This is a genomic window from Nostoc sp. JL23, from assembly GCF_017115065.1.
Classification (GTDB): domain Bacteria; phylum Cyanobacteriota; class Cyanobacteriia; order Cyanobacteriales; family Nostocaceae; genus Nostoc; species Nostoc punctiforme_A.
Genome location: NZ_JABXKN010000105.1, coordinates 1 through 42,174 on the forward strand (window position 1 = coordinate 1; position 42,174 = coordinate 42,174).

General features: G+C 42.8%; 19 protein-coding genes and 1 other RNA gene. 8 read left to right on the top strand and 12 right to left on the bottom strand.

Annotated elements, in window-relative coordinates; genetic code table 11:
* The first annotated feature begins 435 nt into the window (after positions 1–435).
* Positions 436–1,881, top strand: a complete 1,446-nt coding sequence (locus HWQ42_RS21270; protein WP_292815888.1) for an NB-ARC domain-containing protein — start codon at positions 436–438, stop codon at positions 1,879–1,881.
* On the opposite strand, the gene HWQ42_RS21275 is transcribed toward HWQ42_RS21270, so the two are convergent.
* On the bottom strand, positions 1,807–2,358 hold the full coding sequence (locus HWQ42_RS21275) for a 2'-5' RNA ligase family protein (RefSeq protein ID WP_292815889.1): 552 nt from the start codon (positions 2,356–2,358) through the stop codon (positions 1,807–1,809). The two genes, HWQ42_RS21270 and HWQ42_RS21275, sit on opposite strands and share 75 nt — an antisense overlap.
* Before the next feature lie 114 nt (positions 2,359–2,472).
* Here HWQ42_RS21275 and HWQ42_RS21280 point away from each other — a divergent pair, with 114 nt between their 5' ends.
* From HWQ42_RS21280 to queF, 5 genes are all read left to right on the top strand, one after another.
* The gene (locus HWQ42_RS21280; RefSeq protein ID WP_292815891.1) at positions 2,473–2,739 is read left to right on the top strand and encodes a YciI family protein; all 267 of its coding nucleotides are present in this window, start codon (positions 2,473–2,475) and stop codon (positions 2,737–2,739) included.
* Between the two features lie 37 nt (positions 2,740–2,776).
* Positions 2,777–2,873, top strand: an RNA gene (ffs, locus tag HWQ42_RS21285) — signal recognition particle sRNA small type.
* 25 nt (positions 2,874–2,898) lie between these two features.
* Positions 2,899–3,285, top strand: a complete 387-nt coding sequence (locus HWQ42_RS21290) for a phasin family protein (RefSeq protein ID WP_292737752.1) — start codon at positions 2,899–2,901, stop codon at positions 3,283–3,285.
* Positions 3,286–3,441: 156 nt separating this feature from the next.
* Positions 3,442–3,843, top strand: a complete 402-nt coding sequence (locus HWQ42_RS21295; RefSeq protein ID WP_292815892.1) for a hypothetical protein — start codon at positions 3,442–3,444, stop codon at positions 3,841–3,843.
* A 135-nt stretch (positions 3,844–3,978) separates the two neighbouring features.
* Positions 3,979–4,392 (top strand): preQ(1) synthase, encoded by a 414-nt coding sequence (gene queF / locus HWQ42_RS21300; protein WP_069072741.1) that lies wholly within the window; start codon positions 3,979–3,981, stop codon positions 4,390–4,392.
* A 37-nt stretch (positions 4,393–4,429) separates the two neighbouring features.
* Here queF and pstS read toward each other — a convergent pair whose 3' ends face one another.
* From pstS to HWQ42_RS21315, 3 genes are all read right to left on the bottom strand, one after another.
* Positions 4,430–5,509: a phosphate ABC transporter substrate-binding protein PstS gene (pstS, locus tag HWQ42_RS21305; protein WP_292815895.1), complete on the bottom strand. Its 1,080-nt coding sequence runs from the start codon at positions 5,507–5,509 to the stop codon at positions 4,430–4,432.
* Between the two features lie 227 nt (positions 5,510–5,736).
* Positions 5,737–7,134 carry a cytochrome c biogenesis protein gene (locus HWQ42_RS21310; protein WP_292815898.1) on the bottom strand — a complete coding sequence of 466 codons (1,398 nt, stop codon included), beginning with the start codon at positions 7,132–7,134 and terminating at the stop codon, positions 5,737–5,739.
* 30 nt (positions 7,135–7,164) lie between these two features.
* Positions 7,165–7,905, bottom strand: a complete 741-nt coding sequence (locus HWQ42_RS21315; protein ID WP_099101020.1) for a cytochrome c biogenesis protein CcdA — start codon at positions 7,903–7,905, stop codon at positions 7,165–7,167.
* A 182-nt stretch (positions 7,906–8,087) separates the two neighbouring features.
* On the opposite strand from HWQ42_RS21315, the gene HWQ42_RS21320 reads away from it, so the two are divergent.
* Entirely contained in the window at positions 8,088–15,200 is a 7,113-nt protein-coding gene (locus HWQ42_RS21320; protein WP_292815903.1) for an AAA family ATPase, read from the top strand.
* Here the strand turns inward: HWQ42_RS21320 and HWQ42_RS21325 are convergent.
* The 3 genes from HWQ42_RS21325 to bchH all read right to left on the bottom strand — a co-directional run bounded on the left by HWQ42_RS21325 (position 15,189) and on the right by bchH (position 26,703).
* Entirely contained in the window at positions 15,189–21,806 is a 6,618-nt protein-coding gene (locus HWQ42_RS21325) for a HAMP domain-containing protein (protein WP_292815906.1), read from the bottom strand. The genes HWQ42_RS21320 and HWQ42_RS21325 overlap by 12 nt on opposite strands.
* Before the next feature lie 363 nt (positions 21,807–22,169).
* Positions 22,170–22,757 carry a DUF1003 domain-containing protein gene (locus HWQ42_RS21330; RefSeq protein ID WP_292815908.1) on the bottom strand — a complete coding sequence of 196 codons (588 nt, stop codon included), beginning with the start codon at positions 22,755–22,757 and terminating at the stop codon, positions 22,170–22,172.
* A gap of 235 nt (positions 22,758–22,992) precedes the next feature.
* Positions 22,993–26,703, bottom strand: a complete 3,711-nt coding sequence (gene bchH, locus HWQ42_RS21335; RefSeq protein WP_292815910.1) for a magnesium chelatase subunit H — start codon at positions 26,701–26,703, stop codon at positions 22,993–22,995.
* Between the two features lie 870 nt (positions 26,704–27,573).
* On the opposite strand from bchH, the gene HWQ42_RS21340 reads away from it, so the two are divergent.
* A complete protein-coding gene (locus HWQ42_RS21340) occupies positions 27,574–28,515 on the top strand; it encodes an N-acetylmuramoyl-L-alanine amidase (protein ID WP_292815912.1) in 942 nt (313 codons plus the stop codon).
* Positions 28,516–28,603: 88 nt separating this feature from the next.
* Here the strand turns inward: HWQ42_RS21340 and HWQ42_RS21345 are convergent, their stop codons facing one another.
* The 5 genes from HWQ42_RS21345 to HWQ42_RS21365 form a co-directional block, all read right to left on the bottom strand.
* On the bottom strand, positions 28,604–28,906 hold the full coding sequence (locus HWQ42_RS21345) for a hypothetical protein (RefSeq protein ID WP_292815914.1): 303 nt from the start codon (positions 28,904–28,906) through the stop codon (positions 28,604–28,606).
* A gap of 107 nt (positions 28,907–29,013) precedes the next feature.
* Positions 29,014–30,597, bottom strand: a complete 1,584-nt coding sequence (locus tag HWQ42_RS21350) for a mechanosensitive ion channel family protein (protein ID WP_292815916.1) — start codon at positions 30,595–30,597, stop codon at positions 29,014–29,016.
* Between the two features lie 754 nt (positions 30,598–31,351).
* Positions 31,352–33,568, bottom strand: a complete 2,217-nt coding sequence (locus HWQ42_RS21355; RefSeq protein WP_292815918.1) for an EAL domain-containing protein — start codon at positions 33,566–33,568, stop codon at positions 31,352–31,354.
* Positions 33,569–34,163: 595 nt separating this feature from the next.
* Positions 34,164–38,405 (bottom strand): ATP-binding protein, encoded by a 4,242-nt coding sequence (locus HWQ42_RS21360; RefSeq protein WP_292815920.1) that lies wholly within the window; start codon positions 38,403–38,405, stop codon positions 34,164–34,166.
* A 703-nt stretch (positions 38,406–39,108) separates the two neighbouring features.
* Positions 39,109–41,445, bottom strand: coding sequence for an EF-hand domain-containing protein (locus tag HWQ42_RS21365; RefSeq protein WP_292815922.1), 2,337 nt, complete (start codon positions 41,443–41,445; stop codon positions 39,109–39,111).
* Positions 41,446–42,174 lie beyond the last annotated feature (729 nt).

A 42,174-nucleotide genomic window follows, 5' to 3' on the forward strand; every position in this document is an offset into this window, starting at 1 on the left:
ACGACCTATATTCATCAATTCACTATTTTGTTATTCTGTCAATGCGTAAGTCCTAGGAACTTAAGAAATAAATTTAAAAATTTTTGATCGGCAATTTTCCAAAGCTTTGACCAGTAAGGATTTTATCCCCTGACAACTTCAGCAAAACTTCTGGTTCATCTCTAGCAGTTCTGCAAAAAATGCATCGTCAGTCACAATAGATATCTGGTGAAATTAAATCTGCGTTATCCAGAACCCTTGTAAAAACGTAACACTGTTACGTCTCTACATTCATATTTCTAATGTTCATAATATTTAACAAATCTGATTTCAGGAAAAGCACATCTCATCTTTGTAGCACCCTCTTAAGTGAAGTAAATATTTTGGCGGCATATTACAGGCGCTAACTACTGACTATTACTTTATGAGTATATGTATAAAACTTAAGGGACAGTAATGAATCCACTACAACGCAGGCGCAAACGGGGTGTTATTCTTACACCTCAAGGATTTGAGAAACTTCAAACAGCAAAATGTCGGGCACAAAGTTGGGAAAACTTAGATAAACGTTATACTTTGGAAGATTTAAGCGATCGCACTGGCTTAGATCCAGATACAGTGATGAAGGTATTTCATTGCCAAATAGGAGTTGACAAACAAACTCTAAACACCTGTTTCAGAGCTTTTAATTTATTACTTGAACCAAGTGATTATCAGCTAACTCGGACTGATGAAGTAATCAGTAATCAGCATTCAATCCAAAAATTAACTGATTGGGGTGAAGCACCCGATATCTCTGTATTCTTAGGACGCACAGCAGAATTAACAACACTAAAACACTGGATTCTCGAAGAACACTGCCGACTAGTGACTTTGTTAGGTATGGATGGGATGGGCAAAACCAGCTTATCAGTAAAGCTAGCAGAGCAAATTCAAAATAAGTTTGAGTTTGTAATTTGGCGCAGTCTCCGCAATGCTCCACCAGTTAAAGATATGCTAGCCGATCTAATTAAACTTTTATCAAAAGGGCAGGAAACTCATTTACCAAAAACTTTAGATGACAGAATTTCACAGTTGATTCATTATTTAAAAAAGGCTCGTTGTTTATTGATATTAGATAATCTAGAGACAATTTTACAAAAGGCTTCAGGTAAATATGATACTGGATATTATCATCAAGGTTACGAGGGTTATAGCGAACTTATAAGACGAGTGGCACAAACCCTTCATCAAAGCTCCTTAGTGCTTACAAGTCAGGAAACGCCAGGAGAAATTAGGCAACTGATAGGAGAAAACTTACCTGTTAGGGCATTACAACTAAAAGGCTTACAAATTACAGAAGTAGAAGAAATCTTTAAAACTAAGGGTGCTTTTTGGGGTTCAACTGGTGATTTGCATCAACTCATTGAGAGCTATGCAGGTAATCCATTGGCATTAAATATAGCCTTTAACAAAATTGATAAGTTATTTGACGGTAATATTTCGGAGTTTTTAAACCAAAAAACATTAGTTTTTGGCGAGATTAGCCAGCTTTTAAAAGAGAATTTTAAACGCGTGTCAGATACAGAAAATATAATTATTGAGTGGTTAGCAAGTAATCCTCAGCCAGCCTCAATTACAGAACTGCGATCGCAAATATCACCTAAGATACCTACACCACAATTACTAGATGCTTTAGAATCTTTGCAAGAGCGCTCTCTAGTAGATAAGAATGCTAATCTTTTCTCGGTTCCACTAATGATTAGAGAATATATAAATCACCAATTAATCCAAAACAAAATTAGTTCCAATATCAAACAGCGCCAGCGTCCATCACAAAAACATCGCTCAATTACTACCAGACAAAAAAGCAAACTCCCGTTTAATATTCCAGCGCATCCCGTCGTGAAGCAGCAAGGTTAATTTATCAGCAGTAAACTCAAAATGCAACTGACGATTTTTAAATTCTGGCCAAGCAGCTTTAAAATTCTGCTTTGTTAAATCTCGAAATGCAACCGTTAAATGGGGTGCAAAAGGGCGGGTTTTAGAAACCTTGTCAACAATTTGCAAGTTGCTTTCTGTATAAGCCATTAAATCAGCTTGCAAAGTTAAAAGCTCTTGACTTCTGACGACATTAATGTATACAACACAAGGTGCAAAGGCATCAAACCCTTTGAGTGTAATTGCTACTGGCTGTTGTCCACTGGAAAACTCCTTCAAGGATGCTTCTAATAGTGGCAAGTTAGCATCTGCCCATTCAAAGGGCGGTTGCAGGGTAATATGAGGCGGAGACTTTAGCGCCCCGCTACTAGCATAGCGATCAGCAAAGTACTGTTTAATCTCGTTGGCGTAGTCTTGAATATCTTGCGGTGGTAGGAGGGCAACAAAAAAACGGCTCATATATCTATATTAATTAGTAAATCACTATAGTTCGTGTATATTGCTACTCAAATGGTACTCAAAAATAGTCATAACTAAAGCAGACTGTCTGTTGTAACTGGAGTTAAGAAGCTAATGCCGTGGTTTGTAAAAATTGAAGAGGGGAAAGTTGATAAACCTACCTTTGACCAATATGTACCTGCTCACAAAGCCTACATTCGGGAATTAATTTCTAAAGGACACAAAGCGCGAACAGGCTATTGGGTGGAGCAAAGAGGTGGAATGTTACTGTTTGAGGCAGCCTCAAAGGAGGAAGCAGAAGCGATTGTGGCTGATGACCCCTTGGTGAAACACGGCTGCGTCAACTATCAGCTTTATGAATGGCGAATTGTTATGGAATAACACACACTTACTGAATTTTAATGTTATGCTTATTGAAGACCTGGATCTATGCGATCGCAACACCCAAATCTTGTCAGAACCGGAAGGTAGCAGCAACACGGGAGGCTTGCGGTAGGCGTAGTCTCCGGGTCGCCTTATTTTTAGGAGCTGTCAGCAACAATGCCTGGTTTTGGAGATATTGTTCAAAAAGCTTTTTACCTCGGTGTTGGGTTAGCTTCTTACGCAGGTGAGAAAGCAGGGGGAAAATTAGCCGAAGTGCGATCGCAAGTCCAAAAGCTGGCAGATGAAATGGTGGCAAAGGGCGAAATGAACACAGAAGAAGCTCGCCGCTTCGTTGAAGATATGATGAAGCAAGCCCAACAAGCCCAACCATCCGGTGAAACCTCACCAGAAACGCCCCCTTCTCAACCTCGTCGCATTGAAATTTTAGAGGAAGATGAAGAGCCAACGGTCAAAGAGGCATCAAATGATGAGAATGTAGATAAATTGCGCGATGAAGTGCTAAAGCTGCAAGACGAGTTAAAACGATTGCAACGCGATCAATAAAAACCATTATTTGAGCGTAATATCACCAATAAGTGGCATTTTGACATGACACTTCGGATTAAAACTTGATAAGATACATTGCTTAGTGTGTATTCTAATGCTTCAAGCCAGATAACACAAAGCGTCCTGTTTATAGCCTGCAAAGGTGTCAAGTTTATGGAACAGTGGCAAAAAGATTTAGTAGAAATCGTCGAAACAGTGGCTGATGAAGTAGAGCGCTTCTTCCTGGGAATGAGTGAAGTGGTGGACGCATTTTTTGAGCTAACGGAAGAAGTCACCGAGCAAGTACATAATAATATTGTTACTGAAGTCGATCAGTATTTACAGGATTTGGCTGAACCAATGTTGGAAGCTTACTGGGAACTGGAAGACATTGTAGCAGATGTAGATCCGGGTTTTCCTTATTCAGTTGAACCCACATCTGAAAAAAATCCTGCCTGTATCGGTTGTAGTCATTACCACGGTCAAGTTTATGGTGGTAATTTGTTAGTTTGTGCTATGCATCCCCACGGTTGTGAAGATGAGAATTGTCCAGACTGGGAGAAGGAAGAGTATTGAGGGGGAGTTAGGAGTTAGGAGTTAGCAGTTAGGAGTTAACAAGCTACAACATTACTAAAAGGACGTAAAGATAAGTAGAATAACTAATGACAAATGACAAATGACAAATGACAAGTGACAAGTGACAAATAAGAAATGACAACCGATAAATTATCTGAAAGTGCATCTCAGGCAAGCCAAGAAATGAAATATGGCGAACGCGACATTGCCGAAGGTAAACTAATTACCTTTCCGAATCCGCGTGTGGGGAGGCGATATGACATTAACATTACTTTGCCGGAATTTACTTGTAAATGTCCGTTTTCCGGTTATCCTGACTTTGCAACAATTTATGTTAGCTATGTGCCTGATGAACGGGTAGTAGAATTGAAGGCGCTCAAACTTTATATTAATAGTTACCGCGATCGCTACATTTCCCACGAAGAATCTGCCAATCAAATTTTAGATGATTTTGTGGCTGCTTGCGATCCGTTGGAAGTCACGGTGAAAGCAGATTTCACGCCTCGCGGTAATGTACATACTGTAGTTGAAGTGCGTCACCAAAAGTAACATCATTCCTGATGAGTGCAGATGGGATTAATCGGCTTCATTCAGCAATTTTCTTCACAGCAGATTGCACTTGAAGCACAACTTTTTTTGATAAAGGAATATATCCAAGTTCCAAACTGGATTTTTGCCCGTCAATCACAGCCCAATTCACAAAGTTTTTCAGTGCTTGAGCTTTGACTCGGTTGGGATATTGCTGATAAGTTAAAAGCCAGCTGTAAGTGACAATGGGATAAGATTGGGCACCTGTAGGATCGGTGATAAAAGCAATCAAGTTATCACCTGGTAATTTTACTGCTTCTAAAGTTTGTGCGACGGATTTTGGTGTTGGTGTAATATAGTTACCAGATTTATTTTCTAAAGCAGCCACAGGAAGCTTATTTTGTTTGGCATAAATGTATTCTACATAGCCAATAGCTCCTGGTATCTGTTGAATCAGAGCGGTAACACCTTCGTTACCCTTTCCACCAACTCCGACTCGCCATGCTATAGATTTACCAGCCCCAACTTTGCTTTTCCATTCTGGACTGATGGCGCTTAGGTGTTGCGTGAACACGCTTGTAGTTCCACTACCATCTGTTCGGTTTACAACTTGAATCGGTAAATCGGGTAAACTTACACCTGGATTAGCTGCGGCTATTCTAGGATGATTCCAATTCGTAATTTTTCCGAGAAAGATATCTACGTAAACTTGGCGTGGTAGCCTGAGAGCAGGTGGTATATTCACTTGAGGCGACTGCTGTGCAACTGGTGTGAGGTTATAAGCCAGCACAATAGAACCGGCAGTTATTGGCAAAGCAATGACTCCCCGTTTTATCTTGGCTGCTTGTTCGCTTGTAATTCCCACATCACTAGCTGCAAAATCTACAGTACCGTCGATGAGCTGTTGCACTCCAGCACTGCTTCCTATAGCTTGATAGTTAATTTCTATATTGGGATTTTGCTGGTTGTAATCTGAAAGCCAACGCTCATACAAAGGTGCGGGAAAACTTGCCCCAGTACCAACAAGGGAAACACGCTTTATGTTTTTTTGCTCGGCAGCGCAAGAAGCAATACTTAACAAGATAGCGATTAAAGGTAGAAGGCAAACCCGTCCCTGAGATTGAAGCTTGGCAGACATAGAAATTTTTTGTTCCAATGTTTAATAAATACCTCTAGTAATTTCCTAATTTGTAGGTGTGTGGGCGTAATTAATTGTAAATAACTTTAAAACGCAGAGGGATGCAGAGGTTAACGCAAAGGTACGCAAAGTAATCCTCTGCGTACCTCTGCGATTTCCTTCTCTGCGAGACGCTGACGCTCCTAACGTCGCTACCGCTTCGCTAATGCGAATGCGCCCTTCTGTGTTTAAACTTCAATCGCTGCCTCTTTCTCTTCACCTTTTGGCTGGGAACTCAGCCGATCTAAAATCTCTAAAACTTCTTGTTCAAAAGCAACTTGGGCGCGATTAGTTTTACCACCAATATACAAGCGATCGCCTTTTTGCAATGCCCATATTTGTGAATGAGAAAAGTAACTCATCACCACACCCAGCATGAGCAAACCAAACCCTGTATAAACAATTGGTATGCCTGGATCAGCTTTAATTTGTAAGCCGGTGCTACCAATGACATCCAAAATTTTCAGCTTCACGCCATTAACTTCGGTGAACATCCCAGCGCGGACTGTATCAACAAGTTTGCCAGTGGCATCATAAATTAATACCATCCCTTGCAAGTCTTTCGCCAACAGGGAGACACCCTCACTCAAATCCGGTTTAGTAGGAACCCAGGTTCCCCAAATGCGTCCGTTACCGTTAGTGTTCAATTGCGCCATCGGTAGCTGAAAAATCGGGCTGTTGTTAAATTGGACGCGAACACCTGCAATTCCCCAATCAGTTTGATAGAAAGTTATGCCATGATAGCGCAGAGGCTCGTTGACAAAAATCTTTTTGTGGTCAATTTCCTTTCCCTGATTATTCAAGACAGACATATCTGAATAAAATTGATCGATGCCGCCAGATGGTGTGTAGTCAATCCAAAAACGATTGACGCGCACAGACCAATCTTTCGGAATTTTTGCTGCTAAAGGACCAGCATCGACAATATTTGTCACTTGAAATGTATCGCCACTAGCAACCATTTCCTGAGCCAGAAACCCAGTCATTGCGCCCCAAATTCCCCCTAGCAAAATACCGACGATGCCAATATGAACGATAATTGGGCCGATGCGTCCGACTATTCCTTTGCGGGCGTAAAGGAGATTTTCTTTTTCTCGATCTGGAAAAATTTTATAGCGGTGTTTTTGTAATATTTCGCTGAGGGAATTTAGGGAACCAGTATCTAGTTCTGCACTTAAAGCTAACTTTTGAAATTGCCGTGGTTCTTCGTAATATTTCCAGCGCTGGGCAGCTTTTAAGGCTGGTAACTGACGGGTAAATGAACAAGCAGTTAAGCTAGTGCCAAATAAGATGAGTAATGCCAGAAACCACCAAGTACGATATACGTGGTCTAATCCAACTACTTGAATTACCTTCCAAGTTAAGAAACCAAATAAAGCTGGATGTTCTGGATAGTTGGCTTGGTAAAATGCGGGTGACTGACCTTGCTCAATTACAGTACCGGTGGAGCTAAAGATTGCAATCAATAGCAGTAGTGCGATCGCTAGTCGTAAGTTAGTCAGTACAGGCAAAAGCTCCTGCCGTAAGAACTGCCCAGGTATCGCCCACCATTTTATTTCTTTTGCAGCTGAATCTTCTAAAGTCATTACGTGTAAAATCTAACAAATGTATTGATATTAAAAACTGCCAAGGGGAATCCGAGAAATTAAGGAAAATACACCGAATCCTACCAATAGTGCCCCACTAACTGGGTTAATCCAACCAGACCAGCGACGCAATTCCAGTAATTTTTTAATTGAAGCTGTAAAAGTACCCGCCAAAATCAACGGTGCTACATAACCGGCTGTGTAAGAAAGTAGCAAAACAGCGCCTAAAATTAAGTCTTGTGTACTAGCAATCCAACTTAACAAGCTCGCTAAAACAGGTGTGCTACAAGGGGATGCCACTAAGCCGAAAGTCAGTCCCAGTAAATAGGAACGCAATCCTGTTGGCAAATCTGGCGAAATCCAATTCGTTTCATTCAAGGATGGAAATTGTATAGGCAGTGCTTCTAATAAGTTCAGTCCCATGAGAATAGCGATAATGCTGACGATAATCGGCAAACCAATTCCCACTTGACCGTAGACTTTTCCGACCAAACCTGCTATTATTCCTAGTCCTGCCAATGTAGTTGCTAAACCTAAAGCAAACCAAGTTGATTGGGCAGCTGCTTGCAAGCGACTTTTAGCTTCATAACCACCGATGTAACCAATGGTAATTGGCAGCATCGAAAGCATACAGGGTGTGAGACTGGTGAGCAAGCCAGCTGCAAAGATGATCCCAACGCTTACCACGCTAAGGTGTGTCAGTTGGTTAGAAACGAGGCTGTTGGCAAATTGTTCTAGTTGGTAAATTTGGGTTTGCAGGTTATCAAACATGGGGAGTCTCTGAGCGGGAAATGCTTACTCTGCTTGAATTGTAGCTTAGTTTTGGTTTTTGAGTCAGGATAACCAAATTATCCAAACCTAATATCATCTAAATTTCATCTGCCCAAAGAAATGTATTTAAAATACAATTAAGCTCGGATGATCCCTGAAGATGCACGGCTGGAGTGTTTGGCATGATGATTGCATTACCCGGATTTCAGATTGTCACTTTGTTAAAAGCAGTCATATATCGTGGAATTAAGGTTAAAGATCGGTGTCCGGTAATTATCAAAGGGCTACATCCAGAACAGTGTACACCCAATAACATTGAACAACTCAAACATGAGTATGCGATCGCACAAAGGTTAAATACCACAGCAGCAGTCAAAGCCTACGCCTTAGAGATACACCAGGGAATCCCTTATTTAATTATGGAGGATTTTCAGGCGCGATCGCTTGACCAGTTGCTAGACCAATTTCAACAGCCTGTACCCTTTCTAAAGATTGCGATTGAAATCACTAGTAAACTTGCACAAATTCACACTCATCACATTGTCCACAAGGATATTAAGCCGCAAAATATTTTAATTAACCTCGAAACTAATCAGGTCAAAATTGCCGATTTTGGAATTGCTGCCTTCATTCCATACCAACAGCAAATAGTTAGCAGTTCCAGTCAAATTGAAGGCAGTTTACCGTATTTATCACCTGAGCAAACCGGGCGGATGAATCGAGGAATTGACCATCGCAGCGATTTGTATTCTCTGGGAATCACCTTTTATGAGATGCTCACAGGTCAGCTACCATTTCAAGGTAAAGACCCCTTAGAGTGGGTGCATTGTCATATTGCCAAATCCCCACTATTCACAAGCAAGCTCAACTCTGATATTCCCCAAACGCTCTGTGAGATTATCATGAAATTGCTGTCGAAGGTTGCAGAACAGAGATATCAGAGCGCTTTAGGTTTGCAATTTGATTTGGAAAAATGCTTAAAGCAATTGGAGATAACCGGAGAAATTCAATCCTTTATTTTGGGTGAGCAAGATATCTCAGAACGCTTTCAAATTCCTCAAAAATTGTATGGGCGAGAACCAGAGATTGCCAAGCTTCTACAAGCATTTGAGCGAGTTATTAATCAAGGTAAACCAGAAATCGTGTTAGTTTCTGGCTATGCTGGCGTTGGTAAATCAACTCTTGTGAAGGAGATTCACAAACCCATTGTTAGACAACGTGGGGTTTTTATCTCTGGTAAGTTTGATCAGTATAAAAGAGATATTCCTTATTCCACAATTGTTCAAGCTTTTCAAACACTCGCGCGACAAATTTTAACTGAAGCGGAAGATAAACTTTCTACCTGGAAACAGGAAATAAAAGCAGCTTTAGGGAACAATGGTAAGCTAATCACAGATGTAATTCCAGAAGTTGAACTAATTGTTGGAGAACAGTCTCCTATACCAGAGTTGGGGCCTGCCAAATCTCAAAATCGCTTCAACTTGGTGTTTCAAAACTTTATCAGCGTCTTTGCTCAAAAAGAGCATCCACTCACTGTTTTCTTAGATGATATGCAGTGGGCAGACACCGCTACTTTGAATTTAATTCAAACTATTATTGCTGGCTCTAATATCCAATATCTCTGCTTCATTTTAGCCTATCGAGATAACGAAGTAGATGTTGTACATCCCTTTAGTTTAATGATAGAGAAGGTTCGCCAGTATGGAGCAAGGACGACTGAAATTCTGCTTACACCTTTGAATCTTGTTTATGTCAATCAGTTAATTGCTGATACCTTACATAGTTCAGCAGAGCAAGTAGAATCCCTTGCTCAATTGATTATCCAAAAAACTGATGGTAATCCTTTCTTTGTCAATGAATTTCTCAAAACACTCCATCAAGAGAATCTGCTGAATTTTGACCCTCTTCAATCCCCCACCCCCCTTGGTAAGGGGGGACAGAGGGGGGTAAAAGGGGGGTGGCGATGGGATATAGCTGAGATTGAAGCCCAAGGTATTACAGATAATATTGTCAATCTAATAATTGAGCGGATGCAAAAACTGCCACTTGCAACTCAACAGGTGCTTAAATTAGCCTCCTGCATCGGTAATCGCTTTGATTTAGAAGTTTTGGCACTTGTTGGCGAACAATCTATTGAAGAAACGGCAAATGCACTTGTTGAAGCAATTTTAAGAGGATTAATTATTTCTATCGAGTCAGATGAAAGTGTTGATAAAAACTATCGTTTTTACCATGACCGAGTTCAACAAGCGGCTTATGCCTTAATTGCCGATGAATCAAAATCGGCTGTTCATCTGAAGATTGGGCAGCTTTTGCTGAAGAATGCAAATGCTGAACAAGTGAATGAGCAAATTTTTGATCTAGTCAATCAACTAAATCTCGCCGTGGATCTGATTATTGAACAAACAGAAAAAGATGAATTAGTACGATTAAATTTAATCGCTGGCAAAAAGGCAAAAGCTTCCACAGCTTACACTCCTGCGAAAATATTTTTTAGCGTTGCCATAAATCTTTTGGCTAAAAATGCCTGGATGGAACAATATGACCAAACATTTACTTTATTTAGGGAACTGGCTGAGTGTGAATTTTTAACAGGGAATTTAGAACAAGCGGAAGAATTATTTGAGCTATTATTGCTGAAAGCAAAATCTCATCTAGAGAAATCAAATATTTATATGCTGCAAATCAGACTCTATCAAGTTGCAGGTAGATATGAAGAAGCACTGATATTAGGATTAAAAGCTTTAAAACTTTTTGGGGTGACATTCTCTGATACAAATGAGGAAGTAGAAGGTGCGATCGCAATTGAGAAAAAACAAGTATTGACCAATCTAGGTAATAGACAAGTCTCTGATTTAATTAATGCTCCAGCAATCCAAGATCCAAATATTAAGACACTGATTAGTCTGTTGACAACTTTGGGGCCACCTACTTATCTCGGTAGACCCGATCTCTTTCCCTTAGTCGTACTTAAAGCAGTTAACTACTCACTCAAGTTTGGGAATACGGAAGACTCCTGTTTTGCCTATAGTATGTATGCCATGTTATTGGTTTCCATCTTCCATGATATTCCTACAGGTTATGCATTTTCTGAGATGACAATTCAATTAAATGAAAAGTTACATGACTTGAAACTTCGAGGAGTTGTTCTACACATTCATGGAAGTCATATCAACGTTTGGTGTAACCATATTGCTACCGATATTCCATTTTTAGAGCGGGGATTTATCGGCTGTGTGGAAGCAGGTGATGTGACGATGGCAAACTACAACGGCTATCAAGGCTCTTGGCAAATTATCCAGTTAGGCTCTCCACTTGCAGAAACATACAAATCTCTAGAAAAATACACTGCATTCGCTCGTCAGTCTAAACATGATGCTGTCTATCAGACAATCAGATTAGAGCAAATGCTACTGATGAATCTGCGGGGATTGACTCACCATAATATGACTCTAAGTAGTGATAGTTTTGATGAATCACAGGCGTTAGCTATTATTACAGATGCAGGTTTTGTCAGTGGAATTATTTTTTATCACATTATCAAATTAATCATATTTTTTACATATCGACAGTATACAGAGGCGCTGAATTGTGCCTTAGAATTAACAAATTTTCCGGTGACGACACTAGCATTACCAATTGAAACAGATTATGTTTTGTATTACTCACTAACTCTAACGGCTCTTTATCCCACAGTATCTTTTCAAGAGCAAGAACAGTTTTTGCAAACCCTAGAATCTCATCAACAGCGATTGCAATACTGGGCTACTCACTGCCCTGAAAACTTTTTACATAAGTCTCAGTTAGTAGCTGCCGAAATAGCTTGCATCGAAGGTAGAGAATTAGAAGCAATGCGTCTGTATGAGCAATCAATTGCTTCAGCCCGCGAGCAAGGATTTGTGCAATATGAAGCTTTGGCTAATGAGCTATGCGCTAAATTTTATGTAGAACGGAAGTTTGAATTAATTGCCAAAACCTACTTGCAAGAAGCTAAAAATGCTTATGTACGCTGGCAGGCATCTGCTAAAGTTAAGCACCTCGAAGAATCCTATCCTCAGCTATTGCCGCAACAACAGCTTGTCTCTAACGGAACGTTTATTACTACTACAGGTGAGCATTTAGACTTTTTGTCAGTAGTTAAAGCCTCTCAAACTATATCTAGTGAAATTGTTTTTTCGCGTTTGTTGAAGACATTAATGCAAATTGTCATCGAGCAAGCAGGAGCAGAAATCGGTTATTTGTTGCTGAAACACGAGCAAAATCTGGCGATTGAAGTAGAAGCTAAGATTAATCCCCAAGCAGAACAACTTAATGTTTATCGACTTGTATTAGAGGGTGAAATTTCCCAGGTTATTCCTCAATCAATACTGAATTATGTCCAGCGAACTCAAGAAACAGTGATTTTGCAGAATGCTACTGAGCAAAATTTGTTTTCTAAAGACGAATATGTAATTCAAAATCAACCTAAATCTGTACTTTGTTTGCCAATCGCTCGTCAGTCAAAATTACTTGGTATTTTATATTTAGAGAATAATCTGATCTCCAGTGCCTTTACACAAGAAAAACTTTATGTACTGGAAATATTGACAGTTCAAATTGCCATCTCTCTAGAAAACGCTCGTCTTTATCAAGGTCTAGAAAACAGCCAAGCACAACTCAGTCTGGCGTTGAAATCTTCTCAAATTGGTGTTTGGAGTTGGGATATTGCCAGCGATCGCTTTGGCTGGGATGAGCAAGTTTATCAACTATTTGGGTTGACACCTGAAACCTTTGCTGGCACTTCCGAAGCAATTTTAGCTCGCCTGCATCCAGATGATCGAGGATTGCTGGCTCAATCATTAAACCGAGCAATTGACGAAGGTGTGGAGCATGATTTAGAATACCGAATTATTCAAGATGACGGCAGTATCCGCTACGCAGCCTGTCGGGGAAAAGCCTTTTTCAACGAAGCAGGTAAAGCCACACACATGAGTGGTGTTGTGCTTGATGTTACAGAGCGCAAACAATCGGAAGCCGAACGTATCCAACTAATTCAAGAGCAAACCGCCCGACAAGAAGCAGAAGCCGATCAGCAACGTGCAGCATTTTTGGCTCAAGTCAGTGCAACACTCGCCTCTTCCCTTGATTACGAAAGCACGCTAGCAAGCGTGGCAAATCTGATTGTACCTTACTTCGCCGATTGGTGTAGCGTTGATCTGTTACAAGACAACCAATCAATTAATCGGGTAGCAGTTGCTCACCGAGATCCAGAGAAAGTTAAACTCGGTTGGGAACTTCATCAGCATTATCCAAGAAAGTTAGACGAACCAGGAGGTGTGCCTAAAGTACTGCGTACAGGAATTCCTGAAATGGTAACTGAAATCTCAGATGCACTATTAGCAAAAGGCATCCCAGATGCAGAACATCTAAGGATTATACGTGAAATCGGTTTAAAGTCCTGTATTATGCTGCCCTTGATGGCACGTGAAAGAATTTTTGGTGCAATTTCCTTTTTTACAGCAGAATCAGAACGTCGTTACAGCACGGCTGACTTCTCATTAGCGGAAGAGATTGCCCATCGAGTTGCGATCGCTATCGATAATGCCCGCCTTTACCAAGAAGCACAGCAAGCACAAAAAACAGCAGAACAAGCCTTAGAGCGCATTGCCCGTCTCCAATCCATCACGGCTGCCCTTTCAGAATCGCTGACACCAGCCCAAGTCTCTGAAGTTATTGTAGAGCAAAGTATGGCTGCCTTAAAAGCCAGTTCAGCCCTCGTTGCCTTACTGAATGAAAACAAAACTGAACTAGAAATTGTGCGTGCGGTTGGCTATAACCAAGATTTGCTAGACGCTTGGCGGTATTTTCCTATTGATTCACCTTCGCCTTTAGCCGAAGCTGTGCGGACTGGACAACCTGCTTGGGCTGAATCAAGACAAAATAGAATAGCTCGTTACCCTCATCTAGCTGAAGCTTATGCCCAATATGACATTGATGCCTGGATTTCTATTCCATTGATGGTAGAGGGTTCGGCAGTTGGAGGTATAACTTTAGGATTTATTCAACTTCAAGAACTTAGTGGAGAAGATCAAGCCTTTATCTTGGCTGTTGCTCAACAATGCGCCCAAGCGATCGCTCGCGCCCATCTCTACGAAGCCGAACGAAAGGCACGAAGCGCTGCTGAATCAGCAAACCGCATTAAAGATGAATTTCTTGCTGTGCTGTCTCATGAATTGAGAACACCACTTAACCCGATTCTGGGTTGGGCAAAACTAATGCGAACCCGCAAGCTCGATCGAGCAACAAGCGATCGCGCCCTAGAAACCATTGAGCGCAATGCCAAGTTACAAACTCAATTAATTGAAGATTTGCTGGATGTTTCCCGCATCCTTCAGGGAAAACTTAACCTCAACTTTGGCCGGATTAATTTAGTCTCAGTCATTGAAGCTGCCATCGAGACAGTACGTTTATCGGCGGAGGCTAAGTCTATCCAGATTCAGACAAGTCTTGAATCTGGTGTTGGGGAAGTTTTAGGTGATGCCAATCGACTACAACAAGTCATTTGGAATATCCTTTCTAATGCCATTAAATTTACTCCCATCGGTGGACAGGTAAAAATTAAATTAGAGCAAGTTAGCTCACAGGTACAAATTTGTGTAACTGACACAGGGAAGGGAATTGCACCTGAATTTTTACCTTATGTCTTTGATTATTTCCGTCAAGCAGATGGTGCGACAACTCGAAAATTTGGCGGTTTAGGTTTAGGATTAGCGATCGTCCGCCATCTCGTGGAACTTCACGGGGGAACTGTGCAAGCAGAAAGTCTGGGTGAAGGACAAGGAGCAACTTTTACTGTCAGACTTCCATACTTACAGGATGAAAACAAAAAAATCAAGGATGCAAAAGCTAACTCCTTAGTTGTGGCGGCTCAGTCTTCGCCCCTGTCTGGCTTAGAGATTCTGGTGGTGGATGATGATGCAGATATGCGAGAATTTTTGCCCTTCATGCTGGAGCAATATGGTGCAAGTGTTACCGTTGTCGCTTCAGGCATTGAAGCTTTAACTGCATTGAGTCAATCCCAGCCAAATCTAATTATCAGCGATATCGGGATGCCCGAAATGGATGGCTATATGCTGATGCGACAGGTGAGAAGTCTGGAACCAGAGCAAGGAGGGACAATTCCCGCGATCGCTTTAACTGCTTATGCTGGTGAGATGGATCATCAGCAAGCGATCGCTGTGGGATTTCAACAGCATATTTCTAAGCCTGTAGATCCAGAGGAATTGGTGAAAGCGATCGCGTCATTAACGATATAGCCAAACACGCAACAGCGACAGCAATTGTTCGGTATCTACGGGTTTAGTAATGTAATCTGATGCGCCGGCTTCAATACACTTCTCGCGATCGCCTTGCATGGCTTTAGCGGTCAGTGCAATAATCGGCAAAGACTTAAATTGCTCGTTTTGGCGGATCGTGCGTGTTGTTTCGTAACCATCCATTTCTGGCATCATTACGTCCATCAAAACGACATCAATATCAGGTGTATTTTCTAACATCGTAATCCCCTCTCTGCCATTTTCAGCATATAAAACCTGGATTTGATAACGCTCCAGCATACTGGTAAGAGCGAAGATATTCCGCATATCGTCGTCTACAATTAGCGCTGTTTTACCAGTGAGTAAGTAGTCTTGTGAATGCAGTTGTTCGAGTATTTGTCGCTTCGGTTCAGGTAAATTTGCCTGGACTCGGTGTAAAAATAATGCTGTTTCATCGAGGAGACGTTCGGGCGATCGCACATCTTTAATAATGATTGTCTCGGCAATTCGTCTGAGTTCTGTTTCTTGAGCTTTGCTAATTTCTCTACCTGTGTAGACAATAATTGGTAGAGTTTTACCGTGAGGTAGAAGCTTTATCTGCTCAATTAGTTCAAACCCGGTCATGTCGGGTAGCCCTAAATCGAGGACGAGGCAATCAAAATGCTGGGTGCGAATAGCTTCTAGAGCAGCTGCACCGTCAGCCACAGCAGTGGTCGAAACATCGCTGTTACCAATCAACTCAACAATACTCAGCCGTTGAGTGTCGTCGTCTTCCACTACCAATAAATTTTTCACCTGGCGCTCAACAAAACCTTTAATTTTGGTCAATGCCTCGGATATTGTCTCGCTGGTTAAAGGTTTTTGCAGATATGCGATCGCACCTAGTTGTAAACCGCGCTGTCTCCCTTCCTCAACAGTCATGATATGTACGGGAATGTGGCGGGTATTTGGGTCATGTTTGAGACGATCCAATACCGTCCAACCATCCATTTCTGGCAGCCGGATATCTAGCAAAATGGCTGAAGGGAGGAATTGCTGCGCTAACATCAAACCTGTACTACCGGTTTGGGCAGCTATCACCTTGAATCCTTGTTGTTGCGCCATATCTAGAAGGATACGCGCAAAATTAAGGTCATCTTCGACAATTAGTAACACGCGATCGCCTCTTTCTATAGTAGTGCGATCGTCAGTTATGAGTGCTGAGTGAGGAGTGAGGAGTGGGGAGTAGGGAGTGGGGAGTGTCGATCTAGACTCAGGACTCAGCACTCGTGACGGGCTAAACGCCCCGCTATCGCTAACAGCACTCAATTGTGGTAAGTAGAATGTAAAGGTGCTACCTTCACCGGGTTGACTGATTAGTTTTATTTCGCCGCCGAAGAGACGGGCGATTTCGCGGCTAATTGATAAGCCCAATCCGGTACCGCCGTATCTCCGGCTGGTAGAGCCATCGGCTTGCTGGAATGCCTCAAAAATCACTTTCTGTTTTTCTGGGGCAATACCAATGCCTGTATCACTGACTGAGAAAGCAATCACAAGCTGGGCACGATTTAAGGTTTCGTTGTCGTTGCTCCACCCTAGCTTGGCCACTGCAATCCGTAAGCGTACCTCCCCTTGCTCTGTAAATTTAAAAGCGTTGGAGAGGAGATTTTTCAACACCTGTTGTATACGTTTGACATCTGTATAAATGCTGTTTGGCAATTCGGGAGTAAATTCAATTGCGAAACCAAGTCCTTTGCTCTGAGCGATTTGGCGGAAGGTGCGATCAATCTGTTCACCCAAGTCTGTCAATGGCATTTGAGTCATGTCAATGGACATGGTTCCAGATTCAATTTTAGCGAGATCCAGAATGTCATTGATTAACGCCAACAAATCAGTACCGGCTGAGTAAATTGTTTGGCTGTATTCGACTTGCTTGGCGGTGAGGTTGCGATCGATATTATCTGTTAACAATTTCGCCAAAATCAACAAGCTATTTAGCGGTGTCCGCAGTTCATGGGACATATTGGCGAGAAATTCTGATTTGTATTTTGAGGAAAGGGCGAGTTGTTCAGCCTTGTCTTCTAAAGAAAGTCTTGCTTGTTCAATTTCCCGATTTTTGCGCTCGACTTCTTTCTTTTGCATCGCCAACAACTCTGCCTTTTCTTCTAATTCGGCGTTGGTTTGTTGCAGTTCCTCTTGCTGTCCTTTGAGTAAATCCTCAGAAGTTTTGAGTGATTGGGCTTGTTGTTCTAAGCGCTTGTTGGTTTCGCGGAGTTCGCTTTGCTGGGTTTGGAGTTCTTCAGCCAAAGATTGCGACTGCTTGAGTAATTCTTCAGTTCGCATCGAAGCTGCGATCGTGTTGAGAACGATCGCTATACTTTCGGTAAGCTGGTCGAAGAATGTCAGATGGATTTCGCTAAAGCGGCGGAAGGATGCTAATTCTATGACTGCTGTCACCTGTCCTTCAAAAAGTACAGGTAACACCACGGCATTAAGTGGCGTAGCTTCTCCTAAACCAGAGGCAATTCTCACATAATCATTTGGTACATCCGTCAGCAGAATTCGCTCTTTTTCTAAGGCGCATTGTCCCACCAAACCTTCACCCAAGTGGAAGCGGTTAGCTAGATGTCTGCGTTCGCGGTAAGCGTAGCTACTAATTAGTTTCAAATACGGTGTATTTTCCCCAGACTCCATCAGGAAGAATACGCCGTGTTGCGCTCCTACCAAGGGTGCTAGTTCTGAGAGAATTAATTTAGATACGGTTTCCAAGTCTCGCTGCCCTTGCAGCATTCGGGTAAACTTAGCTAGGTTAGTTTTCAACCAATCTTGTTCGGTGTTTTTCTGCGTTGTCTCCCGCAGATTGGCAATCATTTGGTTGATGTTGTCTTTGAGTATCGCTACTTCCCCTAGCGCTTCGACGGCAATTGAACGAGTTAAATCACCTTTAGTTACAGCTGTAGCAACTTCTGCGATCGCTCGCAACTGAGTTGTCAGTGTAGCAGCAAGTTCGTTCACGTTATCTGTCAAATCTTTCCAAGTTCCAGCCGCGCCAGGCACTCTCGCTTGTCCGCCTAACTTCCCTTCGATTCCCACTTCCCGCGCTACTGTAGTTACCTGATTGGCAAAAGTTGCGAGGGTATCAATCATCTCGTTGATTGTCTCTGCCAAGGTTTCAATTTCTCCCTTAGCATCTAACATCAGTTTCCGTTTCAAGTCTCCGTTAGCAACTGCGGTTACAACTCTGGCAATACCGCGTACTTGTGCCGTTAAGTTCCCCGCCATCGAGTTAACGTTATCTGTTAAATCTTTCCAAGTACCTGCGACACCTTGGACTTGTGCTTGTCCGCCCAACTTTCCTTCAGTTCCCACTTCCCGCGCCACCCGCGTTACTTCCGATGCAAAGGAACTGAGTTGATCTACCATCGTGTTGGTGGTATTCTTCAAATCCAAAATTTCACCTTTGGCATCGACGGTAATTTTCTTGGAAAGGTCGCCATTTGCTACAGCTTTCGTAACTTCGGCGATGTTGCGAACTTGTCCGGTGAGGTTCCCCGCCATTGAGTTCACGTTATCCGTTAAATCTTTCCAGGTTCCTGCAACTCCTCTGACGTAAGCTTGCACGCCTAATTTACCTTCCGTTCCCACCTCACGGGCAACCCTGGTAACTTCTGATGCAAAAGAATTTAACTGATCCACCATTGTATTAATGGTGTTTTTAAGTTCTTGAATTTCACCTTTCACATCGACGGTGATTTTCTTGGATAAGTCGCCGTTAGCTACGGCAGTGGTTACTTCGGCAATGTTCCGCACTTGCGCCGTCAAACTTCCCGCCATGAAGTTTACGCTGTCGGTTAAATCTTTCCAAGTGCCGGCTACACCTTTAACTTCTGCTTGTACACCCAACTTACCTTCAGTTCCGACTTCACGGGCAACCCGCGTTACTTCACTTGCAAAGGAATTAAGTTGATCCACCATCGTGTTAACGGTGTTTTTCAACTCTAAAATTTCACCTTTGACATCAACGGAGATTTTTTTAGATAAATCGCCATTAGCTACGGCTGTGGTGACGGCGGCAATGTTTCGCACCTGTGCCGTCAAGCTTCCCGCCATGAAGTTCACGCTGTCGGTTAAGTCTTTCCAAGTCCCAGCCACGCCGCGCACATCTGCTTGTACACCTAATTTACCTTCGCTTCCCACTTCCCGGGCAACCCGCGTCACTTCACTTGCAAAGGAGTTGAGTTGATCCACCATTATATTGATGGTATTCTTGAGTTCGAGAATTTCGCCTTTGACAGCAACAGTAATTTTTTTGGATAAGTCACCATTTGCGATCGCAGTTGTCACTTCGGCAATGTTCCGCACCTGTGCCGTCAAGCTTCCCGCCATGAAATTCACACTGTCGGTTAAATCTTTCCAAGTTCCTGCAACGTCTTTCACTTCCGCTTGTACACCCAATTTACCTTCAGTTCCGACCTCACGGGCGACTCGCGTCACTTCACTTGCAAAGGAACTGAGTTGATCTACCATCGTGTTGATGGTGTTTTTCAACTCCAGAATTTCACCTTTGACATCAACAGTGATTTTCTTGGATAAGTCACCAGTTGCAACCGCCGTAGTCACTTCGGCAATATTCCGCACCTGCGCCGTCAAACTTCCCGCCATGAAGTTTACGCTATCGGTTAAATCCTTCCAAGTCCCAGCTACGCCGCGTACTTCTGCTTGTACACCCAACTTCCCTTCGCTTCCCACTTCACGCGCAACCCGCGTTACTTCACTTGCAAAGGAATTGAGTTGATCTACCATTGTGTTGATGGTATTTTTCAACTCCAGAATTTCACCTTTGACATCGACAGTGATTTTCTTGGATAAGTCGCCTGTTGCAACCGCCGTAGTCACTTCGGCAATATTCCGCACCTGCGCCGTTAAACTTCCCGCCATGAAGTTTACGCTGTCAGTTAAATCTTTCCAAGTGCCAGCCACGCCGCGCACATCTGCTTGCACACCCAGTTTACCTTCACTACCCACTTCACGCGCAACCCGCGTTACTTCACTCGCAAAGGAACTGAGTTGATCCACCATTATATTGATGGTATTCTTGAGTTCGAGAATTTCACCTCTAACATCGACGGTAATTTTTTTCGATAGATCGCCATTTGCGATCGCAGTTGCAACTTCGGCAATATTTCGCACCTGTCCGGTGAGATTACCCGCCATTAAGTTAACGTTATCAGTTAAATCTTTCCAAGTCCCCGCAACACCGCGCACTTCTGCTTGTACGCCCAACTTCCCTTCAGTTCCCACCTCACGGGCAACTCTTGTAACTTCACTTGCAAAGGAATTGAGTTGATCTACCATTGTGTTGATGGTATTTTTCAACTCCAAAATTTCGCCTTTCACATCGACCGTGATTTTTTTGGATAAATCGCCATTTGCAACCGCAGTAGTTACTTCGGCAATGTTCCGCACCTGTGCCGTCAAGCTTCCCGCCATGAAATTCACGCTGTCGGTAAGGTCTTTCCATGTACCCGCTACCCCGCGAACTTCTGCTTGACCGCCCAATTTTCCTTCAGCACCCACCTCACGGGCAACTCTTGTTACTTCCGATGCAAAGGAATTAAGTTGATCCACCATGATGTTAACGGTGTTTTTCAACTCTAAAATTTCGCCTTTGACATCAACAGTAATTTTTTTGGAAAGGTCGCCGTTAGCTACCGCCGTTGTCACTTCCGCAATGTTACGGACTTGTGCTGTTAAATTTCCAGCCATCAAGTTAACGTTGTCAGTCAAATCCTTCCAAGTTCCTGCCACTCCTTTAACTTCTGCTTGCACGCCCAATTTACCTTCAGTTCCGACTTCACGGGCAACTCGCGTTACTTCCGATGCAAAAGAATTCAGTTGATCCACCATCGTGTTGACGGTGTTTTTTAGTTCCAAAATTTCGCCTTTAACATTAACGGTGATTTTTTTGGATAAGTCACCATTTGCGATCGCAGTGGCAACTTCGGCAATGTTGCGAACTTGTCCGGTGAGATTACCCGCCATCAAGTTAACGTTATCAGTCAAATCTTTCCAAGTGCCAGCCACACCTTGCACTTCGGCTTGAACGCCTAACTTCCCTTCAGTTCCCACCTCACGGGCAACCCTGGTAACTTCCGATGCAAAAGAACCGAGTCGATCTACCATCGTATTAACGATATTCGCGGTTTGGAGAAACTCACCTTGCAGGGGTCTGCCATCAATTTCTGTAGCGATCGTTTGCGATAAGTCACCATTGGCAACCGACCGAATTACACGAGTAGTTTCAGCCGTTGGTTGAACTAAATCTGTAATCAGAGTATTGACAGAAGAAACACAATCTGACCAAGAACCTCGAACATCTCCGAGAGAGGCGCGATCGGCAATTTTGCCTTCTTTGCCGACAACGTTACCAATCCGTTGTAGTTCGGCCGCCATCCGCTCATTTTGGTCAATAATATCATTGAGCGTGTCAGCTATTTTCCCCGCCACACCAGTATGGTCTATGGGCATCCGAGCAGAAAAGTCACCCTGTTTAACAGCATTCAGCGTTCTTAGTAGCTGATTTAAATCTAGATTGTCGCTGTCTCTAGTTAACTGTTCGGTTGCCATAGCTTAATCTCTAAATAATTTTCTGAGTTTTCGTATTTAAAAAAGATTTTCTCAAAGCAGAAAGTCGATTTTAACTCTCATTTACTGCTTCTAGCTTTTCTGGTACTCGTTATAGCAACAAATCTTTGATAATCTGATTAGCTTGGAGTACGTAGTTATTTAACTATCGAATTTCCCTAGTAGTGACAGATATTCAGATTTGATTTGCACTAGTAAGGCATACTGATTCTAATGATAATAGGGGAAATTAAAATTTCTCAACGGGCAAGGCAGGAGGGCTTGGTCAGGAAAAGGCTCAATCTGCAAGTGGTGGTGCGCCCCAAGCTGTTAAAAGCATAAAATTACTGGGTTAAGCGATCGCTGTTATTCTCTTTGGTGACGATTTCTGAATTTTTTTCTTTTAAGCGCCAACTGTTGGAGCCGTTCAATTTCAACTAGCACATCTTCCGGCTTAGTTTCCATTTCTAAGTCAGCAAGCTCACTATCTTCATCATTTTCAATGCCCATTTTATCTTGAATTGCATCAAGCATTTGCAATACTCGTGTTACTTCATGCTCGGTCACTAGTGAAATTTGTAAATTTAAGTTGGCACGATACTCACTTTCTTCACTGAGGCGATTTTGACTAATTAACACAAATGTTGACAGAAAAATCGCTTCCAGAGATACCACCATTGTCAACAATCCGTAGGGAAATGGATCGAAAGGATATACACCGATTTTTCCAGTGTTCAAAACAATCCAAGCACCAAACCAGACTATATGTACGTAAACAAAAACTATGTGTCCTGAGAAAGAGGTAATAAGATCGGCAATTCGGTCTTGTAAGTTTCGCTTATTTGCAGCCTTGACCCGAAGGCGGATGATAGTGCGAATGTTCCTTTCTATGACTTTAGATAATGCTGGGTTGTCGTCTTCATAGTCTAAATATTCTTTTTCCTCTTCGTTCATGCCGCCTTGCTGCATAATTTTATGATCTTGTGTTAATAGCACTGTGAACTAGGGACAGGGGAAGATTTGAATAGGATTGAAATCCCAACTAAATTTTAAAATAATTTTTCCCAATTCAAGCAGCGATCGCCTTATAAAGACTCCTGTCGATCATTGCTGTACCAACGACTTGGAGATGGAGGCAAAAAACCCTCTTTCCTTTGGCCTCATCCCAACGAAAAATTTTTACGCCGACCTACTTAACACCCTCCAATTCCTCATCTGTTAACTCATATAATTGCCGCAATTTATCTAACTTATCACTATCAGCTTCCCAGAAACCCCGTCCATGCGCCTCTAACATTCTCCCTAGAATATTGCGAAAAGCTTCAGGATTTGCCTTGCGTAATTTATCCGCCATCTCTGCATCTAACGCATAAGTATCAGCCGCTTGATCGTATACCCAATCATCAGTAAAATCAGCAGTACCACCCCAACCAATTAACGCCGTCATCCGTTGGGAAATTTCAAAAGCACCACCAGAACCTTGATTCGCCATCGCTTGCGCCCATTTGGGATTTACCAACTTAGTGCGATACTCCATTCGCAACAAATCATCTAAATTGCGCGGTGTAGTATCCTTCGAGAAACTTTCCACAAAACTGGTTGTAACCTTCTTACCGCCTTGTTTTTCTGCTGCCTTTTTCAAACCGCCCGTATTGGCATAATATTCTTGAATATCAGTTAAACCATATTCTACCGAATCGATTTCTTGAACAATGCGATCGCTAGTTTTTAACAACGTATTCAAAACTTCCGGTCTAGCTTGACCTTTATCTTCTCTCCCGTAGCTGAATACATTGCGGCTTTGCCAAGTATTGCCTAACTCCTCACCAGATTCCCAGTTACCATCAACCACCCTATCATTCACCAAAGAACCAAAATCACCCGCTGGATTAGAAAACAATCTCGCCGATGCATTTTCTACACCTTGGGCTTTTAAAGCTAAAGCGTGTCTTCTAATAAAATTCTGATCTTCCGATTCATCAGCATCAGCCGCCCGTTGAAACAAATCATCCAACAATTCGATAATATTTACAAAACTATCCCGAAAAATCCCAGACAAATTACCCAACACATCAATCCGGGGATGTCCAACCTCCGCCAACGGCTTCAACTCATAACGAACAACCCTACCAGTTCCTTCCTTAACAGGTTCAGCCCCCACCAACTCCAACAAAATCCCCAAAGATTCACCCTTAGTTTTAATCGCATCCAATCCCCATAACATCACCGCCACTGTTTCAGGATATTTCCCATACTCCTCCAAATGCTGGGCAATAATTTTTTTACCAATTTCCCGCCCCCGTTCATACGCCGCAGGCGAAGGCATCCGATAAGGATCTAAAGCATGAATATTCCTCCCAGTCGGCAAAACCCCAGCCCCATCCCTTAACAAATCCCCCCCAGGCGCAGGCGGAATATATTCCCCATTCAACCCCCTCAACAAATTCGTCAACTCATCCGTAGACTGCATCAACAAATCCCTTATTACCCTTTCCTCCTCCTCTCTCTCCTCTCTGTGTTCTCCGCGCCTCTGCGGTTCGTCTCCAAAATAAGCCTCCAAATAAGCCCCCAACTCCTCCTCACTCGGCTTTTCCCCCAAAGTATGCAACCCCGAAGAAAACAACCGATTCTCTAAAACCTGCAAATATCCATACAACTCCACCAAATAATCATCAAAAGCATGACCGCTAAACATCCGCACATTTTCAGGAGTAAACGCAATCCCCAACCGTTTAGCATCCTCAAACGGACAATCTGCATCCAACCCAGAGTCCACAATTTTTTTACAAATTCCTTCCTTCAAAACATAATTCTTTTGTGGATCTTCCCGATACTCCGCAATCAAATCCCGCAACGCCACCAATTCCTTATACAAACCTGCACGACCATAAGGAGGCACATTATGAGAAATCAACACACCATAACCGCGACGTTTCGCCAACATCGATTCAGAAGGATTATTCGCCGCATATATATATAGATTAGGCAAATTTCCTAACAGAATATCCGACCAAGAATAACCCGTATTCCCCAACGGAGAACCAGGCAACCATTCCACCGTTCCGTGCATTCCAAAGTGAACTAAAGCATCAGCTTGAAACTCATTTTGCAACCATTTATAATAAGCCGCATATTGCGGATGTGGCGTTAAATCCCGTTCAAACATTAAGCGCATCGGGTCGCCTTGTATCCCCAAAGGTGGTTGTACACCTATCCACACATTACCTAATTGCACACCACCAATCTGAAACTCATCGCCATAAGTTTTAATACCAGTTCCCGTCAAAGATTTCCATTGTTTTTCAATACGGGAGGTTTGCAGATATCCCAACCATTTTTCTAGGGTACGGGCGCTAACAGTATTTATGGGGTGAGCATCTTGCCCGCCATTATCTAGGGGCAGGCGAGACGACTGCCCCACAAGAGAATTAGCTTCATCCGCTTCTTTCACCCAGCGAATCAATTCTTCCCCATCTTCCGGTAAATCTCCGACGGTATAACCTTGTTCTTTCAGTGCGTGGAGAAACTTCAGCAAACTACACGGTACATTTAATAATGCAGCTGTGCCTACAGCACCATAACCTGGCGGGAACCCATATAAAATAATTGCAATCTTGCGTTCCGAAGCAGGTTTTTGTCGCAAAGCCACCCAAGTTTTTACCCTACCAATTAATCGTTCCACCCGTTCGGGAACCAGATAAATATTTTCGCCCACCAAACCACCAAGGGGAACGGTATCAATAGCCCCATCCAATTCTGGTAACGCATACAACACCACACTTTGCAATCCGCCGATACCTTGGCGCGTCCACGAGGAAATATCTTGAATTAATAATGGTGCAGCAACAATATAAGGTACATTCTTGGCAGTGAGGATGCGCTTTGCTACTTCTATTTGACGGCCAGCTTCCATTGAACCAGCTGGGCCACCCACCAGAGGAAAGCCAATTGTCGAAACGATCGCATCTATTTTTACTGCTTCACTAGATAGTGAGGGAGTTTCTATATTGCCTAGTTGTCGTTGCTGAATTTCATAGTCGGTTGTCATTAAATCTCGTACCGCCACATGTCCTTCTACGCCGTTGATGAAGATGGGTAAAGGAGTTAACCCGGCTTTTTCAAAACTGCGAATTAGTTGGGGAATGTAGGGTTGTTTGGTGATGACGTGTTTACGGTAGAGGAGAATTCCGATAACTGGGGAGACGCGATTCATCGCGTCTCTACAATGGGTTTTATACCATTCTAAATACTCGCGAGGGGATTCAAAAAATCCTTGATAATCGGGGTGGAGTAATCCGATGTTGGGGGTTTCAATTAACGGGGGAATGTCGCCGACTTTTAAATTTAAATATTTTTCTGCTAGTGTCCAGAATAATGAAGCTACGTTTTCTGAACCGCCAGCATTCCAGTAACCATAGATAATTAACCAGTTGCGTAAGTCTTGGACTTTTTGGACTGGGACATATTTCAGTAGTTTGGGACCAATTTTTAAGAAGCTGATGTAACCAGCGAGTTTGTCTTCTTCTCGTCCGTTGCTAAATTTGTCAAGAATGAATTTAACTGGTTTGGGCATTCCTTTGGGCTTGTCGCCAATGGCAAAGTCACCCACCTTGGTTAAACTCATCAATTCTAAGGCTGACTCAAAGACTAGACGGATGGGAATTTGGGCAATGCGATCGCGCAACCACACAACCTGGTCATAATCAAATAGTAGGCTACCAAAAAACACATCAGCGCCATCAAGTGCTGTTTCTACCTCAGTGCGTTTATTGGTAAGATCGCGATCGCTAAATACCCGAATATCCAACTCAGGACAGCGAGAGTTAGCCAAAAAGGCTGCTTTTCTGTACAAGTCAGCGTTGAATGATTCAAACCCAGCAACCAAGACGATGCGTTTCATGCCTGTAAGCTACGAAATATTTCTTTACTTAAATTTTAAACGTGCTTTCAGGCTGATTGTTAAATATCTACCTACAGATTCCGGTCAGTGGTTCCTTGAAGGAGTTAGAACTTCATTATCACCACTGCCTTTGGGATATTTTGATTTCAAAAAAGTTGTGATGTGTTGAGTCAAATTAAGTGCATCATTGAACACTTTCGATTCCTGTAGCGCTTCGTATAGCGAACGAATTTCTTGTGGTGACAGGTTTGTGAATGTACGCAACTCGGTAATATCTAATCTTCAGTTAAACTCAGTGGCAGTATGCCGCCATTGATGTATAAGCGAAAACAACTCTCTATCTTGACGTTCTGCAAAGACATTAGAAGCGATCGCGTATTCATTAATACTGTAAAGCATTATGTGTTAAGCTGCTCAGGGTTAACAGGAAGCCAAGGGTAGAGTCTCTCAAGGGTTTACGACCTTATAAACCCAGGTTCACATCAGGGGGTGCGTTCGGTTTAGGGATTTGGGCATCTAACTAAGTACATTTGTCATGGCTTCCCACTTTTAGAAAGCGTTATTATCTAAATAATGGGGGCAATTGCTAGATTTCAATTTATTGCAAAAATTTACTGGTTATTCTCGATATTGTTAACTTATAATAGTTGTGTTTTTGGTTAAAATATAGCTTTGAATTAGTGGATTTTACCAAATAAAATTTGCTGTTCTGGTTTGCAGAAAAACTTATTTCGTCTAATAGCGTAGTAAGGCTGAAAATAATGCATTCATTGCTAATAAGTATTTTCAAAAAGCTATTAACCAAACTTTGTCTATATAATTATAAGAGTTTTGAACTAGTGTAAAAACAAGTAAGTTGAGGATGAAATAATGAAATTCGGAATTGATAGCGGGCACAATTGTCCACCAGATACAGGAGCTAGAGGTATTAAATTCGAGGATAATTTAACTTTAGATGTAGGTAATAGAGTTATAGCCAAGTTAAGAGCTTTAGGAAATGAAGTCGTAGTATGTAGACCAAGTAGTGCTAATACAGTCCGTGACTCACTCTCAAAAAGATGTTCTACAGCTAATTCCAGTAAAGTAGATATTTACGTCTCGATTCATTTTAATGCTTTTAACAACCAAGCTAACGGCACAGAAGTATATGCGACTAGCGATACAGGCAGAAAAATTGCTAAACCTGTATTAGATGAAATCATCAAGTTAGGATTTTTTAATCGTGGCGTTAAGAGTGGTTCCCACTTGTATGTTCTGAAAAATACAGATATGCCTGCTATCTTGATAGAATGTTGCTTCCTCGATTCGCAAAAAGATATGAATCTTTTTAATCCTGAAGCAATGGCTAATGCAATTGTTAAAGGCTTAACTGGTAAACTGCCAAGTGCCCCTGTTAACCCTGTACCAGATGAAGAGGAGAACATAGATGCGACTATTCTCAGACTGCAAAAATCCTTAAATAGACTAAAAATAACCGATAAAAATGGTAAGGCGTTAGTGGAAGATGGCTTCACGGGGGCTAACACCAAGTCTGCCGTAGAAAAATTTCAGACTATTATCGCAGTTCAGCCGACTGGAATTGCTGACGCAACTACATGGAATGCCATAAATCTAATTTTGGCAAAACGAATTATCAGACCAAACCATGCCGGTGGTGCAGTTGTCAGATACTTACAATACCGTTTAGGTGTTGAGAATGATGGCGTCTACGGTTCGCAAACAGAAGTTGGAGTTAAGAACTTTCAAAAGCAAAATGGTTTAGATGCCGATGGCATTATCGGGCCTGCTAGCTGGCAGAAATTAATTGGTTAGGCTGATGGCGATTAGAGACTAAATAGTAGTGCTGAGTAAAGGAGTAGGGAATCTGACATCTTTACTCAGAACTGGTAACGGGAGCATCTCACTTTTGCAAATATACCAGGCGATTAGAAATCGCGGCTACTCTTGTTCTTCTAGGCGCGATCGCAGGGATTTGTAAGATCCCAAGGATAAACAGGGCTATATCTTTTTCTGTGCGGCGAAAAAACGATCGCAGTAGATAGAAAAGTAATATATAGAGTATAAATACAACAACTATAGATGCGCCGAATGTATAAAAGAAAGAGGTAATTTGTCCACCCGTTGGAAAAGTTGGAGGTGCTGGTACTACAACAGAAGCTTTTGATGCAGATTCTACGGCTTGGGCGATGAGGGTATAATTCATATTGCAATTTCAAATAAGTTACTCTGCCAATTTGGGATTTTTGATTGAAGGAAAAATCCTAAATTAAATGACTCCTGAGTTATTTCTTGTTAAAAGAAAATGCCAAATTAACCTTCGCCACTTTCAGCGCGCACGGGAATTACAATTCCTTCCCGCAGCAGTGCATTCGTAAAAATCTTCCGAAGAACGCGCTGAATCTGAAGATGTTTTCCTGGCTTTACTTTCGTCAATGTCCGTAGCAACAAGTTAGACTCTCCCAGACTTTCGACTCCATCCACCTGTGTGCCTTCGAGTACATCTGGATCGTCTGCTTTTAACTGCTGTCCTACCTCCTCAATGACTTTGTACACGTGCGCTAAGTTGGAATCATAAGGCACACCAACTTCTACTACTGCAAAGATATACTGTTTGGAGTAATTAGTAATTGAGCCAATATTCCCATTTTGAATAATCTGCAATTGACCATTAGGATGTCTGACACGAGTGGTTCGCAGTTCAATCGCCTCGACAATACCTTCGACAACTTTCTCTTCGGCTTTTCCAGCTTCAATATAGTCACCGACTAAGTAGTAGTTTTCAAACAGAATAAAGAAGCCACAGACAATATCGTTAATTAGTGTTTGTGCCCCTAACCCGACAGCAATGCCGACAATACCAGCACCCGCAAGTATGGGAGTTGGATCGATACTTAGGGCATAGAGAATGAAAACGGTAGCCCCAAAGTAAATTAAGTATTGTAAGAAACTACGAAACAAAGGAACGAGCGTCAGGCGTCTACTTCTTTGAATATCAGTTAGAGTCTGGTCTTTGAACAGCACCTCTTCAATAAGTAAGTAAACGACTTCAAACAATACGCGACTAATGAAGACGATACCGATTATCTTGATAATTCGCGGGCCAAAAGTTGCGACATTGGCAATTAACTGCACCTGCTGAATCACTAATGTTGCCATGCAGACATAAATCACAAATTCCAAGCAGCGCTTTAAAAATGGTATCAGGTGTCGGAGGCGGTCGTAGAATCTCAGCAGGTTATCAGGATTGGAGTATCTGATGCTGAGAGCATCTAGGCTATCAACGATCGCAGCGACTGCTTTGATTATAAGTAACCCGACGGCAATGATTAGATAGATTCGCAGCGCGATGTACAAATATTCCGAAATTGTTGCTGGTAATTTGAGAAACTGGGCACACAAGATGATAGCCCACAGCCAGATTCCACCACTAATTCTGTTATAAAAAGCGTTAAAGAAAGCATCAATACTTTCATCGTCAGCAGTATTCTTTTCTAAGTTCTTGGCGCGAGTGCTGGCTGCCTTCAGCCAATATTTTAGAAATTTCAGGGCGATCGCCGCTAAAATCAAAGTGCCAATACTCTTAGCTATGCCAATTCCTAGTGTCACCCAAAATCCTGATGGGATGCCCTCAATCAACAAGAGTGTGTATTCTTGAAGGTTTTCACCGCGATAAACTAGATAACCATTAGCACCCACAATCAAAATGCACGACACTACACAAGCAAGTAACAATAACCCAGTGATATTTCGGCGGAGGGTTTTGATACTTCTATTATCGCTTTTAGGTATAAAGGTTTTAGTAAATAGCTGGAATAATTTGCTTAAAACCCAGTTCAGTAATAAAAAAACAAAGATTATTAAGCTGACTTCAGCCAAAATAATTAATACATTCATACATGAACATAAAACTGAATGATTTTAACAGTTGTATATGAAAATATATTGAGAGCATCAAGGTATTTCTATACATAGATGATTATTATTTCATATAACCACAACTTGTCAAGTCATTAACATTCTATTCATATATTCACTTTTCGTTTTACCTTCACCTACTCTAAGTAAGTGAGAATAAATCGAAGTAAATTAAGTAATGTAAAAAATCTTGAGATTAGTTTGTAGTGAGGGCTGAATCCCTCATTTGATCTCACTATAAACCTTTAATTATTGATGCCGCTTTACTTAAGCGATGCTGATAGATGATTACCCCTGAATCTATCCAATCGAGAAAAGGTTCTTGTCCCATTGGGATTCCTGAAAAGTCATTTCAGCAACGGCTAGCATTGAAAAAGATTTACTGGTACTGTCAGGGGGAATGATGATCCTTCCAACGAAAGCTAGTAAGCGTGACAAAAGTGAAGTTGGCATGAGAGCGTTTCTCTGGTTTGCACTGCAATAATTGCGCGTAGATAGTGGGTTAATGGGTTTTTTCGCCCACGTATATAGCGGTTCTCAATTGCGTGAAATACAGACCTAACCCCCAGTCCCTTAAGAGCTAGCGTTGGGGAGGAGCATCAAAGCCTCTCTCCTTTTAGGAAAGAGGAATGGAAGTGAGGTCAAAATGTATTGCTTCCATTCGAGAAGCGTTATATTCGCGCCTTTAAATCTTTATAGCGATTTGAACTATGCAACTTACAAGCGCATTAGCTTATTTAGCATCAGCATTCTCACAATCCATCTGCACCACACAATTTCTTCCTTGTGCTTTTGCTTGGTAGAGTCCTTGGTCAGCAGCAGCAATTAAGATTGCAGGAGATAATTGGCTATGAGGAGTGATAGTTGCCACACCAAGACTTAGGGTAATGAATTCACTGACCTGAGAATGGGGATGAGGCATTTGTAATGCACTAACATTGATCTGAATATCTCTTGCAACTGCGATCGCCCCTTCAATATCAGTATTCGGTAAAATAACTGCAAACTCTTCTCCGCCATAACGAGCAACTAAATCAGCGGGGTGTTTAACTGCCTGAGAGATTGCCTTCGCAACCTGTCTAAGTGCATCATCTCCTGCCAGATGTCCATGCGTATCGTTGTAAAACTTAAAGTAATCGACATCACACAAAATCAAAGATAGCGAACTTTGCTCTCGTGCCAACCATTGCCACTGCGTGTTCAATGTGTCATCAAAGCAGCGTCGATTTGCCACTTGGGTTAGACCATCGGAACAGGCAAGGCGCTGTAATTCCTGGTTTGCTTGTTGTAATTGGTGGTAAAGTTCTGATTGCTGAATAGCGATCGCAGCTTGACCTGCTAACTGGTTAAACAAGTTAATCTCCGATTGCTGCCATTGTCTGGGCTGACAGCATTGGTGAGCAATCAATAATCCCCACAAACGCTCTTGCTGCAAAATTGGTACGACAAGATTTGCCCGGATTTGCAGACTTCTCAGGAGGTCAATATGACAAGGTGATAGGCCCGCAGTTTCAATGTCTTCAATCGCTCTGGTGTTACCTTGTTGATAGTAAGCTGCACGCGTGGATTGAAAGCAGGTATCCATGACGTGAAATCCCAGAATGGATATACACCCTTCTGCTAAGGATTCTACAGCGACTAACCCACTCCAGTCTGGCTCAAACTGGTAAATCAGTACTCGGTCTACCTCAAACAGCTGTTGCACTTCCGTTGCTGTGGTTTGCAAAATCTCGTCTAACTCCAAGGATTGGCGAATGCGCTGCGTGACATCTGCGACAATTCGCTCAGACTCGCTTTGGTGTTGAACATGTTCAACCTGCCCAGAATGTGCCGATGCTACAGTTAACGTGATCGGATCAAAGTAAGGGGTTGTAGTGACAGGCACTGCACTGGGTTTACCAATCAAATAGCCTTGGGCAAGATTTGCGCCTCGTTCTCGTAGCCAGTTCAGTTCCTCAATGCACTCAATTCCTTCAGCAACGGTCTGAATGTTTAACTTTTGAGTAATCTCTAGCAGTTTCTCGGTAATCGAAGCTTTGTAAAGGTCTTGATGTACATTTCGAATTAACTCCATATCCAGCTTGATAAAGTCTGGACGTAACTGATGCAGCAAGTTTAGGCTGGAATAGCCAGAACCAAGATCGTCAAGAGCGACTAAAAATCCAGCATTCCGGTAGTATTGCAGCACTGCCTTGAGGTGGGCTAAATCTTGAGGATTGTCTGACTCCACGACTTCAAAAACAACCCGCTCGTGGGAAATTCCGGCAGTATCAATTGCCTCTACCGTACTGCGTAGGCAAAAAACTGGGTCATAAAGTGACGTTGGTGCAAAATTAATAAAGATGTGCCCATTCACTTGATAGCGGCTGAATTGAGTGATGGCGCTCAGACGAGCAACTTGGTCGAGTTGTGGTATAAGTCCGGCTTCGGTTGCTAACTCCAGAATTGGTGTCGGTAGAACTAAATTACCTTCTTCATCCACCCCTCGCAAGAGCGATTCATATCCAAAAATTTGCGATGTATCGTTAATTGAGACAATTGGTTGAAAGTAACTGGTAAATCGTTCTGTTGTCAGCATTTCAATCAGCCAGTCGGATTGGTTCAACTTAATGAAGCGTTGTAATGAGGCTATGTCACTAAAATCATGGAGTTGAGGTTGGATAGTGCCTTGAATGAAAAGGACTTGCGTCTCTTTTAATTCTCTTGGTGCAAGTAGTTTTGCCAGATTACGGGCAATTTCTAGAGACTGTCCGGGTCTACACTCCAAACTCAAACCTGGTCGCTCGTGCATCAGTTCATACTTAAGGTCAAACTGCTGTAGGTAGGAGGTGACTTTTATCAGGGTATGTGGAACGGGGAACCAGAGAAAGAGCCTACCTGCTTCCTTACTCCGGCAGCGTGCAACATTGCGACAAGCACAGGTTTTGGAGATAGGACATATTTGGCTCATAGCTAAATAATTTGCTTAATCCAATTTATTTTATTATTCCCACTATTTTTACTGTAAAAGATAAAACACACTTCAAATACATGAAGATTTGATGAGTTAAGTAAGCTGAATAATTTAGATAAGTAAGTGACTCAGTAACACATACCAAAATTTATACTAAAAGCCCAAATAATTGCCAATGTGTTTTGTGCAATCAAGCAACAATAAGGAGGAGTTGTATTAATAATATAATTAGCAAAAAAAGGCATAATTAGCCAGATTATGAACAGATGTTAGCTAGATTAATTTAGAGTAAATATATCTTTTTGAAGAATGAATCTACCTCAATAAGCAACAAAATATTTGATAAAAGTTAATAAATTTTTGGGACAATAGGTTTGGTTAAGGTTTTTTGATGAAAATTTTAGCTCACAAAGATGCGATATCATCACAAAGACGGCGATTCATCGCGTTTATTGCCTTAACCGAACAGTATTGGGGGATGAGGGCAAATTTTTCCGGGAAAAATATCTAATCTTGGTATTTCTTCAACGAGTAAATTTATCAATTCCTCCTGTAGAGATATTGACGCAGTTTATGCACCGCAACTGAATACTCAAATATTCCCACTTCTACCAATTAGAGTTGCAATTGCCTTGATTAACTCATCTGGTTCGACAGGTTTTGACAGATGCTTTTGAAACCCTGATTCAAGTGCTTGTTGCTGATTGATTTCTCCGGCATAAGCAGTTAAAGCGATCGCCGGAATTTGTTTGGCTTGGTTTGCCTGCAATGCTTTAATTTGGCGCATCAGCATATAGCCATCTATCTCTGGCATCCCAATATCACTGAGCAGCATATCTGGTTCTGACTCTGCCAAAACTTGTAATGCTTCTTTTGCTGATGTCACTGCTGTCACCATTGCTCCAGCTTGCTCTAGCACAAATGTGTGGAAGTCACGGGTATCATCGTCATCATCTACAACTAAGATTTGGATGCCTGCAAGAATTTCAGTCGGAGGAGAAGAATTTAATGCAGCAATATTTATGTCTTGTTTTGGGGTTAAATCTTTTTTAATTAGTGGTAGCCTAACTCGAAAAATAGCTCCTTGCCCTTCACCTAAACTTTCTGCCTGAATCGTGCCGCCATGTAATTCGATCAAATGACGCACAATTGCTAACCCTAACCCCAATCCACCAAATTTTCGGGTTGTCGTGCCATCAGCCTGACGAAAATATTCAAACACATAAGGTAGAAACTCAGGGCTGATTCCCTTACCTGTGTCGCTGACGGTAATCTCAGCTTGAGCGTCAACGCACTCTAGTTGAATATCAATTTTTCCTCCTTCAGGAGTGAATTTAACGGCATTCGATAAGAGATTCCAAATAACTTGTTGTAAACGACTAGAATCACCCAAAACTTGCCCGAAAGAAGCATCCAGCATCGTCTGAATTTGAATATTTTTAGCTTCTGCTGCCAAACGGACTGTTTCTAATCCCCCCTCAATCACAAGTACTAGATTGACAGGTAACATCTTCAGGTTGAGCTTGCCTTGTAAGATCCGAGAGACATCGAGCAAATCTTCAATTAATTGAGCTTGTAATTGAGCATTCCGCTCGATAGTTGCGATCGCTTTCTTCAGAGCTACTGCGTCAAACTCACGAGTCTGCAAAAGTCTCGCCCAACCAAGAATCGGATTGAGAGGCGATCGCAATTCATGGGAAAGTACTGCCAGAAACTCATCTTTAATCCGGTTGGCTCTTTCGGCTTCAGTTCTGGCAGCTTGCTCAAGTTCTAGGAGGCGATCGCGTTCGGCTTCTGCGACTTTGCGTTCGGTAATGTCAATCACTGAGCCGATATAACCTTTAAACTGACCGTCCACCCCAAACCACGGATTAGCGGCATCAATGCAAGAGCGATATTCACCGTCTTGGCGCCGCAAGCGGTACTCCATACGGAAAGCCGAGCAGCTACTGGTAGCTTCCAGGAAAGCATTACTAGCATCATTGTAATCCTCTGGATGCACAGCATTTAACCAGCCAAATCCCAGACCCATTTCCTCGTTCTGGCCTGTAAAATCGTACCAGCTTTGACTGAGGTAAGTACAGTAGCTATTGGTATCTGTCACCCAAACCATGAAGGGGGCATTATCAGCCATGTTGCGGAACTTTTCTTCGCTTTCACGAAGTGCTTTTTCTGCCTGTTTGCGATCGCTAATTTCTGTAACAAAAATGCTTACCCCTTCTGCAAAAGGGTAGACGCGGTTCTCAAACCAGCGCTGCCAAGGCGCATAAAAGTATTCAAACTGAACAACGGTGTTTTGTGCCTTCGCCCGATGCACCTCGGTATCAAACTCGCTTTTAACCATATCGGGAAACACCTCCCAAATTATCTTACCTAGCAACTCTTCCTTGGGGATGCCAACAACTTCTGCTACCTGTTCATTGACAAAGGTATAACGCCACTCTCGATCCAACACAAAGAACTGGTCTTGGATGCCAGCTATGACAGTCTCTAGGTGTGCTTTGGCGACCTCAGCTTCAATTCGCAACCCTTGCTCGCGTTCCATTGCCTCTTGGCGGAGACGAGCCATTTTTAAGGCTGCCTCTACCCGTGCCAACAATTCCCGGGCAGAGAAAGGTTTAATCAGATAATCATCGGCTCCTGCTTCTAACCCTTCCACCCGTGCCTCTTCCCCCGCCCGTGCCGACAACAGGATGATTGGAACTTTTTGCGTTTGCGGATCGGCTCGTAATGCTTGCAGCAGTCCAAAGCCATCTAATCCAGGCATCATCACATCTGTCAGTACCAAATCTGGGACACGTCCACGAGCAGACTCCAAAGCAGTTAAACCGTTTGGCACTGCTTCCACTTCATATTGCTGACTTAATAGCCGATTGACATAATCGCGCATATCTGCGTTGTCGTCAGCCAAGAGAATCCGAGCAGAGGGAGCAGAGGGGCACAGAGGCAGAGGGAAAAATACTTCCTTCTCCCCTTCTCCCCTGCTCCCCTGCTCCCCTGCGTCTTCCGGTAGCCACCGCAGGGCTTCTTCTAGATAAGGTCTTGCACCTAATGCGGTTGAAGCTAAAGTTCGCGGGGCACTAATCCGGTCTGGAGGCAAATGAGCATATCCTGTTGGAATTGACACAGTAAAGCAACTGCCTGCTCCGAGAAGACTGGTAACATGAACTGTTCCACCATGCATTTGCACCAATTCTTGCACCAGTGACAATCCAATCCCTGATCCTTCAAAAGTTCGTCCTTGCGCCCCTTTGACGCGGTGGAATCGTTCAAAAAGGTAGGGGATTTCTGCGGGTGGGATACCGATTCCTGTGTCTTTGACTGCAAACTCAATATGGTCATTTGACCACTGCAAACTGACCGCAATTTCTCCAACCATCGTGAACTTGAAGGCATTCGAGAGCAGGTTAAGAACAATTTTTTCCCACATCTCCCGATCTACATACACTGGTGCTGGCAAGGAAGGACAATTAACTGATAACTGCATCCCTGCTCGTTCTACAGCGGAACGAAATACACTAGCTAGTTCTGCGGTGAAGGTGGCAAGGTTAGTGGCTTCATAAGAAGCTTGAACCCTTCCGGCTTCAATGCGTGAAAAGTCTAACAAGCTGTTGACCAGTTTCAGCAGCCGAAGTCCGTTGCGTTGCACCATTTCTAGCTGCTCTCGTTCTTTGGCTGGAAGCAGAGTAGCACAAGTGGTTAAGGTGTCCTCTAATGGCCCTAACATTAGAGTAAGTGGGGTACGGAACTCGTGGCTGACGTTGCTGAAAAAGACGGTTTTCGCGCGATCAATTTCTGCCAAGGCTTCAGCACGTTTGCGTTCTTCCTCGTAAGCTTGGGCATTAGCGATACTGGCTGCAATTTGAGCCGCAACTAAATCAATGAATCCTTTATAATTGTCATCGAATAGCCTGAAGGGGTTCAAACCAGCGATTAATATACCAGCTTTTCCAGTTTGACCGGATGCGGCAATAGGTACTGCGATCGCTTGATGGGGCGATCGCAGCCAAACACCACAAGGTAGACTACTAAAAGACATTTCCAAACCGGAAATCAGTTTGGCTTGATGTGTTCCAATCACTTCTGCAAAGGGCCAAACGCCATCAGCATCGAGAGCCACTGTTTCGGGAACTGCTACGTGGTTTTGGCCAATACGGCACGTTCCAGCCAGAAAAACTTGCTGCTTATCGGGATCGACCAAATAAATCATTGCAAAAGGGAGATCGTAAGGGTTGCTCTCCAGACAACTCACACTCAACGTACAGGCTTCATCGAATGTCCGCGCGTCTGCCGTCCTCGCCGCTAGTTCGCGCAAAAGTGCCAACTGACGCTCACTAATAATCCGCTGCGTGTCCTCTGTATTAGCGCAGATGATCCCACCTGTGTCGCCTTGGTCATTAGGAACCGGGCTATATGAAAAAGTATAATAGGTTTCTTCTGGATAGCCGTTGCGCTCCATAATTAGCAGCAGAGCTTCGTCGTAAGTACCCTCATTTTTCAGCATCGCTGATTCGGCGCGAGGTCCAACCTGATCCCAAATTTCCCGCCACACGTATGAAGCTGGCTGCCCAAGTGCTTCTGGATGTTTGCCGCCAATAATTGTTTTGTAAGCGTCATTGTAAAGATTAATCAGTTCCTCGCCCCACCAAACAAACATAGGTTGACGGGAAGTTAGCATAATTCGCACGGCAGTCTTCAAACTCTGTGGCCAATGCTGTGTTGGGCCAAGGGACGTTTTTGACCAATCCTGTTCTCGCATCCTAGCACCCATTTCACCTCCACCGATAAGGAAATTTACGTCGGCGTTGCTTGCTAACGTTGACTCGTTCTTCATTAATTCCTCTCGATTGGTCATGTGTCGGTTACAGGCTACATCGGTGGTTATCTTTTAGAAAAAATCCTCTATAAACTAGACCTTGACGCTTCTAAACAGTCATTTTAGAGGATATTTAAAGGTACATACAGCGTGAGATCCCAACTCTGCTGTAACTTTTCAAAGCATTGAAATTGCCTTTTCGGGGCAAGTTTTTACTTTTACTATTTTTATTGTCTCCTTTATATCATCGATATTTCAAGCTACCAAAGGCGATTCTCATTAAACATCTCCCAAGAAAGGCAGGAGGCAGTCTCTATAAAATAAGTTTCAAAAGCCTTGGATGAAAGAATGACTGGGGGCTGGTATTTTGACTCAGCACTGGCTCAACGCACCGCTACCATTTCGCTTGAAAGTTGATACAAATAGGCAGCAGGGGGCAGGGGGGCAGGGCAATACGGTTCGGATAAGCAGGGGAGGATAAAAGTAGTTATTGCAATTTCTCTTCCCCTGCTTCTCTTCTCTCCCTGCTCCCCCTGCTTGCCTCAACAGATAATCTTTGTTAACCGAACCGTAAGTTGTTCCCCTCAAGCTTGTGAGAAATGCAGGTTAGCCGCAAGCATTTGGCACGCTGTAGGTCAAGCAAACGGGTGTTTAATGGTCGCGCTATAATTCCCCTGTCTACGAAACGTTGAAGGAGGGGAATTAAAGCATTCCTAAGTATTTAAATCGTTTCTGTAAACATACCAGTTCGGGCAAACTCTTCTTCTTCAGGGGTGAAGAGTGGGGGTTTATCCACAAGGCTAGGTTCAAAGTAGTATGTCTCTTGGAGAAACTGCCCGATAATGACAGCTTCTTCTAAATCTTTGATGTGGTTCTGTGCAACTATACACGCTTCCTTGAGATTGTTTGCATCGCTTTTCTCTAGCAGCTTTGGCAATTCTGTTTTTACCCCTGTCAGCCGTGCCAATGGCTTGAGAATTCCATAGATGTTGTAGATGCGAGCAGTTTCTATGCTGGTGTATTTGAGTGCATTGGCTCTTGCTAATTCAGAGTCAAGGCTGGGCCAAAAACGGGTGGTGTAGAACGCTTTCTCATCCTTGTGATACCATTCTTCCGATCGCGCAATGGAGGAGGAAACGGTGTTATGCAGTTTCCAGAAGAATAACCGCAGGGAAGAACCATCTACCACGGTGGATAATTTTGCCTCTAATGATACCTCAAAGTCAGTCAGGTTGGGGTCGCGCCCAAGCACCAGGTATTCTACAGGATACATATCCACTTCCTTATTTTGGACAACGTACATATTCAGGTGGTGTCGGCAGTAGGGACAGGGATACATTGTGGCAAACAGTTGGAAGAAATCTTTGAAGATTGCGACTGCGGCTTTTTGCTGTTCGAGTGTCTTGGTAGACACAATCTCAGCCGTGGTATGGAAGAAGCGCCACACTGCCGGGCCAATGTAGTAGGGGAAACTGACCCGCATTTGGGAATCCTTCACTTCAGTTCGATCTAGATAGACATCAATGAATGCTACATACTGCGATAGCGCTCCTGATTCTCGTCCAAATTCTAGGCGTTCGCGGCGTTTCTGCACTCCATTCAGGTAGTGATGCGTTAACCGCCATGCTTGTTTAAGTATCAATTTCTGTTTGGGAGTGCAACGGGGAAAATTTTCGGCAACATCCGCCCCGTAGCGGTTAAATTCTCCTGAGTTTTTTGTACACTGATACCATTCATCCAAAGCCGCCTCGTTGGGTACGGTGTTGTTTTGGATATCTGCTGTGGTAGAAACACTAAATGCCGCCAACAACTTCGGCATGAAATCTTCATACCAGTATGCTACTGGCATGATTGCACCATCTATTTCCTCAGTTGCCTGTCCGAGAATGACGCGGTTCCACTTGTGCAAATAGTCCTTTGGATTTCCCGCAGATTTAGTTGGTGGTGGAGCCATTTCTTCATTCAGTTCGATTCCCCGCAGACGATTGAGTTCGTTAATGGCCAACACACCTTCTACGATATCACCCAAACTGAGACTTTTCTTTTTGATCGTAATTGCAAACTCGACTCCGGCAGCAAACTTTTCTTTGACATTGGCAAATTTACTCCGCGCCTCTAAAATCGCTTGCTGTTCTGCCAACATTTCTGGTGTCTTTGCCACTGTTTGCCAGTTTTTGATCCGCTCCTGCAATCGGTTATATTCAGCGGCAATTGATTCAACCACTGCATCCAGGACGGGGTAGCAATCTTCGGATACTATACCTAATGCTTTGTAAAGTGCGATCGCTTGTTTAACAAACTCCACAAAATCAGTAATTTTGTATGGCAAGTTTTTCACCCGCAAATGAGTTTCGTGATTTGCGGAGAAACTCTCACGGAAACTGCGGTAGGCTGCTCCTTGAATCAAACGAAACAAACCAATCTGCATTTGCAAAGGGGACGTACCGCTTTTTTTCTGATTCGGTGAGTTTGGTTGTTGTGCTAACTGTTCTCTTAACTGTGCCAACTCTGGAGTCGTTGTTTCTGGCGTCGCCTGGGTGCTGGCTGCTGCGGCCTCATTGGAAGTAGCAACCGTCTTGAGCGAACTGTTAAGGGAAATCGGTGAGTCTTGATAGCCAGTTTTCCTTTCTGACTCCTCCGGTACTAGCTGACAGAATTCCTCAAAGTCAATTGAGCCATCGCCATCATGATCTACTTCCTGCAACATTTCTTTCAATTCAGCGTCTGTCAGCCCAAACTGAGTCATCACTGTCCGCAGTTCAACGGCAGTAATTTCACCGCTACCGTCTTCATCAAAGGCACTGAAGGCTAACTTCAGGCGACTTTGGCGATCGCCTACTTTCGCAATCATCAGCGTTTTAAATTCTTCAAAATCGATAGTGCCTGACAAGTCAACGTCAATCTCCTTAATCAAGTCACGCAGCCCCGCTTCCGTGGGATTTTGCCCTAGCGATCGCATTACCTCCCCTAGTTCCTCGGTTGAGATTGCTCCGTTGCCGTCTACGTCTAATACTTTGAAAGCTTGCCACAATTTTTCTATTTCTTGTTCATCAATCATGGTTTTGTTCCAATTCCATAAGTGTCACTAATAAATTTATTACCATGTTTTCTAACAGCTACTTCAATGCTGTTTACTTATATTAAGTAAGTAGTAAATATTAGGAACGTCCGAACTTAGTCCCAACCTTACTTGCAGTCGCTTAGGGACTTCCAAATAAAAAAATATCCCAAAACTGACACAAAAATCCTCTTTATTTCTTTTCTCTCTGTGTTCTCTGCGTCTCTGTGGTTCGTTTATTTGGATAATTTATTTCTTGGAAGTCCCTTAGTAAATTTGTCAGTTGCTTATTGTTGCAATAAATGCAGCTTTACGGGTTTAATTGCAAATGTTCCTAGATAAACTAACTAAGTCAGCGAGAATAAATCAAACTATATTAAGTAATATAAAAAATCTGAAGATTATTTTATGGTAAGTGTTCCAGCCCTAATTTGTTCGTGTAGCGTTTCGCAAAGAGGACTAAAATCATCACTATAAACCTTTAATTATTTACGCTGCTATACTTGTCAAAAATTTTCTATCTCCACTTATAAAAACTCCTTTGCCTTATTTCCAGTGTTGGGAATAGGATGCTTGGCAGATTGTTAATCGTGAAGATGATGCTACATATGAACGACAAAGCTCAGAGGTTTATCGACAAAGCTCGAAGGTTCATCGATAAAGCTCGAAGGTTCATCGACAAAGCTCGAAGGTTCATCGACAAAGCTCAGAGGTTTATCGACAAAGCTC

Excerpts from the sequence above, each read along its gene's own strand:
- HWQ42_RS21270 (WP_292815888.1), top strand. The coding sequence starts at position 436 with ATGAATCCACTACAACGCAGGCGCAAACGGGGTGTTATTCTTACACCT.
- HWQ42_RS21275 (WP_292815889.1), bottom strand. The coding sequence starts at position 2,358 with ATGAGCCGTTTTTTTGTTGCCCTCCTACCACCGCAAGATATTCAAGAC.
- HWQ42_RS21280 (WP_292815891.1), top strand. The coding sequence starts at position 2,473 with ATGCCGTGGTTTGTAAAAATTGAAGAGGGGAAAGTTGATAAACCTACC.
- HWQ42_RS21290 (WP_292737752.1), top strand. The coding sequence starts at position 2,899 with ATGCCTGGTTTTGGAGATATTGTTCAAAAAGCTTTTTACCTCGGTGTT.
- HWQ42_RS21295 (WP_292815892.1), top strand. The coding sequence starts at position 3,442 with ATGGAACAGTGGCAAAAAGATTTAGTAGAAATCGTCGAAACAGTGGCT.
- queF (WP_069072741.1), top strand. The coding sequence starts at position 3,979 with ATGACAACCGATAAATTATCTGAAAGTGCATCTCAGGCAAGCCAAGAA.
- pstS (WP_292815895.1), bottom strand. The coding sequence starts at position 5,509 with ATGTCTGCCAAGCTTCAATCTCAGGGACGGGTTTGCCTTCTACCTTTA.
- HWQ42_RS21310 (WP_292815898.1), bottom strand. The coding sequence starts at position 7,134 with ATGACTTTAGAAGATTCAGCTGCAAAAGAAATAAAATGGTGGGCGATA.
- HWQ42_RS21315 (WP_099101020.1), bottom strand. The coding sequence starts at position 7,905 with ATGTTTGATAACCTGCAAACCCAAATTTACCAACTAGAACAATTTGCC.
- HWQ42_RS21320 (WP_292815903.1), top strand. The coding sequence starts at position 8,088 with ATGATGATTGCATTACCCGGATTTCAGATTGTCACTTTGTTAAAAGCA.
- HWQ42_RS21325 (WP_292815906.1), bottom strand. The coding sequence starts at position 21,806 with ATGGCAACCGAACAGTTAACTAGAGACAGCGACAATCTAGATTTAAAT.
- HWQ42_RS21330 (WP_292815908.1), bottom strand. The coding sequence starts at position 22,757 with ATGAACGAAGAGGAAAAAGAATATTTAGACTATGAAGACGACAACCCA.
- bchH (WP_292815910.1), bottom strand. The coding sequence starts at position 26,703 with ATGAAACGCATCGTCTTGGTTGCTGGGTTTGAATCATTCAACGCTGAC.
- HWQ42_RS21340 (WP_292815912.1), top strand. The coding sequence starts at position 27,574 with ATGAAATTCGGAATTGATAGCGGGCACAATTGTCCACCAGATACAGGA.
- HWQ42_RS21345 (WP_292815914.1), bottom strand. The coding sequence starts at position 28,906 with ATGAATTATACCCTCATCGCCCAAGCCGTAGAATCTGCATCAAAAGCT.
- HWQ42_RS21350 (WP_292815916.1), bottom strand. The coding sequence starts at position 30,597 with ATGAATGTATTAATTATTTTGGCTGAAGTCAGCTTAATAATCTTTGTT.
- HWQ42_RS21355 (WP_292815918.1), bottom strand. The coding sequence starts at position 33,568 with ATGAGCCAAATATGTCCTATCTCCAAAACCTGTGCTTGTCGCAATGTT.
- HWQ42_RS21360 (WP_292815920.1), bottom strand. The coding sequence starts at position 38,405 with ATGAAGAACGAGTCAACGTTAGCAAGCAACGCCGACGTAAATTTCCTT.
- HWQ42_RS21365 (WP_292815922.1), bottom strand. The coding sequence starts at position 41,445 with ATGATTGATGAACAAGAAATAGAAAAATTGTGGCAAGCTTTCAAAGTA.